Source organism: Rhodococcus sp. IEGM 1341 (assembly GCF_030056895.1).
GTDB lineage: Bacteria > Actinomycetota > Actinomycetes > Mycobacteriales > Mycobacteriaceae > Rhodococcoides.
This window is the reverse complement of the sequence record NZ_JASHKV010000001.1, coordinates 1,441,031-1,495,612: the sequence shown is the minus strand read 5'-3', so window position 1 is coordinate 1,495,612 and position 54,582 is coordinate 1,441,031. Positions and strand designations below refer to the sequence as shown.

At 64.3% G+C, this 54,582-nt stretch carries 64 protein-coding genes, 1 tRNA gene and 1 pseudogene (2 of these 66 only partly in view); 41 read left to right on the top strand and 25 right to left on the bottom strand.

The genetic code is table 11. The annotated features are described in order from the left end of the window. Positions 1-1,387 carry the 3' portion of a vWA domain-containing protein gene (locus tag QM615_RS06760; RefSeq protein ID WP_283347131.1) on the top strand. The gene continues 560 nt to the left of window position 1, outside the view, so only the last 1,387 of its 1,947 coding nucleotides appear in the window; its start codon lies beyond the left edge, outside the window; its stop codon occupies positions 1,385-1,387. Here QM615_RS06760 and QM615_RS06755 read toward each other — a convergent pair. From QM615_RS06755 to rpmB, 7 genes are all read right to left on the bottom strand, one after another. After that, a complete protein-coding gene (locus QM615_RS06755; RefSeq protein ID WP_269594622.1) occupies positions 1,368-1,958 on the bottom strand; it encodes a DUF1707 SHOCT-like domain-containing protein in 591 nt (196 codons plus the stop codon). The two genes, QM615_RS06760 and QM615_RS06755, sit on opposite strands and share 20 nt — an antisense overlap. Positions 1,959-1,983: 25 nt before the next feature. Beyond that, entirely contained in the window at positions 1,984-2,448 is a 465-nt protein-coding gene (locus QM615_RS06750; RefSeq protein WP_068050174.1) for a hypothetical protein, read from the bottom strand. Between the two features lie 46 nt (positions 2,449-2,494). Then, entirely contained in the window at positions 2,495-3,421 is a 927-nt protein-coding gene (locus tag QM615_RS06745; protein WP_269594623.1) for an AEC family transporter, read from the bottom strand. 85 nt (positions 3,422-3,506) lie between these two features. Further along, positions 3,507-3,761, bottom strand: a complete 255-nt coding sequence (rpsR, locus tag QM615_RS06740) for a 30S ribosomal protein S18 (RefSeq protein ID WP_008719028.1) — start codon at positions 3,759-3,761, stop codon at positions 3,507-3,509. Between the two features lie 16 nt (positions 3,762-3,777). Then, positions 3,778-4,083 carry a 30S ribosomal protein S14 gene (rpsN, locus tag QM615_RS06735; protein ID WP_068050178.1) on the bottom strand — a complete coding sequence of 102 codons (306 nt, stop codon included), beginning with the start codon at positions 4,081-4,083 and terminating at the stop codon, positions 3,778-3,780. 2 nt (positions 4,084-4,085) lie between these two features. Next, on the bottom strand, positions 4,086-4,256 hold the full coding sequence (rpmG, locus tag QM615_RS06730) for a 50S ribosomal protein L33 (protein ID WP_170944568.1): 171 nt from the start codon (positions 4,254-4,256) through the stop codon (positions 4,086-4,088). Beyond that, positions 4,253-4,489 carry a 50S ribosomal protein L28 gene (gene rpmB / locus QM615_RS06725; protein WP_032404320.1) on the bottom strand — a complete coding sequence of 79 codons (237 nt, stop codon included), beginning with the start codon at positions 4,487-4,489 and terminating at the stop codon, positions 4,253-4,255. The genes rpmG and rpmB overlap by 4 nt, the downstream gene beginning before the upstream one ends. Before the next feature lie 137 nt (positions 4,490-4,626). On the opposite strand from rpmB, the gene mrf reads away from it, so the two are divergent. The 6 genes and pseudogenes from mrf (at position 4,627) to QM615_RS06695 (ending at position 10,314) form a co-directional block, all read left to right on the top strand. Beyond that, on the top strand, positions 4,627-5,859 hold the full coding sequence (gene mrf / locus QM615_RS06720) for a ribosome hibernation factor-recruiting GTPase MRF (protein WP_283347172.1): 1,233 nt from the start codon (positions 4,627-4,629) through the stop codon (positions 5,857-5,859). Next, a complete protein-coding gene (locus QM615_RS06715; RefSeq protein WP_121870664.1) occupies positions 5,856-6,116 on the top strand; it encodes a type B 50S ribosomal protein L31 in 261 nt (86 codons plus the stop codon). The genes mrf and QM615_RS06715 overlap by 4 nt, the downstream gene beginning before the upstream one ends. Before the next feature lie 3 nt (positions 6,117-6,119). Further along, positions 6,120-6,287: a 50S ribosomal protein L32 gene (gene rpmF, locus QM615_RS06710; protein WP_032388658.1), complete on the top strand. Its 168-nt coding sequence runs from the start codon at positions 6,120-6,122 to the stop codon at positions 6,285-6,287. Positions 6,288-6,313: 26 nt separating this feature from the next. After that, positions 6,314-7,372 (top strand): VIT1/CCC1 transporter family protein, encoded by a 1,059-nt coding sequence (locus QM615_RS06705; protein ID WP_283347130.1) that lies wholly within the window; start codon positions 6,314-6,316, stop codon positions 7,370-7,372. Positions 7,373-8,303: 931 nt separating this feature from the next. After that, positions 8,304-8,432 (top strand): annotated as a pseudogene (locus tag QM615_RS06700) (RtcB family protein); the annotation flags it as partial. Positions 8,433-8,595: 163 nt separating this feature from the next. Next, positions 8,596-10,314, top strand: a complete 1,719-nt coding sequence (locus QM615_RS06695; RefSeq protein WP_283347129.1) for a metallophosphoesterase — start codon at positions 8,596-8,598, stop codon at positions 10,312-10,314. A 69-nt stretch (positions 10,315-10,383) separates the two neighbouring features. Here QM615_RS06695 and QM615_RS06690 read toward each other — a convergent pair whose 3' ends face one another. Both QM615_RS06690 and QM615_RS06685 read right to left on the bottom strand, forming a co-directional pair. Continuing rightward, positions 10,384-11,400: a magnesium and cobalt transport protein CorA gene (locus QM615_RS06690; protein WP_094686688.1), complete on the bottom strand. Its 1,017-nt coding sequence runs from the start codon at positions 11,398-11,400 to the stop codon at positions 10,384-10,386. Positions 11,401-11,509: 109 nt separating this feature from the next. Next, positions 11,510-11,800 carry a PASTA domain-containing protein gene (locus QM615_RS06685; protein ID WP_283347128.1) on the bottom strand — a complete coding sequence of 97 codons (291 nt, stop codon included), beginning with the start codon at positions 11,798-11,800 and terminating at the stop codon, positions 11,510-11,512. A 112-nt stretch (positions 11,801-11,912) separates the two neighbouring features. Between QM615_RS06685 and QM615_RS06680 the strand changes: the two genes are divergently transcribed. The 8 genes from QM615_RS06680 to QM615_RS06645 all read left to right on the top strand — a co-directional run bounded on the left by QM615_RS06680 (position 11,913) and on the right by QM615_RS06645 (position 19,074). After that, positions 11,913-12,527 (top strand): trimeric intracellular cation channel family protein, encoded by a 615-nt coding sequence (locus QM615_RS06680; RefSeq protein WP_283347127.1) that lies wholly within the window; start codon positions 11,913-11,915, stop codon positions 12,525-12,527. Between the two features lie 55 nt (positions 12,528-12,582). Beyond that, positions 12,583-13,269, top strand: a complete 687-nt coding sequence (locus tag QM615_RS06675; RefSeq protein WP_032395747.1) for a response regulator transcription factor — start codon at positions 12,583-12,585, stop codon at positions 13,267-13,269. Then, entirely contained in the window at positions 13,269-14,720 is a 1,452-nt protein-coding gene (locus QM615_RS06670; protein ID WP_149405599.1) for a HAMP domain-containing sensor histidine kinase, read from the top strand. Before QM615_RS06675 ends, QM615_RS06670 begins: the two co-directional genes overlap by 1 nt. A 101-nt stretch (positions 14,721-14,821) precedes the next feature. Next, positions 14,822-16,342 carry a S1C family serine protease gene (locus QM615_RS06665; RefSeq protein WP_283347126.1) on the top strand — a complete coding sequence of 507 codons (1,521 nt, stop codon included), beginning with the start codon at positions 14,822-14,824 and terminating at the stop codon, positions 16,340-16,342. Positions 16,343-16,431: 89 nt separating this feature from the next. Further along, entirely contained in the window at positions 16,432-16,929 is a 498-nt protein-coding gene (locus QM615_RS06660) for a MogA/MoaB family molybdenum cofactor biosynthesis protein (protein ID WP_037191958.1), read from the top strand. 8 nt (positions 16,930-16,937) lie between these two features. Further along, positions 16,938-17,141, top strand: a complete 204-nt coding sequence (locus QM615_RS06655) for a hypothetical protein (RefSeq protein WP_283347125.1) — start codon at positions 16,938-16,940, stop codon at positions 17,139-17,141. A gap of 564 nt (positions 17,142-17,705) precedes the next feature. Further along, on the top strand, positions 17,706-18,506 hold the full coding sequence (locus QM615_RS06650; protein WP_283347124.1) for an MspA family porin: 801 nt from the start codon (positions 17,706-17,708) through the stop codon (positions 18,504-18,506). 124 nt (positions 18,507-18,630) lie between these two features. After that, positions 18,631-19,074, top strand: coding sequence for a hypothetical protein (locus tag QM615_RS06645; protein ID WP_269594634.1), 444 nt, complete (start codon positions 18,631-18,633; stop codon positions 19,072-19,074). Positions 19,075-19,186: 112 nt separating this feature from the next. On the opposite strand, the gene mscL is transcribed toward QM615_RS06645, so the two are convergent. The 4 genes from mscL to QM615_RS06625 form a co-directional block, all read right to left on the bottom strand. After that, positions 19,187-19,660: a large conductance mechanosensitive channel protein MscL gene (mscL, locus tag QM615_RS06640; protein WP_037191966.1), complete on the bottom strand. Its 474-nt coding sequence runs from the start codon at positions 19,658-19,660 to the stop codon at positions 19,187-19,189. A 43-nt stretch (positions 19,661-19,703) separates the two neighbouring features. Beyond that, positions 19,704-20,366: an SAF domain-containing protein gene (locus QM615_RS06635; RefSeq protein WP_269594635.1), complete on the bottom strand. Its 663-nt coding sequence runs from the start codon at positions 20,364-20,366 to the stop codon at positions 19,704-19,706. Positions 20,367-20,455: 89 nt separating this feature from the next. Then, a complete protein-coding gene (locus QM615_RS06630) occupies positions 20,456-20,800 on the bottom strand; it encodes an FmdB family zinc ribbon protein (RefSeq protein WP_094639550.1) in 345 nt (114 codons plus the stop codon). A gap of 153 nt (positions 20,801-20,953) precedes the next feature. Next, a complete protein-coding gene (locus QM615_RS06625) occupies positions 20,954-21,547 on the bottom strand; it encodes a 5-formyltetrahydrofolate cyclo-ligase (protein ID WP_283347123.1) in 594 nt (197 codons plus the stop codon). 107 nt (positions 21,548-21,654) lie between these two features. On the opposite strand from QM615_RS06625, the gene QM615_RS06620 reads away from it, so the two are divergent. The 13 genes from QM615_RS06620 to QM615_RS06560 all read left to right on the top strand — a co-directional run bounded on the left by QM615_RS06620 (position 21,655) and on the right by QM615_RS06560 (position 31,973). Next, positions 21,655-22,608 carry a UTP--glucose-1-phosphate uridylyltransferase gene (locus QM615_RS06620; protein ID WP_037192236.1) on the top strand — a complete coding sequence of 318 codons (954 nt, stop codon included), beginning with the start codon at positions 21,655-21,657 and terminating at the stop codon, positions 22,606-22,608. A 33-nt stretch (positions 22,609-22,641) separates the two neighbouring features. Then, positions 22,642-23,901, top strand: a complete 1,260-nt coding sequence (gene glp, locus QM615_RS06615; protein WP_032395737.1) for a molybdotransferase-like divisome protein Glp — start codon at positions 22,642-22,644, stop codon at positions 23,899-23,901. Between the two features lie 71 nt (positions 23,902-23,972). Continuing rightward, positions 23,973-24,620 (top strand): GNAT family N-acetyltransferase, encoded by a 648-nt coding sequence (locus QM615_RS06610; protein WP_037191969.1) that lies wholly within the window; start codon positions 23,973-23,975, stop codon positions 24,618-24,620. Positions 24,621-24,769: 149 nt separating this feature from the next. After that, a complete protein-coding gene (sepX, locus tag QM615_RS06605; protein ID WP_269594637.1) occupies positions 24,770-25,639 on the top strand; it encodes a divisome protein SepX/GlpR in 870 nt (289 codons plus the stop codon). A 55-nt stretch (positions 25,640-25,694) separates the two neighbouring features. Next, positions 25,695-25,767, top strand: a tRNA-Ala gene (locus QM615_RS06600). Positions 25,768-26,118: 351 nt separating this feature from the next. Continuing rightward, the gene (locus tag QM615_RS06595) at positions 26,119-26,961 is read left to right on the top strand and encodes a glycosyltransferase family 2 protein (RefSeq protein ID WP_269594638.1); all 843 of its coding nucleotides are present in this window, start codon (positions 26,119-26,121) and stop codon (positions 26,959-26,961) included. Continuing rightward, entirely contained in the window at positions 26,958-27,602 is a 645-nt protein-coding gene (locus QM615_RS06590) for an acyltransferase (RefSeq protein WP_269594639.1), read from the top strand. Before QM615_RS06595 ends, QM615_RS06590 begins: the two co-directional genes overlap by 4 nt. Before the next feature lie 145 nt (positions 27,603-27,747). After that, positions 27,748-28,557: a glycosyltransferase family 2 protein gene (locus QM615_RS06585; protein ID WP_269594640.1), complete on the top strand. Its 810-nt coding sequence runs from the start codon at positions 27,748-27,750 to the stop codon at positions 28,555-28,557. A 458-nt stretch (positions 28,558-29,015) separates the two neighbouring features. Continuing rightward, complete coding sequence (locus tag QM615_RS06580; protein ID WP_269594641.1) at positions 29,016-29,468, top strand: GyrI-like domain-containing protein; 453 nt, start codon at positions 29,016-29,018, stop codon at positions 29,466-29,468. Continuing rightward, on the top strand, positions 29,468-29,902 hold the full coding sequence (locus tag QM615_RS06575) for an effector binding domain-containing protein (protein WP_269594642.1): 435 nt from the start codon (positions 29,468-29,470) through the stop codon (positions 29,900-29,902). The genes QM615_RS06580 and QM615_RS06575 overlap by 1 nt, the downstream gene beginning before the upstream one ends. A 188-nt stretch (positions 29,903-30,090) precedes the next feature. Beyond that, positions 30,091-30,765: a ScbR family autoregulator-binding transcription factor gene (locus QM615_RS06570; RefSeq protein ID WP_068049771.1), complete on the top strand. Its 675-nt coding sequence runs from the start codon at positions 30,091-30,093 to the stop codon at positions 30,763-30,765. A 59-nt stretch (positions 30,766-30,824) separates the two neighbouring features. Beyond that, positions 30,825-30,995, top strand: a complete 171-nt coding sequence (locus QM615_RS06565) for a hypothetical protein (RefSeq protein ID WP_188078543.1) — start codon at positions 30,825-30,827, stop codon at positions 30,993-30,995. A 75-nt stretch (positions 30,996-31,070) separates the two neighbouring features. Next, entirely contained in the window at positions 31,071-31,973 is a 903-nt protein-coding gene (locus QM615_RS06560; RefSeq protein ID WP_068049773.1) for an SDR family oxidoreductase, read from the top strand. Here QM615_RS06560 and soxR read toward each other — a convergent pair. After that, the gene (gene soxR, locus QM615_RS06555; RefSeq protein ID WP_068283494.1) at positions 31,889-32,389 is read right to left on the bottom strand and encodes a redox-sensitive transcriptional activator SoxR; all 501 of its coding nucleotides are present in this window, start codon (positions 32,387-32,389) and stop codon (positions 31,889-31,891) included. The genes QM615_RS06560 and soxR overlap by 85 nt on opposite strands. Before the next feature lie 64 nt (positions 32,390-32,453). Between soxR and QM615_RS06550 the strand changes: the two genes are divergently transcribed. Beyond that, positions 32,454-33,692, top strand: coding sequence for an arginine deiminase (locus tag QM615_RS06550; RefSeq protein WP_149405149.1), 1,239 nt, complete (start codon positions 32,454-32,456; stop codon positions 33,690-33,692). Between the two features lie 4 nt (positions 33,693-33,696). Here the strand turns inward: QM615_RS06550 and arsC are convergent, their stop codons facing one another. Further along, complete coding sequence (gene arsC / locus QM615_RS06545; protein WP_149405150.1) at positions 33,697-34,044, bottom strand: arsenate reductase (glutaredoxin); 348 nt, start codon at positions 34,042-34,044, stop codon at positions 33,697-33,699. 62 nt (positions 34,045-34,106) lie between these two features. Here arsC and QM615_RS06540 point away from each other — a divergent pair, with 62 nt between their 5' ends. From QM615_RS06540 to QM615_RS06530, 3 genes are all read left to right on the top strand, one after another. Next, positions 34,107-34,775 (top strand): NAD(P)H-binding protein, encoded by a 669-nt coding sequence (locus tag QM615_RS06540; RefSeq protein WP_149405151.1) that lies wholly within the window; start codon positions 34,107-34,109, stop codon positions 34,773-34,775. Between the two features lie 10 nt (positions 34,776-34,785). Then, the gene (locus QM615_RS06535; protein ID WP_068049785.1) at positions 34,786-35,154 is read left to right on the top strand and encodes a GntR family transcriptional regulator; all 369 of its coding nucleotides are present in this window, start codon (positions 34,786-34,788) and stop codon (positions 35,152-35,154) included. Positions 35,155-35,220: 66 nt separating this feature from the next. Continuing rightward, the gene (locus QM615_RS06530) at positions 35,221-35,643 is read left to right on the top strand and encodes a DoxX family protein (protein WP_149405152.1); all 423 of its coding nucleotides are present in this window, start codon (positions 35,221-35,223) and stop codon (positions 35,641-35,643) included. A 72-nt stretch (positions 35,644-35,715) separates the two neighbouring features. On the opposite strand, the gene QM615_RS06525 is transcribed toward QM615_RS06530, so the two are convergent. Then, positions 35,716-37,227 (bottom strand): dolichyl-phosphate-mannose--protein mannosyltransferase, encoded by a 1,512-nt coding sequence (locus tag QM615_RS06525; protein ID WP_149405601.1) that lies wholly within the window; start codon positions 37,225-37,227, stop codon positions 35,716-35,718. A gap of 107 nt (positions 37,228-37,334) precedes the next feature. Between QM615_RS06525 and rsmI the strand changes: the two genes are divergently transcribed. Then, positions 37,335-38,159 (top strand): 16S rRNA (cytidine(1402)-2'-O)-methyltransferase, encoded by an 825-nt coding sequence (gene rsmI, locus QM615_RS06520; RefSeq protein ID WP_149405153.1) that lies wholly within the window; start codon positions 37,335-37,337, stop codon positions 38,157-38,159. A gap of 4 nt (positions 38,160-38,163) precedes the next feature. Here the strand turns inward: rsmI and QM615_RS06515 are convergent, their stop codons facing one another. Beyond that, positions 38,164-38,592 (bottom strand): SRPBCC family protein, encoded by a 429-nt coding sequence (locus tag QM615_RS06515; RefSeq protein WP_094669726.1) that lies wholly within the window; start codon positions 38,590-38,592, stop codon positions 38,164-38,166. A 14-nt stretch (positions 38,593-38,606) separates the two neighbouring features. After that, entirely contained in the window at positions 38,607-39,626 is a 1,020-nt protein-coding gene (locus QM615_RS06510) for an alpha/beta hydrolase (protein WP_149405154.1), read from the bottom strand. Between the two features lie 171 nt (positions 39,627-39,797). Here QM615_RS06510 and QM615_RS06505 point away from each other — a divergent pair, with 171 nt between their 5' ends. Further along, on the top strand, positions 39,798-41,177 hold the full coding sequence (locus QM615_RS06505) for a WS/DGAT/MGAT family O-acyltransferase (RefSeq protein WP_149405155.1): 1,380 nt from the start codon (positions 39,798-39,800) through the stop codon (positions 41,175-41,177). 71 nt (positions 41,178-41,248) lie between these two features. Here QM615_RS06505 and metG read toward each other — a convergent pair whose 3' ends face one another. Beyond that, positions 41,249-42,793, bottom strand: coding sequence for a methionine--tRNA ligase (gene metG, locus QM615_RS06500; RefSeq protein WP_068049793.1), 1,545 nt, complete (start codon positions 42,791-42,793; stop codon positions 41,249-41,251). Between the two features lie 21 nt (positions 42,794-42,814). Here metG and QM615_RS06495 point away from each other — a divergent pair, with 21 nt between their 5' ends. The 3 genes from QM615_RS06495 to rsmA all read left to right on the top strand — a co-directional run bounded on the left by QM615_RS06495 (position 42,815) and on the right by rsmA (position 45,832). After that, positions 42,815-43,642 (top strand): TatD family hydrolase, encoded by an 828-nt coding sequence (locus QM615_RS06495; protein ID WP_149405156.1) that lies wholly within the window; start codon positions 42,815-42,817, stop codon positions 43,640-43,642. A 101-nt stretch (positions 43,643-43,743) separates the two neighbouring features. Continuing rightward, positions 43,744-44,871: a resuscitation-promoting factor gene (locus QM615_RS06490; RefSeq protein ID WP_094670528.1), complete on the top strand. Its 1,128-nt coding sequence runs from the start codon at positions 43,744-43,746 to the stop codon at positions 44,869-44,871. Positions 44,872-44,956: 85 nt separating this feature from the next. Next, a complete protein-coding gene (gene rsmA, locus QM615_RS06485; RefSeq protein ID WP_149405157.1) occupies positions 44,957-45,832 on the top strand; it encodes a 16S rRNA (adenine(1518)-N(6)/adenine(1519)-N(6))-dimethyltransferase RsmA in 876 nt (291 codons plus the stop codon). Between the two features lie 23 nt (positions 45,833-45,855). On the opposite strand, the gene QM615_RS06480 is transcribed toward rsmA, so the two are convergent. From QM615_RS06480 to QM615_RS06465, 4 genes are read right to left on the bottom strand one after another with little or no spacing between them, the layout of a single operon-like run. Beyond that, a complete protein-coding gene (locus QM615_RS06480) occupies positions 45,856-46,671 on the bottom strand; it encodes a DNA/RNA non-specific endonuclease (protein ID WP_149405158.1) in 816 nt (271 codons plus the stop codon). Between the two features lie 12 nt (positions 46,672-46,683). Beyond that, positions 46,684-47,673, bottom strand: a complete 990-nt coding sequence (locus QM615_RS06475) for a helix-turn-helix transcriptional regulator (protein ID WP_149405159.1) — start codon at positions 47,671-47,673, stop codon at positions 46,684-46,686. Positions 47,674-47,729: 56 nt separating this feature from the next. Then, positions 47,730-48,248, bottom strand: a complete 519-nt coding sequence (locus QM615_RS06470) for a TetR/AcrR family transcriptional regulator (protein ID WP_149405160.1) — start codon at positions 48,246-48,248, stop codon at positions 47,730-47,732. Then, positions 48,245-48,445, bottom strand: coding sequence for a DUF5708 family protein (locus tag QM615_RS06465; protein WP_149405161.1), 201 nt, complete (start codon positions 48,443-48,445; stop codon positions 48,245-48,247). The genes QM615_RS06470 and QM615_RS06465 overlap by 4 nt, the downstream gene beginning before the upstream one ends. 194 nt (positions 48,446-48,639) lie before the next feature. Here QM615_RS06465 and QM615_RS06460 point away from each other — a divergent pair, with 194 nt between their 5' ends. The 4 genes from QM615_RS06460 to QM615_RS06445 all read left to right on the top strand — a co-directional run bounded on the left by QM615_RS06460 (position 48,640) and on the right by QM615_RS06445 (position 53,212). Continuing rightward, positions 48,640-49,575: a 4-(cytidine 5'-diphospho)-2-C-methyl-D-erythritol kinase gene (locus QM615_RS06460; RefSeq protein ID WP_149405162.1), complete on the top strand. Its 936-nt coding sequence runs from the start codon at positions 48,640-48,642 to the stop codon at positions 49,573-49,575. Next, complete coding sequence (locus QM615_RS06455) at positions 49,575-51,371, top strand: ABC-F family ATP-binding cassette domain-containing protein (protein WP_149405163.1); 1,797 nt, start codon at positions 49,575-49,577, stop codon at positions 51,369-51,371. The genes QM615_RS06460 and QM615_RS06455 overlap by 1 nt, the downstream gene beginning before the upstream one ends. A 113-nt stretch (positions 51,372-51,484) precedes the next feature. Next, positions 51,485-52,168 carry a DUF4166 domain-containing protein gene (locus tag QM615_RS06450; RefSeq protein WP_149405164.1) on the top strand — a complete coding sequence of 228 codons (684 nt, stop codon included), beginning with the start codon at positions 51,485-51,487 and terminating at the stop codon, positions 52,166-52,168. A 45-nt stretch (positions 52,169-52,213) separates the two neighbouring features. Then, the gene (locus QM615_RS06445) at positions 52,214-53,212 is read left to right on the top strand and encodes an enoyl-CoA hydratase/isomerase family protein (protein WP_149405165.1); all 999 of its coding nucleotides are present in this window, start codon (positions 52,214-52,216) and stop codon (positions 53,210-53,212) included. A 10-nt stretch (positions 53,213-53,222) separates the two neighbouring features. Here the strand turns inward: QM615_RS06445 and QM615_RS06440 are convergent, their stop codons facing one another. Together QM615_RS06440 and pnuC are read right to left on the bottom strand one after the other, a co-directional pair. After that, positions 53,223-53,882, bottom strand: a complete 660-nt coding sequence (locus QM615_RS06440; RefSeq protein WP_149405166.1) for a hypothetical protein — start codon at positions 53,880-53,882, stop codon at positions 53,223-53,225. 147 nt (positions 53,883-54,029) lie between these two features. Continuing rightward, on the bottom strand, positions 54,030-54,582 hold the 3' portion of the coding sequence (gene pnuC, locus QM615_RS06435; RefSeq protein ID WP_149405167.1) for a nicotinamide riboside transporter PnuC. It continues 101 nt past the right edge of the window; 553 of the gene's 654 nt are visible here — the last part of the coding sequence; its start codon lies off the right edge, out of view — the gene reads right to left on this strand; the stop codon is at positions 54,030-54,032.

Here is a 54,582-nt window from a genome sequence, read left to right as displayed (position 1 = left end):
CGACGCCCACAACAAGGGCGAGGACACCGACGAGCAGTTCGAGAAGTTCATGGACAAGCACGGTCAGCATTTCCCGGAGAACCCCGAGAATGTCGACGAGTTGTTGGACTCGCTCGCCCAGCGGGCGGCAGCGGCGCAGCGGTTGCGCAACTCTCTGACGCCCGAGCAGCGGGCCGAGCTCGATGCATTGGCACAGCAGGCCTTCGGCGACTCGAATCTGCTGAATCAGCTCGATCAGCTCAATCAGAATCTCCAGCAGGCCCGGCCCGGTGAGGATTGGGACGGCTCGCAGAACTTCCGCGGCGAGAACGGTATGGGCCTGGGCGACGGTACCGGTGCGCTCCAGGACATCGCCGATCTCGAGAACCTGGGAAATCAGCTCTCGCAGCAGTACAACGGTGCCGCACTGGACGACATCGATGCCGACGCCCTGCTGAAGCAACTCGGGCCCGAGGCGGCGGCCGATGCCAGAATGCTCGCCGAGCTCGAAAAGGCCCTGCAGCAGCAGGGTTTCATGGACAAGGGTGCCGACGGGCAATGGCGTCTGTCACCCAAGGCGATGCGTCAGCTGGGGCAGTCTGCGCTCAAGGACGTCGCGGGAAAGCTGTCCCGGCGCGGCGGCGAGCGAGACACCCGCAAGGCGGGTGCGATGGGGGAGCCCACCGGAGCGTCGCGAGCGTGGGAGTTCGGTGACACCGAGCCGTGGGATGTCACGCGGACGGTCAACAATGCGGTACTGCGCTCGGCGGCAACAGGATCGGGCTTCCCGGTGCAGTTGCAGGTGACCGATGTGGAGATCAGCGAGACCGAGACGCGAACGCAGGCTGCGGTGGCGCTGCTGGTCGACACGTCGTTCTCGATGGTGATGGACGGCCGCTGGGTGCCGATGAAGCGCACGGCACTGGCGCTCAATCACCTGGTCAGCACCCGATTTCGCGGTGACGACCTGCAACTCATCGGATTCGGCAGGCACGCACAGACATTGACGGCCTCGGAGTTGGCCGGGTTGGACGGTGCCTACGATCAGGGCACCAATCTGCATCACGCGTTGATGCTTGCGGTGCGGCATCTGCGGCGTCATCCCAACGCGCAGCCGGTGGTGTTGATCGTCACCGACGGTGAGCCGACTGCTCATCTCGAGCCGGACGGTCACGCGTTCTTCGACTACCCGCCGTCTTCGAAGACCCTAGGATTGACCGTGCGCGAGCTCGATACCGTTGCGAAACTAGGGGCGCAGGTGACGATCTTCCGGCTCGGCGACGATCCCGGTCTGGCTCGGGTGGTCGACAAGATGGCCGAGCGTGTGGGCGGACGCGTCATCGCGCCGGATCTCGACGGACTCGGTGCTGCGGTGGTGACCGACTACCTCAAGCGTCGGCGATCCTAGGTTTGTCGGGGTCCTTGATCTCGACCGACACCCCACCCCAGAACGCGAAGCCGGTGACGACCACGCGCGGTGCACCCGGGTGGGCCGCGCTGATGTGCTCGAATCCGCCCATGATGCCCATGCCGCGGACCTCGACGCTCACTCCGGGCGGCACGGTGACTTCGATGCCGCCCATGATGGCCACGCAGTTGATGGTGGTTTCTTCGGCGGAGAACGACGCACGGCGTAGGTCGAGTTCGATGCCACCCCAGAAGGCGAACGCGTCGATGCGCGCCGCCGCGGTCCACTCGCCTTTGCGCACGGCACCGCTCATGATGGCGATCACGCGGTCGTTCGCGGAGCCACCGGATGGTGCACGTGCGGGAGGTGGAGACAGGACCAGGTCTCCGGTGAGTTCGTCGAGTTCGCCGTAGGTCTTTGCCCGGTACACCGCTGCCGTGCGTTCGTCGTACTCGGTGACGGTGAGTTGGCCGTTGGCGAAGGCGTCGCTCAGCAGCTGCGCGACCAGATTTCTGTCCGCATCGGCCGCACGAATTCGGCTTCGATCTCGGTCTGGCAGATGATCGCTCACCGCCCGGACCCTACCTGTGTGAGGGTCAGGCCGCATTCAGGATGGTGCGGCTCCCGAGGGGAGAGGCCAATGTCATCTGCATGGTGGCGTAGACGGCCACCATGATGCAGGACTTGTCGGCGGCGTCGGGCTTGGTCCCGGTACGCAGTTCGATGGTGACGGTGGTGTCGGTCTCGGTCACCGACGCGTCGGCTCCGTAGCACTCGGGAGTGCCGGTGACGAAGTGGACCGCGATGGTGTTGGGGGAGACCTGGCTCCACGACTCGAACGGAGTGGTGGTGGCGCGGATCAGATCGGGGGTGGGCTCGAACATCGTGCCGACGTCGCCGACGGGCACTTCGTGCGGAACCGGAGGTGCGCTGGGTTGCTGAGCGAGACCGACCGGTGTGGTGGATCCGACCGTCGGCGTCGTCTCGTCGTCGCTGCCGGAGGCGGTGCTGCAGCCGACCAGCAGCAGGCACAACATGACTCCTGCAGCGAGAAACCTCATGTGACCAAACTAGCGCTGTGAGCTGAGGAGAACCTTTGTGTTCGGCTCATGCGAGGAAGAGTGTCACGAGTGCGATGACGGGGATCGAGACGAGCGTGGTCACGAACGCAGTGTCTCGGGCGAGCACAACCCCGCGCTGGTAGCGGCTGGCGAAGACGAACACGTTCTGCGCGGTCGGCAGCGCCGAGACGACGACGATGGCGAACAGATCGTGCCCGTCCAGACCGAACACGAACCGGGCCATGAGGTAGCCGAGCAGGGGTTGCAGTGCCATCTTGAACACCGTGGCCAGGGCCACGTCCCGTCGTGGACTGATGCCCTTCTGCAGCACTCGGGCACCGTAGAGAGACAGGCCGAAGGCGAGCAACGCGCCGGGGACGGACGCGTTCCCGACGAGCTGGAAAGGCTGCATCAAGGCCTCGGGCAGCTCGAACCCGGTGATGGACAGAACCAATCCTGCTGCGCCGGCCAGCACGATCGGGTTCCGGAACGGTGTGGTGACGGTCTTGAGCACCGAGACCTTCTCGATCTCCGTCGAGACATCGAGAATGGTCACCGCGATCGGGGTGTAGACCATGATCTGGAACAGCAGCAGGGGAGCGACGAAGTTCGCGTCGCCGAGCACGAAGACGGCAATCGGGATACCCAGGTTGGCGGCGTTGACGTACGAACTCGCGAGTGCGCCGACGGTCGCGTCGGGCACGGCTCGTTTCAGAGCCAGCTTGGCTATGACGAAATAGACGGCGCCGACGAGCAGTGCGGTGGTGCCGGCTACGGCCAGTACAGGCGACAGAATGACCGACAGATCCGAGTTCGCCAGCGTGACGAACAGCAGTGCGGGCGTCGCGACGAAGAACACGAGTCGGCTCAGTACGAACTGGCCGTGTTCGCCGAGCACTTTCAGGTGGGCGAGCAGGTAACCCAGTGCGATGACGACGAAGATGACGGTGAAGCCCTCGAGGACGCCGGACATCTACGGACTGCTCATCTCTGGATCGGGAACGACAGAGAGGCCACGTAGCCGATGGCTACGTGGCCTCTCTGAACGAAAGTTTGGATCAGCGGCTGGTGAACGGCAGCAATGCCATCTCACGAGCGTTCTTCACTGCGACAGCGACCTGGCGCTGCTGCTGCGGGGTGAGCCCGGTGACCCGACGGCTGCGGATCTTGCCGCGGTCCGAGATGAACTGACGAAGGAGGTTGATGTCCTTGTAGTCCACCGTGGTGACCTTGGCGGCGTTCAACGGGTTCTTCTTCGGTCGACGGCCTGCCTCTGCGCGGACCTTCTTCGACGGTGCTCTCTTGACTGCCATCTGAAACCTTTTCCCTTTACCAGCTCGACTTGTGGACGCCTGGCAGCTCCCCACGGTGAGCCATCTCGCGCATTTTCACGCGGGACAGCCCGAATTTCCGTAGATAACCGCGCGGACGTCCATCCGCAGCGTCACGATTGCGTAATCGTACCGGACTCGAATCGCGCGGCAGACGCTGCAGTGCTGCTTGGGCCTGTGCGCGCTCGGAGTCGCTGCTCGAGGGCCTGCGGATGGTCTCCTTGAGCTCGGCGCGACGGGTTGCCCACCGGGCGACGACGACCTTGCGCTGTTCGTTCTTGGCGATCTTCGACTTCTTCGCCACGGCTATCGCTCCTCTCGGAAATCGACGTGCTTGCGCACGACCGGGTCGTACTTCTTCATCACCAGTCGATCGGGATCGTTGCGACGGTTCTTGCGAGTGACGTAGGTGTAGCCGGTCCCCGCGGTCGACTTCAGCTTGACGATCGGACGGACGTCCGTGCTCTTGCCCATCAGATCTTCTCCCCACGTGCGCGGATCTTGGCGACGACGGCATCGATGCCGTCGCGGTCGATGGTCTTGATGCCCTTGGCCGAGAGCGTGAGAGTGACGCGTCGGCCGAGGCTGGGTGCGTAGTACGTCTTGCGTTGGATGTTGGGGTCCCACCTACGGCTGGTTCGCACGTGGGAGTGCGAGACGGATTTTCCGAAGCCGGGGGTGCGGCCGGTGACTTGGCAGTGCGCTGACACGAGCACTCCTTTCTTTCCGTTATGACAATCGTTTTCGACAAAGCGTGATCTCGAATGTAGCGTGCATCCTCAGAGAATGACAATCGTTGTCGAGAAGAAGGGTGCTCGTGAACAACTCACCGGACGATCGAACCCCGATGGTCCTCGTCTCCGGCTGGACCGGAGCCATGGACGCGGTCGTGACGTCGCTGCTCGCGCCGGGGACAGTCGCGGTCCGCCACGATCTGAGCCGCGTCGCCGAAGGCGTCGTGCGTCGCACACTCTCCGTATTGGGGGAGAACCCGCGCGAGACCATTCTGGAGCTGGCGCACGGCTGCGTCTCGTGCACACTTCGGGAGGATCTGCTTCCGCTGCTGCGCGCACTGTCCGCCCGCAGCAACGTCGATCGCATCGTGCTCGCCATGGACCCCGCGCTCGAGCCCGAGGCACTGTGCTGGGCCGTGGACAACGTCGTCGTTGCGGGTGTCGTCGGGCAGATCGACGGCCCGGCCTCGCGTGACGTCCGCATCGAGGCGGTGGTCGACTGCCTCGATGCCGCAACCTGGCTGGCCGACGCCACCGGCGACGACGCCATGGCCGACCGAGGGATCGTCGCCAGTGGTGACGACGATCGAACTGTCGCGCAGTTGGTGGTGGGGCAGGTTGACTATGCCGATGCGCTCGTCGTCACCGCGGGACCGGACGTCGACGCGTGGGAGCGGGCCCGGCTTGCTGCCGTCCTCGCGCGGCTGGCACCGAATGCGCCGGTCGTCTGGGTTTCTCAGGACGCAATGGTCGACGCCCCAGCGCTTCTCGCGTCCGTGCCCGCCGATGCCCGTCGCGGTGCGATCACCGACGCGCATTCGCCATTGCTGCGTGGTCAGCCGCCGCTGGCCGTCGACTGCGGCGTCACCCTGGTCGAGTTCACCGCAACACGGCCTTTTCATCCCGAACGATTGCACGAGGCCATCGACGTGCTGCTCGACGGCGTCGTCACCGCTCGGGGGCGGGCATGGGTCGCCACTCAGCCCGACGAAGCGCTGTGGATCGAATCGGCCGGCGGCGGTCTTCGTGTTGCGAGCGCCGGAAAGTGGCTTGCCGCAATGGAACCGGAGCAGCAGGACCGCGTCGATGCCACCCGTCGGGCAATGGCGGCGCTGCGATGGGACGAGAAGTTCGGCGACCGTGACACCTCGCTGGTGATCCTCGTGCACGAGGCCGACCCCACCGAGATCGACCGAACCCTGCAGTGGGCGTTGGTATCCGACGACGAGATGACGGACCCCTCGGCGTGGTCCGGCTGGACCGATCCGTTCGGTCAGTGGCACGAAGACCCCTGCGACAGCAGCGAATCCCCGTACGCAGAACAATCACGAGAGGCTACAGAATGAAACCAGGCATCCACCCCGACTACCACCCGGTCGTGTTCCAGGATTCGAGTACCGGCAACAAGTTCCTCACCAGGTCCACCGTCACGTCCGCGCGCGAGACCGAATGGGAGGACGGCAACACCTACCCGCTGATCGTCGTCGACGTCTCGTCCGAATCGCACCCCTTCTGGACCGGAGCCGCTCGCGTGATGGACACGCAGGGACGCGTCGAGAAATTCGAGAAGCGTTACGGTCGACGAAGCCGAAAGGACGCCTGAACCATGGCTGTTCCGAAGAGAAAGATGTCGCGCTCGAACACCAGGAGCCGTCGTGCGCAATGGAAAGCCGTTGCTCCTGATCTGGTGACCGTGCGGTTCCAAGGTCGCGAGTTCCGAGTGCCACGGAGATTGGTCAAAGCAGTACAGACCGGGGTGTACGACCCGAGCTGACCCTCGACGGGTCTATCTTCACTTTCATGAACGACGGACCCAATGCGCGAGATGTGAAGCGGTGGCGGCAGTATCTCGCCGACGAGCGGGCCGAGGCTGCCGTCTATCGCGATCTGGCAGGCCGACGCGTCGGCGAGGAACGCGAGATATTGCTCGCACTCGCCGATGCGGAGGGCCGCCACGAGCAGCATTGGCGAAACCTACTGGGCGAGCGGGTCGGCATGCCGCTCAAGGGCGACATCCGCACCCGCATCCTCGGTGTGCTGGCGCGTCGGTTCGGCTCGGTGTTCGTGCTCGCATTGGCGCAGCGCGCCGAAACGCGCTCTCCGTATGCCACCGACTCCGATGCCACCGACGCCATGACGGCCGATGAGCAGATCCATGCCGAGGTCATCAGGGCACTCGCTGCCCGCGGTCGCAATCGACTGTCCGGCACGTTCCGGGCCGCAGTGTTCGGTGCCAACGACGGCTTGGTGAGCAACCTGGCTCTGGTCCTGGGCATCAGCGGATCCGGTGTGTCCAATCAGATCGTTCTCGTCACCGGACTGGCAGGACTGCTCGCCGGCGCACTGTCGATGGGCGCGGGCGAGTACGTCTCGGTCCGCTCGCAACGCGAACTGCTCGAGGCGTCGTCGCCGGACAGTGCCGCGCGCGATGCCGTCCAACACCTCGACGTCGACGCCAACGAACTGGCGCTGGTCTACCGGGCGCGGGGCATGACCCACGAGGAAGCCGACGCCAAAGCCGCCGAAGTGCTGCGAGTACTACCTGCCGACGAGATGGCCCCCGACGTCGATCAGCACGAGTCCATCGGAACCGGCCTCGGTGCCGCCGGGGCCAGTTTCTGCTTCTTCGCCTCCGGTGCCGTCATCCCGGTGCTGCCGTATCTGTTCGGCCTCGAAGGTTATGTGGCACTTGCCGTTGCCGCCGTCCTCGTCGGAATCGCATTGATCTGTACCGGCTTGGTGGTGGGACTGCTCAGCGGCGGGCCACCGGTCAAACGTGCTCTGCGACAGTTGGCCATCGGCTACGGCGCGGCTGGGGCGACGTATCTACTGGGACTCGCATTCGGTGGGGGAGTGTAGGTTCTGGCTAAAGGTCGAGGATCCCGACAACCTGTCCTTGTCGGTGGGTCGGCCGACAATGTCGATATGCCCATCATCGATTTGACTCGCGAGGATCACGCCTACTTCATCGGACTGTTTCAAACCGACGGTCATCTCGAAAGCGGGAAAGGGCAAAAAGGGAAAGCAACCATCGAACTATCGGCTGTCGACGTCGACTTGCTCACGCGGCTTCCACAACTTTTCGATGGTGTCAGATCTTCCGTATCCACGAGAACGCGCACGACGAACTTTTCTTCTGAGTACACAAGTGCCACCTGGCGTGTCTGCAACCTCGCATTCCGACGCGAACTGGAATTGTGCGGAGTTCCGGCCGGTCGCAAGTCCAACCAGGTGGCTCCGCCTGTCGGCCCGTTTCATCATCGGGGATACTTCCGAGGATTGCTCGATGGCGATGGCAGTGTCGGATTCACTCGGACGGGTGTGCCTTTCGTAGGTTTTGTTACGGCCTCGTCCAGCTTGGCGGACTTCTTCTGCTCGACGGTACGCACAGTTAGCGGGGCTCTTCGCACCGCGAAACGCAACACTCGCGACGACGTGTTCTCGTTGATTGTCGCGAACGACCCAGCGGCGCGTCTGGCTGAGTGGGCCTACCCTCCAGGTTGTTTCGCGCTGGATCGAAAGCGATTGGCGGCAGAGTCAGTCGCCGCTTGGATGAGGCCACCGGGAATGCGTGCTCGCCCACTCCTAGGAAGAAGGTCGTGGTCGGCGGAGGAGGACGCTATTGCGTTGTCCTCGACCGTGAAGGAGGCAGCCAGAGTGCTCGGCCGAACGGAGAGCGCCGTAGTCATCCGTCGCTGGAGACTGCGGCATGCGGACGGCACCGATGTTTGAGGGGACTGCGGCCGCGGCGCACTTCTCGGTTGAAAAGTACGGCATGTGCTTGGGATGCCCCGGTGCCGACTTCATCGACGAGATTCCCGACGCCTACAAGTCGATCGATGTCGTGATGGAGGATGCCCGGGACCTGGTGACCATCCAGCACGAGTTGCGGCAGATCCTCAACGTCAAGGGGACCTGAGTTCACCTCCCGTCGTGCGTGGAAATTCGTAGTGGGTCACGAACTTCCATGCACGACGGGATTGTCCTCGTTCGTCCCGTTGTGCATCGGTGTTCTCGTGCTGTTCACTCAAGTGCTTCGCTTGGTTAACGGATAGAGCGGGCGTCACCGCCACGATCGAGTCATGACGCTCAATCCCGCAGGCGAGACCGTCGCGACCGGTATCCCGGGCACGCTCGCCGAGAACATGACCATGGCCGAGCAGCACGATTGGCATCGGTCATTCCTGCGGCGGCACCCGGTCAGTCGTCGAAACTTCCTGGTGGGAGCCGCCGCGACGGCTGCCGCGATAGGCGTCGGGAATTCGGTGTTCGCGCGCACCGCCTATGCGCAGGACGCTCCACTGGCTGTGGCCGGTCGGCACATGGGATTCGGAAACGACCCGGCGACGCAGTTGCGGTTCTCCGCTCAGCTTTCTCGGAACCCCGGGCTCACCGGAGTCTTTCTCGACCACGGCCCCACGCCGGCGCTGGGCGCGACGACCTCTGCCGAGGTGCGCAACCTGATCAGCCAGGTACCGCAGACCGACGGCGGAATTCTGTCGGCAGAGCAGTACTACGTGCATGTTCCCGTCGACAATCTGACGCCGAAGTTGCCGCACTACTACCGCTGGCGCACCGCCGACGGCTTCGTGAGCGATATTCGCAGCGCATCTCCGGCGCTGCCGTCGGGCCGAATCGCACCGTTCAGGTTCACGATGATGGGCGATCAGGGCGTCGACGAAACACCCTCGCAACCAGAAGGCCTGGTCGCCGGCGACTACGACGACCAGTACTACAAGGCCGACAACGAACCGTCGGTCAAGCACGCGCGCAACATCAATCGGCAGATCGAGGCCTCGCACCCGGACTTCCACATCCTCGCCGGTGACATCGCGTATGCGGACCCGTCGGGTGCCGGTCTGCCGCCGCAGTTCGCGAAGCACGGACAGACGCCGCCGAAGGGATTCGACAAGTTCAACCCCTTCGTCTGGGACGGCTATTTCCAGGCGATCGAAGCCAGTGCGTCGACCGCGCCGTGGTTGTTCGCCACTGGCAACCACGACATGGAAGCGCTGTACAGCCCCAACGGATACGGCGGCCATGCGGCGCGTCTGGATCAGCCGAGCAACGGCCCGAAGGGCTGCCCGTCGGCGTACTCGTTCGTCTACGGCAACACCGCGGTGCTCTCGCTCGACGCGAACGACGTCAGCTACGAGATCAAAGCCAATACCGGGTACAGCGGTGGGGCCCAGAACACCTGGGTGGAGCAGACATTGGCGAAGTACCGTGCCGATCCGAACATCGACTTCATCGTCTGCTTCTTCCATCACTGCGCGTACTCGACCACGTCGACGCATGCGAGCGACGGCGGCGTGCGCGACGCATGGGTTTCGTTGTTCGACAGGTACGAGGTGGATGTGGTGCTCCAGGCTCACAACCACGTCTTCGAACGCACCGATCCCATTCGCGGCAACCGTGCGACGCGGGTCGCCGGTGACAACGCCACGGTCGACGGAAAGACCGACGGCACCGTGTATTACACCGTCGGCGGTGGTGGTCGTCCCCGCTATACGTTCCAGGACGGCGAAGGCGTGAGCTACCGCGGCAACGAGTTGCCCGACACCGCAGTTCCCAACAGTTACGTCTGGGCGCCGGACGGCACGAAGTCGGCCGAGTCCATCACCTGGTCGAGGGTGCGGTTCCTGAACTACTCGTTCGTCAGAGTCGATGTGGTGCCGGGCATTCCGGGCATCACCGCCAGCAGAATGACGATCGGTGCCATCGACGAATACGGCAACGAGTTCGACAGGTTGACCTTCACCCGCGACATCCCGATCGGCCCGAGGTCCGGTTCGTCCTGAGTGCCTGCGGCAGTGGTGCGGTTGAGTGCCCCCTGAGGCACTCGAGCACGCCACTGCGGCGGAGCCGCACTACAACCACTTCTGACGCTTGAACACCACGAACAGTGCAGTCGAGCAGATCGCCATGGCGAGCAGTGCCATCGGGTAGCCGAGTTGCCATTTCAATTCCGGCATGTCGTCGAAGTTCATGCCGTAGATGGCGGCGATCAGGGAGGGCGCGAAAAGAATTGCACCCCATGACGAGATGCGCTTGACCTGTTCGTTCTGCTCCAGGCTGGCTTCGGTCATGTTGCGCATCTCTTCGTTCTGCTGCTGCGCGACGATGGTCGAGTGCACGGTCAACGCATTCTGCAGGTTGGATCGGAAGGACTCGATGCGGTCGGAGACTCGGATCGCGTGATCGTGAACGTCGCGCAGGTAGCGCTGCAGTTCCACGTCCACGTTGTACTTGTCCGACCCTCGCTTGAGCGATTCGATCATCTCGACGAGTGGCTTTGCAGCACGGTCGAATTCGGACACTTCACGGAGCAGCGAATAGATTCGACGCGAGACCGACGGATCGCCGGTGAACAGCTGATCCTCGATCTCGTCGATGTCGTTCTGCAGTCCGGTGACCACCGGGACGTACTCGTCGACCACTTGATCGAGGATGCCGTAGAGGATCGCTTCGGGTCCGAGTTCGATCAGTTCGGGAGATCCTTCGAGGCGCTTTCGCACCATCGCCAGGTCGGGGGATTCGGCATGGCGAATGGTGACGACGAAGTCCGGACCGAGAAAGATGTGCAATTCGCCGAATTCGACCTTTTCGGTCTCGTCGACGTATCGCGCGGGCCGGAGAACGACGAACAGCTGCTCGGCGTACCGTTCCAGTTTCGGCCGCTGGTGGGCTGCGATGGCGTCCTCGACGGCGAGCCGGTGCAGGCCGAACTCGTCTGCCACAGCCATGATTTCGGCGACCTCGGGTCGGTACAACCCGATCCATGCCATTCCGTGCCGCTCGCGCATGACCTCGAAGGTGATATCGAGGCTCTCGGGATTGGCAGTGCGTTTTCCGTTCACGTAGACGGCGTTGTCGATGATCGGCACTTGTTCGTTCACCTCGGTTCTGCGAAATTCTGCTGCGCACCGAGACTATCGCCTGCAACCACAACGCGGACAGTCCCGCCGCCGACGACGACGGGACCGCGCGGTCGAGTCAGCTGGTCTTTCCTGTGATCACGAGAATGGCGGCGTTCTTGTCGACCTCCACGCCCTTCTGATAGTTGGTTCCGATCGCAGTTCCGTCGATGTCGGATCCCTTGATGTTGACGGTCGTGAAGCCCAGATCCTCCAGGGTCTGTTCGGCTGCGGTCGCGGTCATGTCGTAGACGTCCGGGATCTCGATCCGGCTGTCGGGTGTCGACGCGTTGGCGACGGCTCCACCACTGAGCGTGAGTGCCGCGGCGGCTGCGACGGCTGCGATCGACTTCTTGAATCCACTGCGCATGATGTGCTCCTCGTTGTCGTGATCGGTTATGTCTCAAAGCTGCTCGCCGATGCTGGGGCGGGCCTCGGATGTTGCTGTCAGATCCCTGTCAGCGCCGTGACATGCTGGTCCGATGCTTCTCGACGTGCTCGGATTGATCGGTATCGCGGCCTTCGCGGCCTCCGGTGCGTTGATCGGAGTGCATCGCCGGTTGGATCTGTTCGGGGTGTGCGTCGTCGGAATCACGACGGGTATCGGCGGTGGCATCATTCGCGATCTGCTGCTCGGCATCCACCCGCCGACGTCCCTGGACACGTGGCCGAACCTCACCGTCGGCTTCCTGGCCTCGCTGGTCGTGTTCGTCGCGCATCGGCAGATGGGCAAGGTGCGACGCGGAGTTCTGGTGCTCGACGCATTCGGCATGGGCCTGTTCGCATCGACCGGCGCGACGATTGCCTTGGCTTCGGGAGGTAGCGCGTTGGCCGGAGCTCTCATCGGCACGACGACGGCCGTGGCGGGCGGCGTGATCCGAGACGTTCTGGTCAACGAAGTTCCGCTGCTGCTACACCGCGACCTCTATGCGCTGCCGGCTCTGCTCGGTGCGTCGGCCGTCGTGTTGGCCGACGCTGCGGGTCTGCCGGAGAACGTGGGTCTGATCGTGGGAACACTGCTCGCGACGGGGTTGCGTCTGCTCGCGCTGTGGCGAAAGTGGAACCTCCCGCTGGCCAAGCACCTACCCACTCCGTAGTCGGATTGGGCACCCCTCTCAGACATATCTCAGTCGACCAGGACAAACTGTACGGATGCGGATATTGGTGGTCGACGACGATCGAGCGGTGCGTGAGTCGCTGCGCAGGTCGCTGACGTTCAACGGGTACACCGTGGACCTGGCGGTCGACGGTCTCGACGCGCTCGAGCAGGTTGCGGCGGCGCGGCCCGATGCCCTGGTGCTCGACGTGATGATGCCTCGGCTCGACGGTCTCGAGGTGTGTCGTCGATTGCGCAGTGTCGGCGACGACCTGCCGATTCTCGTGTTGACGGCACGGGACTCGGTGTCCGAGCGCGTCGCCGGCCTCGATGCCGGTGCCGACGACTACCTGCCCAAGCCGTTCGCGCTCGAGGAGCTGTTGGCTCGACTGCGGGCACTGCTTCGGCGTACCGCGATGGAAGCGGGCATCGACTCGGAGACCATGACGTTCGCGGACCTGTCGTTGGACCCGGTCACCCGTGAGGTCTCGCGCGCCGAACGCTCGATCAGCCTCACCCGGACCGAGTTCTCGTTGCTCGAGATGCTGATGACCAATCCGCGACGGGTGCTCACCAGGAGTCGCATCCTCGAGGAAGTGTGGGGTTACGACTTCCCGACGTCGGGCAACGCCCTCGAGGTGTACGTCGGTTACCTGCGGCGCAAGACCGAGGCGGAGGGGGAGTCGCGGCTGATCCACACCGTTCGCGGTGTGGGTTACGTCCTGCGCGAGACGCCTCCGTGATGGTCGCTTCGTTCGGGCGCAAGTCGACCGACGGTGTCGGCTCCTCGCCGACGGGGATGCGACCACCGATGCCCCTGACACGGTCGGTGTCGCTGCGGTGGCGGGTGACGTTGCTCGCGGCCTCCGTCGTCGCAATTGCGGTGGCTGTCATGGCCATTGCCGCATACACGGTTGTCTCGCGGGCGCTGTACGGCGATGTGGACACTCAATTGCGTTCTCGTGCATCGGCTTTGGCGGAGTCGACTCTGGTGTCCTACGACCCGCGTTTCGTTGCCGGTGCCACGTTGTACAGCACCGATGTGAGTGTGGCGCTGATCTACCCGGACATGTCCAGCTACAACCCGCCCGGGCCCAAGGTGCCGATCGGCGACGCCGAACTCGCTGTCGTGAGCGGACAACAGGAATCGTCTCTGCGCACACTCGACGATCAACGGGTGCTCGCACTACGCACCAAGGATGGCAGCACTCTCGTCGTCGCACAAAGACTGCTGCCGACCGGGCAAGTACTCGACCGTCTGGCATGGGTGCTGTTGATCGTCGGTGCGTGCGGAGTGGTGCTGGCCGCTGGAGCTGGTATGGCCGTGGGACGCACCGGTTTACGCCCGATCGCCCGGTTGACGGCTGCCGCCGAACGAGTGGCGCGCACCGACGACCTGACACCGATTCCGGTGACCGGTGACGACGAGTTGGCGCGTCTGACAGAGAGTTTCAACACGATGCTCCGCGCGCTCGCCGAATCTCGAGGCAGGCAGAGCAGATTGGTCGCCGACGCCGGCCACGAACTGCGGACGCCGTTGACCTCGCTGCGGACCAACATGGAGTTGCTGATCGCGGCCGGACGCCCCGGAGCCCCGTCCATCCCGGACGAGGACATGGCCGAGCTCCGAACCGACGTGGTGGCGCAGATCCAGGAATTGTCCACCCTGGTGGGTGATCTGGTCGATCTGGCGCGCGAGGATGCGCCGGAGACGGTGTTCGAGCGAGTCGACCTGGCCGATGCCGTCGAACGCAGTCTCGAGCGAGCACGCCGCCGTCGCAACGAAATCGACTTCGATGCGACGCTGATGCCGTGGTTCGTCTACGGCGATCAAGCAGGACTGTCGAGGGCCGTACTGAACGTGCTCGACAATGCGGCGAAGTGGAGCCCGAGCGGCGGTGAGGTGCGAATCGCCATGCGGCAGATCGGCGATGGTCTGCTCGAGTTGACGGTGGACGACGCAGGACCGGGTATTCCCGAGGAAGATCGCGAGTTGGTGTTCGAGCGCTTCTACCGCTCCACGGCATCACGCTCCATGCCCGGAAGTGGCCTGGGCCTTGCCATCGTGCGACAGGTGGTCGTCAAGCACGGCGGCACCATCGGGGTCGAGGTGTCCGAGCGCGGCGGTGCCCTCATTCGAATCGTGTTGCCCGGTGAGGGTGCTCCCGATCCCACGACACTCTCGGCAAACTGATAGCCGGATCTCAGCGACCTCTCAGTACCGCCCTGCACAGTGAGTAGCAAGAAGGCGGGCGGACCTCTACGACGAGGTCTCTACTGAAGGAAGCAACAACGATGAGCGACGACCGTAACGAATCCGAACAGACCGGACAGGGTGCCGGTGGCGAGCAGCATCCGGCGGACCGGGCTTCGCGCGGCGACGAGCAGAGCTACCCCACCCAGCAGCACCCGCCTCAGCAGGTAAACCCCCAGCATGCCAACCCCCAGCAGGTAAACCCCCAGCACGCCGGCACACAACCCCCGCAGCAGGGTTATCCGCAGCAGTACGCCGGCTACGGACAGAACCCCTACCAGCCCGGCTACGGGCCGTACGGTCAACAGAGCGACCCACGGACCGCCCAGCACACCCACGCCCAGCCGCAACACGTTGCACCGCAATCCAACTCTGCGCCTGCCGCGGTGAAGACTCGCTCGGGTCGTTCTGCGCTGGTGGCCGGTGCCATCGCCCTCGTACTGGTCGGCGGCGGAATCGGCGGCGCAGTCGGTGCCATCGCGACCAACAACGCCAACGGCGGCGGGGGAGTGACCAACTCGTTGAACTCCACCGTCACCGCCGCAGAGCCGGCCGCCAACTTCCCCGACGGTTCCGTCCAGGCCGTCGCGAACAAGGTCCTGCCGAGTGTGGTGCAGATCCAGGTGACGGGTTCGCAGGAGGAAGGCGAGGGGTCGGGCGTCATTCTCAGCAGTGACGGCTTGATCCTCACCAACAACCATGTCGCGACGGGTGCAGGTGCCAACGGCAAACTCACCGTCGCGTTCTCCGACGGATCGGTGGCCGACGCGACGATCGTCGGTGCCGACTCGGTCTCGGATATGGCCGTCATCAAGGCCGAGGGCAAGTCGAACCTGACGCCGATCGAGCTGGGTTCGTCGTCGAACCTCGAAGTGGGTCAGCAGGTCGTCGCGATCGGCTCTCCGCTCGGCCTCGCGGGAACGGTCACCACGGGCATCGTGTCCTCGCTGAATCGGCCGGTGTCCACCTCGGGGGAGTCCGGCAACCAGAACTCGGTGATCGACGCCATCCAGACCGACGCTGCGATCAACCCGGGTAATTCCGGCGGCGCGCTCGTCAACACCGACGGACAGCTGATCGGCATCAACACTGCGATCGCCACGATCGGCGGCAGCCAGGGATCCGGAGCCCAGAGCGGATCCATCGGGCTCGGGTTCGCGATCCCGGTGGATCAGGCCAAGCGCATCGCTGACGAGTTGACCACCACAGGTAAGGCCACTCAGGCGATGATCGGGGTGCAGGTGCCGTCGCAGGACGACGCCAACGGCGCAACCGTCGTCGAGGTCACCGAGGGTGGCCCCGCCGCATCGGCGGGCATCCCGACGGGTGCCGTGATCACCAAGCTCGACGACCGCGTCATCTCGAGCGGTGACGCGTTGATCGCCGCGGTGCGCTCGCACGCTCCGGGAGACTCCGTCACCGTCACCTACAGCGAGGGCGGCAGCGAGAAGACGGCGACGGTGACGCTCGGTACCGCGGAGCCCGCCCCGGCCCAGACTCAGACGCAACAGCAAGAACAGCAACTGCCCTTCCAGGTTCCGTCGTTCCCGGGCGGTCGCTGATGTTACGAGAACCAGGCAGGCACGGAACGGTTGCAACGATTTACGCACAGCGTGAGCCGGGTGGAGGCCTTACTACTACGGTGAGCGGTATGGAACTCGACGCACCACTGGCAGGGCGCGCGTTGGTCGTCATCGTGGACGACCGAACAGCGCACAGCACCGAGAAGGACTCGAAGGGCCCGCTCGTCACGGAACTGCTGACCGAGGCAGGATTCCTCGTCGACGGTGTCGTCGCGGTGACGGCAGACGAGGTGGATGTGCGGAATGCACTCAACACCGCGGTGATCGGCGGTGTCGACCTGGTGGTCTCCATCGGTGGCACGGGTGTCTCGCCGCGCGATGTCACTCCCGACGTCACCGCTGAGGTGCTCGACCGCGAGATTCCGGGTATCAGCGAGGCACTGCGCTCGTCGGGACTGGCAGCCGGTTCGCTGGACGCCGGTCTGTCCCGTGGACTGGTCGGTGTGTCCGGAAGCACGCTGGTGGTCAATCTGGCCTCGTCGCGGGCTGCGATTCGCGACGGAATGGCGACGCTGACGCCGCTGGCGAGTCAGGTCATCGCCGAGCTGTCCGGATTGGACGCATAGCGATAGCGATGAGCGAAAAGCCGAACGACGATCGATCGGCCGAAGACGACGCGAGCCGGGCCCGAGCAGAACGGGCCCGGCTCGCTCGTATCTTCGGTGAAGTTCTGCCGGAGACGACCGGAGACGAGCGAAGCGACGGTGCGGGTGCCGAATCCGGCGGCCCGTCCTCGGACGAATGGTTGAAGCAACAGCGACCACCTCATTACTTCTGATGTGATCCACAACACATTTTACGGTCCGGAATCACAGACTTGTTAGTCACTCGTTTACCTGTCGTTAGCGGCCGAGCGGGGCGTCGACTCCGTGTGCGGGGATGATTTTCGCCCGTTTCGATTGCTCGCAAGTACGACGATTTGCCCGTATCGGTCAGGCTCAGATCACCGTCGGCCCATATCAGGGCAGTTTTACTCAGAGATCCCGTGTGTAACGGTTTGGCGTCATCGAGAGATGGTGTGACGCGGGTTACCATCAATTCGGGTGTGAAAGTTGTTCACGCCGCCGAAACACATCACGCGACAGCAACATTCCGCTCGCAACCGTAGGGATTGTCACGATCAGGCATCTCCTCTAATGTTCCCCTCAGCTTCCGACAACGAGGGCGTGGGACCGACCGGTACCGCGCCCTCAACCACGGGACTGCAGGATCGAGGATGTGGCCTTCACGGCTCCATCCGGCTCGGGCTCGTACGCATCGTTGCGTCCGATCTAGTTCGAGGGTGAAAGCCACAAGCTTCCCCGTGCGACACCGCACTGGGACTGAACATGATGAGGAATAAATGACGGAGATCCAGAAGTCGCGGCGCAGCCGGGGACTCAAGTCCATGAGCGTTGCAGTTGCTGCCGGCGCTTCGGTAGTCGGCCTGGTGCTCGGTACCGGAACCGCTTCCGCCGCTGTCGATAGCTCCAAGTCGATCGTTGACGCCGACGGAAACACCGTGGTGTTGACACTGTCCGACTCCTTCGTCAGCGGCGTTGCGCCTCTCGATGGAAACCCGCTGACTCGCGAATGGTTCTACGACGGCCGCGCGACTTTCGATGTTCAGGGACCGACAGCCGATGACTTCGAGGGCACCCTCACCGCTGGCCTGCAGATCGGCTACCCGCTGAGCCTCGACGGTGGCGTGTCCATCGAGTGGGCTTCGCCTTCCGCGAACCTCGGCATCAGCAGCGGCAACGAGTCCACTGTTGGCTTCGAGGGCGAGCTGGGAGACTTGCTCCCGGGTGCCGATGGCGAGCTTCCTGACTTCGGTTCTTTGCCCATCGCGAGCGAGGCCACCTCGGGCAGCGGACTCGACGTCGGCGTCCAGCTGATCCCGCAGGCAACTGCGACCATCGATCTCGCTCCCGGCGGCGGCGTCGTTCAGTCCGAGAGTGCAATCGCCACCTTCAACGAAGAGGCGAACATCTCCAAGACCGAGGGTGACGCAGCAGGGGCACAGGGCTCCATCCAGCTCGCTGGCGTCCACGGCACCGCAACGGGCATCCTGGGCAACGTCACGGTCCGTCCGTACGTCACCCTGCTCAGCGCCAAGGGTGACTCGATCACCACCTACGGCCCGGCAACTCGCCTCAACTGATCTCGTTCGGTTGATTCTGGTTCGCTAGTTCCTCCGGTTCAGGCCCGCACGGATACTCCGTGCGGGCCTGAACTATGTTCGAGACAAGCATATTTCGACGCTACGGAAAGGCTCAGAAGTAGTGATGCATCGCAAAGCCCGGCTCACAGTGTTCGCAGCAGGAGCCGTTGCAGCTCTCGGATTGGTCACCGGCTGCAGTAGCAGTGACGAGGCTGCCACCGGTCAGAACACCGATGCATGCAACACTTTCGCTGCCGACCACAATACGTTTGTCGGCCTGGTGACCGCGGGACCGGGATCGGCAGCCAACATCGAGAAGTGGACGGCTGACAAGCAGGCTGCCGTCGACGCGTTGAAGTCGGTGCCCGGAACGGCTTCCGGTGATGTTGCGTCCGCATCCACCACGTTCGTGGAAGCCCTACCCGACGACACCCTCGAACTGTCGGAGACCGACAGCGCATCCGGCAAGGCGTTCGTCGACAATGGCGCAGCCGTGAAGTCGGCGTGCGAGGCCGACGGCACGACGATCACCCTCGACGCGTTGCCACTTACCACCTTCACCAACTGATCGCGTGCCGGCCCGCTTGGCCTGTCCCATCACCGCCCCACCAACGAATGAATGCGCCATTCACGCAATCAGATTGCGTCACTGGCGCATTCATTCGTGAAGCAGACCGGCGTCAGTCCTTGGAATGTTTGCCGAGGTCCGGGGCTGCGTCCATGGCCTCGCCGCTACCGCCGGTGGTGTCGGCCGCGGTCGACAGTTTCTGTCCCGCTGCGGTTCCTCCCGCGAGGATGTCGCGAATCTGCACCAACACGTCGACGTCGCTCAGTTCCTTCTCCGGCTGGCTCACGAAGCGCTTCTTCGCCGTGTTCACCGGGAGGATCAGCACGAAGTAGACGACCGCCGCGATGATGACGAAGTTGATGATCGCGGTGATGACGGCACCGACGTTGACGAACGATTCCGGCGACGACGTGATCTGAAACCCGAACCCGTATTCGTTGCTGCCACCGAGGGCAGCGACAAGGGGGTTGATGACGTTCGTCGTGAATGCGGTGACGATTGCGGTGAATGCTGCGCCGACGACGACGGCGACTGCGAGGTCCACCACGTTGCCGCGGAGTAGAAAGTCCTTGAAGCCCTTCAGCATGAGCCCTTCTCCCAACGTTCGGTTTGTTCTGTCTCGAAAGACGTTAGTGCAGGGTGACCGTGAGCGCGCTGACCAAAGAGGCTGCCGCGACCGTCGTCGCGTCGTTCGTCGGTAGGGCCAGCAAGACGACTCGGTCTCGCTGCCGATTGCCACCGGCGTCGGCGGAGACGAGCACAACCATCGCTCCCGACGCCAGCACCCGTGCCGCGGGCACCGCATTCGGGTCGTCCTGAGACTCGACCGTCAACACGTCGACGCGATCACCTTCACGTAGCAGGTCGGTCACCGCAGCGTCGGCGAGATGCACCGGTACGACGCGTGCCTCGGTCCCCAGCGTCGTCGTGGCGGTCCGAGATCCGAGCAGTCGCACGTCGGTGAGCAGTTCGCCCGCTCGGACCGGCCCGGTGAGGGTCTGGCCGTCCACGGCTTCGGATTCGACGAGTGCGCCCTCGGGGACGTTCGCCCCGTCCCACTCAGCGACGGCGATATCGGCCTGCGTCAGTACGGTGCCGGGTGTCAGGTCGCGTCCGGCCGTGATCACCCGCACTCGGTCGTCGCCGGCGGCGTCGTCGAGGAACAGCACCAGTGCAACCGCGACCAGAACCCCGGCCGCGATCCGCCTGAATTTCGTGGATCCGACCCATGCCGGACGCAGGGTGATGCGATCGAGCAGCGTCGAGTCGAGTCGATTCTTGCCGGCAGCCATGGCGCAAACGGTATCGCTGCCCGAGCCGGAACAGGCACCGAAAAGGCCGGGCTGTGGATAACGGCCCGGCCTGTGGATGAAGCGGAAAACTACTGGCTGGCAGCAGCTTTCGTGGTCGAAGACGAAGAGGAACTGCTCGACGACGACGAATCCGAAGATTTCTTCTCGGCGGGCTTCGAGTCGGTCTTGCTGTCCGATTTCGTGGCTGCCGCATCGGACTTCTTCTCGCCTGCGCCCTCGCTGGAGGTGCTGGAGCCGCCGCGGCTGTCGGTGCGGTAGAAGCCGCTGCCCTTGAAGACGATGCCGACGGAGTTGAACAGCTTGCGAAGCTTGCCCGAGCACGCGGGGCACACCGTCAGTGTGTCGTCGGTGAAGGACTGAACGATGTCGAAGCGGTTGTCGCACTCGGTGCATGCGTATGAGTAAGTGGGCATCGTGTTTCCTCCGCGCTGGTCACCGAGGAAATTCGCCGCTCTGCTGGCCGAGGCCGAACACCGCCGGTGTCTTGTCTGTTCGTCGAAACTGTCGAAACTGGGGAGAGCATTAGCACTCTACAGTCAGGAGTGCCAACGAATCGAATCCTAGCGTTATTCCGTACTCAAGCGTACGAGCCCGCCGGCGGTGAGCACGTGTGTCACCGGTCTGTCGTGCGGCTCCGCAGGTAGGCGATCGACCACTTCGCTCTCGCGCACCACCGCGACCAGCATCGCGTCGGGTCTGCACAGGTCGAGAGTTCGATCGTAGAAGCCTGCGCCTCGGCCCAGCCTGTTTCCGTTCCGGTCCACGGCCAGCGCCGGAACGAGAACCAGAGTGCACTCCGACACCGCGTCGGGATCGAGCGTCGGTCCCGACGGTTCCAACAACCCGAACGGTGCCGTCACCAACGACTCACGCCCGGCGTATCGAACCCAGCGCAACAGCCCCGGCTCGTGCGCACTCGGAAGCAGAACGACCGACCCGGCCGCGGCCATCGCGTCGAGCATCTCGATCGAACCCGGCTCCCGGCCGACCGGAACGTACGCGGCGACGACGGGGTGTTCGGCAGCCAATTCGCCGAGGACGTGACAGAGTGCAGAGGACTCCATTGCGCGTTGCGCACCGTCGAGCAGTCGGCGTTCGGCGAGAACATACTTTCGCCATCGATCCTTGGGCGTGTTCTCCGTGAATTCGGGAACGGTCACAACGATTCGTCCTCCCTTCGTGTGCAGTCGTTCAACGATATGCACTCGGGGGTAAAACGCAGCACACGGCGAGCAGATCACCAGAAACCATGGATAGGGTGAGCACCATGACAGAAGCCGTTACAGCGACGACCGCCGCCACGCCCGTGCATTTCCGCACGGCCATCGTTCCCGCAGCGGGCATGGGTACCCGGTTCCTGCCGGCCACGAAAACCGTTCCGAAGGAACTGCTTCCGGTGGTCGACACTCCCGGTATCGAGCTCGTCGCAGGCGAGGCCGCAGATTCCGGCGCGCAGCGACTCGTGATCGTCACGTCCCCCGGCAAGGACGGCGTCGTCGCCCACTTCGTCGAGGATCTCGTCCTCGAGAACAAGCTCGAGGCCAGCGGCAAGCTCGAGATGCTCGAGAAGGTGCGGGTCGCCCCCGGTCTGCTCGACGTCCAGTCGGTCATTCAGCACGAGCCGCTCGGACTCGGGCATGCCGTCGCCTGTGCCGAGGAAGTCCTCGACGACGACGAGGATTCCGTCGCCGTTCTGCTTCCCGACGATCTGGTGATGCCCCGCGGTGTGCTCGACGTCATGGCCCGCGTGCGCGCCAAGCGCGGTGGCTCGGTGTTGTGCGCCATCGAAGTTCCCGACGACAAGGTCTCCTCCTACGGCGTCTTCTCCGTCGAGATCGTGCCCGACGCGGTCAACCCGAACGTCCTCAAGGTCACCGGAATGGTCGAAAAGCCCAAGCAGGAGGACGCCCCGTCCAACCTGGCCGCGGCGGGCCGCTACCTGCTCGACCGTGCGATCTTCGACGCTCTGCGACGGATAAAGCCCGGTGCCGGCGGCGAGCTGCAGCTCACCGACGCCATCGCGTTGCTCATCGAAGAAGGCCATCCCGTGCACGTGGTGGTGCACCGCGGATCGAGACACGACCTCGGAAATCCCGGGGGATACCTGCGCGCTGCGGTTGACTTTGCTCTACAACGTGACGACTACGGCCCAGCCCTGCGCGAATGGCTGAACGAACGCTTGAGCGACAGCTGGGCACCGGAACTGACCACGTACGAATAGCATCGCGGGTCGATGCCATAGAGGAAGGGCCAGATGCGCTCGGTCGAAGATCAGCAGACCCGGGTGACCGCCGCGGCGGTGGCTCCACGGCCTGTTCGGGTCGCCATCTCGGAAGCACAGGGCCTGCTGTGTGCAGAAGAAGTGGTAACCGAGCGTCCCCTTCCCGGTTTCGACCAGGCAGCGATCGACGGCTACGCGGTACGGAGCGTCGATGTGGCCGCCGCGGGCACCGACCTGCGCAACGAGGACGACGAACGCATCGATCTGACGCTTCCCGTCGTCGGCGAGGTGTCCGCCGGTTCGCGTCAACCCATCCGGTTGCAACCGCGTCAGGCAGTGCGAGTCGACACAGGCGCGCCGCTGCCGACACTGGCCGACGCGGTGTTGCCCCTGGACAGAACCGATAGCGGTCGGGCCCGCGTCAAGGTGTTCCGTCCGGTGCGCTCGGGCGACTACGTCCGAAAGATCGGCGACGACGTGCAGCCCGGTGACGTGGCGGTTCGCGCAGGCACGATCATCGGCGCAGCTCAGGTCGGTCTGCTCGCTGCCGTCGGGCGCGACAAGGTGCTGGTGCATCCGCGGCCGCGGCTCTCGGTCATCTCCGTGGGCGGCGAATTGGTCGACACCGATCGGACCCCGGGGCCCGGTCAGGTGTACGACGTCAACTCCTACGCTCTGGCCGCCGCGGCGCGCGACGCCGGAGCCGACGTCAACCGCGTCGGGATCGTCAGCACCGATCCCAAGCGACTGCGCGAGGTGGTCGAGGGTCAGCTGATTCGATCCGAGATCGTGGTCATCGCCGGAGCGGTGGGCGGCGGTGCATCGGACGGTGTGCGTGAGGCGCTCGGCGAACTCGGCGACATGGAAGTGGAGCGAGTTGCCATGCACCCCGGATCCGTCCAGGGCTTCGGTCAACTCGGACGCGACGAGGTACCCACCTTTCTGTTGCCGGCCAACCCCGTCAGCGCGCTCGTGGTGTTCGAGGTCATGGTGCGTCCGCTGATTCGCATCGCTCTGGGTCGACGGCAGCCGATGCGTCGGACCGTCACCGCACGAACCGTCGCGCCGATCACCTCGATCGAGGACCGTAAGGGATTTCTCCGCGGCCAGCTCATGCGCGACGAGGGAACCGGTGAATACCTGGTTCAGGCGCTCGGCGGTGCACCCGGATCGTCCTCGCACCTGCTCGCGACACTCGCCGAGGCGAACTGCCTGGTCGTCATCGATCCCGAGGTCACCGAAATCCGAACCGGCGAAGAAGTGAAGGTCTCGTTCCTCGCTCAACGAGGCTGACGCCAGTGGTGCGGTCGAGTGCCGCCTGGGCACTTAAGCGCACCACTGGGCGGAGCGCATACGATCGACGGATGCCGCGAACGTGGTCGAGCCACCCAGGTTGGCCGGCGAAATTGGGTCCAGTGAGAGTGGCCGGCGGAACCGTCACGGTGCGGCCGGTGCGGATGCGCGACGCGGCCGCCTGGAGTCGGATTCGCACCGCGGATCGCGCCCACCTCGAACCCTGGGAGCCCAGCGGGGAAGGCAGCTGGAACTCACGGCATCACATCTCCTCGTGGCCGAGCCTGTGCTCGGGGCTCAAATCCGAAGCGCGCAAGGGACACATGCTGCCGCTGGTCATCGAGGTCGACGGCGAATTCTGTGGCCAGATCACCACCGGCAACATCGTGCGGGGCGCACTTCGATCGGCCTGGATCGGGTACTGGGTGTCCAAGGAAGTCAACGGCAAGGGCGTGGCGACCGCGGCTCTGGCGCTCGGGCTCGATCACTGCTTCGGTCCCGTCGGACTCCATCGCGTCGAAGCGACGGTGCGACCGGAGAACCTTGCCAGCCAGGCGGTGCTGCGCAATGTCGGTTTCCGCGAAGAAGGACTGCTCTACAAGTACCTCGACGTCGACGGCGAATGGCGCGATCACAAGCTCGTCGCGATCACCTCGGGTGAGGTGCAGGGAACCGTCGTCGATCGGTTGGTTCGCGCGGGTCGGGCTGCGTGGGCCTGATTCCCGCTGCTGCGGCACGGGCACTCGTGTTGTCAAAGTGACAGGAGTGTAATTCGGGTCGGCGCGTCTGCATCGTTCTCGTACCTCCTCCGCATAGCCTGAGGACGTCTTTCACTGTCGCCGTCGCCCAAGGGAGGAGAACAACGCCGATGCCGAACTCGATCATCTGGATCGGTCTCGTTGCCGTCTGGCTCTTCGTTCTTCTGCCCATGCTGATGACCAAGCGTCCGCAGATCATGCAGACCACGGACGCTGCGCTCGCCACGCGCGTGCTGCATCGGGGTGGCACGAAGCGAAAGCAGCGCGGCCCCGCGACCGGGCACCGCAGTGATCCCGACTGGCGACCGGAGGACGACCTGCGAGTCTCCGCGCCGGCCCGCGAGATCTTCGGTCCCACGATTGCGACTGTTCGTCCAGACTCACCCGATCTACCCGGTACCGCGGAGGACCCGATGGACACTCACGCAGCAGACAGCGACCTCGATCGCGAGGCACCGGACACGGATGCACCGCGTGGAAGCTCGCCCGCGCACGAACCCGGTGTCGTCGACGACGATTTCGTCCCTCGCCGACGCGGTCGCGGCGGCTTCGATCCCGAGGCCGACGCGATCGCCCGGGCCGCGCGATACGCATTTCGGCAGCGCGCAGTGCTGGGGCTGGTGTTCGCGGCGATCACCACCGCCGCCCTGGCCTTCATCATCTCCCCGACGGTCTGGTGGCTGTGTGGACTGTCCGTCGCCGTCCTCGTCGGTTACCTGTACTACTTGCGTCGTCAGGTGCAGATCGAGGAAGAGGTACGCCGCCGTCGGCTCACCCGGATGGGCCGATCCCGTCTGGGCGTGGAATCGGAAACCGACGACGAGCTCGAGCTCGTCCCGCAACGATTGCGTCGCCCCGGCGCGGTGGTACTCGAGATCGATGACGAGGATCCCGAATTCGAGCATCTCGATCACTACGAGGAGCCGTTCCAGGCACGTCGTGACGAGGACCGGGACATGCGCAGAGCCCAGGGCGCGTAGCTACCGCCCGGAGCGGCTTTGCTAGAGTTACCCAGCCGGTCGGCATGACGGCAAAGGGGCTGTGGCGCAGTTGGTAGCGCGTCTCGTTCGCATCGAGAAGGTCAGGGGTTCGATTCCCCTCAGCTCCACCGTTACGAAAACCGTCACTCATTGCGAGTGGCGGTTTTTTGTTGTCCGGCAACGGCGGAGCGAATGTGACCGCCAAGTGAATTCTGAATGCATTTGGATCGACCGAACTAGGTGGTCGGTTCGGGATTCGATTCTCGAAGTCGCGACCCGATAAACCCCGATTGCAGAATTGCCACGCGAAACCTGCGATTCGATTGCTTGGGGCGGCGCGACTCGACTTCGGGAATCTTTCAGGGCGGTGAGCTGCGGATATGCAATTCGGACAGCTTTAGGCAATTACCGGAACATGTGGTAGGTTCGAAGACGTTGCTGTGCAGAATTGGATTGTCGATATTTGTCAGGGGATCGAAATGAACACTCTGAGCGTGGTAATTCCGGTGCTCGACGAGGTCGATCATCTGGGCGAATGCTTGACGTTGCTACTCGATCAGGGCGACGATATCGACCGCATCGTCGTCGTGGACAACGGGTCGACCGACGGCACGCTCGAGCTGGTGAACGACATTCGCGCGATGACGAACAAGGTCGTGTTGGTGCACGAGCCCAATCGCGGCGTTGTCCATGCTCGCAATACCGGATTCGACCTGGTCGACTCGTCGATCATCGGTCGAATCGACGCCGATACCCGTGTTCGACCCGGGTGGGCGCGCTCGGTCGTCGATTTCTTCGACGAGCACGCCACCGTCGCTGCCACGGGTGGCCGGACGTTCCTGTACGAATCACCCTGGGCTCGACCTCTGGCGTGGATGCACTCGCGCGCCGAACGGCGTGAGCCGTCGGTGCGCTCGGCCCTGGCGGTATCGGGCAACAACTTCGCGATCCGCGCATCCGCCTGGCGCACGGTTCGCGGTGCGGTCAGTGAACGAACCTGCGTCCACGAAGACATCGACCTGTGCCTGTGCCTGGCCGCCGAGCATCTGCCTGTCGCCCAGAACGGGTGGATGAAGGCCGCAGTGTCCGGTAGGCGCGCGACGACATCGCCGGTGAAATACGTCCACTACGCGTTGGCGGGGTATCGCTCGTACCAGGCGCACGGTCTCGCATCGCGCAAACTCGGTCGCATCGTGACCATGGATTGGCTGATGCACACACTGCGGTGGCCGATCTCGCGACTGTTCGCAGCAGTGCCGTGCCGTGCTCTACCGGTCGACGATCGTGCCGAGTCCGACGAACGGATGCGAGCCGCCGCGTGACGGCCGACTCGCGTATCCGCGGTTGGATGCGCAACCCGTCGGACGTCCGCTGGGCACTGTTTCAGATGCGTCAGGCAACCATCGTCTCGTTGGCGAACGTGCCGTTGCTACCTGCGGTGCTGCGCGCATCCGTTCTGCGGCCTGCGGGGCTGCGGACAACCGGTCCGTGCCTGATGTACGGCGGTTCCATGATTCAGGGACGCGCATCGGTTCGGATGGGCACCGGTGTGTTCGTGAACTTCGGCTGCTACTTCGACACCGTCGCCGACATCGTGATCGGTGATCACGTCTTCATCGCGGATCACGTTCGCATCCTCACCAGTACTCACGAGACCGGGCCGTCGCATCATCGAGCAGGCGCATTGCGAGGAGAGTCGGTGGTGATCGGTCCAGGAGCGTGGATCGGGTCCGGCGTGGTCGTCATGCCGGGCGTGCACATCGGTGCCGGATGCATCATCGGGGCGAACTCGCTGGTGACGCAAGATTGTGAACCGGACGGTGTGTACGTCGGGTCTCCGGCGCGCCGTCGCCGAGAGTTGAACGACCTTCCCGCAGCGGAGCAGTGGATCGGGGACAACGCCGATTTTCGTGATCGGGAGGCAATGCAGAGATTGATACTTCTTCCGAATTCTGAATTCTGATTCATAAAGTCCGAATAATTCGACGGGTTCTTTTCTTGAAGTAATGATGTAGCATCGTGAACGTCCGCGGCTCGAAATCGAATGCGTTCACCGTGTAAGGGTGTCGAGCTACACGATTGCCAAAAATGTGTCGGGGGTTGGCGTTGTGAATACTCTCTCCATTGTTGTGCCTGCGTTCGACGAGTCGGCTCACATGCGCGAATGCCTGGATGCATTGCTCGTTCAGCGCGAACGCATTCACGAAATCATTGTCGTCGACAACAATTCGACCGACGACACCGCAGTCATCGTCGAAGAATACGCGCGGCGATTTCCGCAGGTGATTCTGCTGAGGGAGTCCGAGCGTGGCGTCGTGCACGCACGCAACGCCGGTTTCGATCACGCCTGCGGATCGATCATCGGCCGCATCGACGCCGATACCCGAGTCGAGGCCGGCTGGGTCGACTCGGTACTCGACTTCTTCGATCGGCGACTCGACTATGTCGCAGTCACCGGGCCGATCTACCTCTACGACTCCCCGTGGGCGCGACCGTACCGGGCGTTCGTCGACCGTTCCGTGCGAAACAGGCCCTCCGAGCGGTGGGTTTCTGCCGCATCGGGCAACAATTTCGCTGTCCGCAGATCCGCGTGGGAAGCCGTTCGCGGTCGCACGAGCCTGCGTACCGACCTGCACGAGGACATCGATCTGTCGCTGTGTCTGAACAAGGTCGGTCTGCGGATCGCGGAGATCGAGCCCATGCGCGTGAAGGTGTCCGGGCGTCGGCTACTGACTCCGCCGCTCGAATACCGGCACTACGTCCAGAGCTCGTATCGCACATGGGCCCATCATGGGCTGGCCGGTGGTTGGTTGCGCAGATTGCTGATCTCGGACCTGGTTCTGCACACGGCGCATTGGCCACTGACACGAATTCTGTCCTCGTGCGAATCTCGGATTCTCCCGGTCTCGCATTCCTGAGCGGGCGATACATCCATGCGCGATCTGTCAGGTATTCGCGACGAGAGTTATGCTGCCGCGGCGCGCGGAAAATGAATTCGTAGACAATTCATCCGTTTGTCGCAAGGGAATGCAAGGCCACGGAAACGGGTCTTTCGAGGGATCGACGGTCCGTACCGGTTTTCGTGTTTCGGGTATTCGACAGGTGCAGGCACGGGTCGAGTTACCGGTGCTGAAATCGAGTGTGCACGACAGGACGTACGACGAGGTAGGGCAGTCGGGGCGCTCCGACGCCACCTCGTGATCTCGGGAGGAGGAACCGTCGGCGACAGCTGTTGCGGCGATCGAAACGGGTGCGAAGTATGGTTGATCGATTGACGATCCACCTACCAGTCGCGCCGGTAGATTGACGGGCGATATTGTGAACGGGCCGGTTCCGAGCACAGGATCTGCCCCTGCAACTTCTCTACGGAGTGTGAATGTCGTTCGAGATCGTCGACCTCGCTGAAACGTGGGTCGCGGGTCTTCCCGTTCGCAGCCCCAAACGGGCGCTGGGACGCCTCAACGACCCGGCACTCGATCAAGCGTGGTCCGCAGTTCTCAATCAGGAGACCTCCGGTCCGCTCGCTTCCATTTACACCGACTTCGCCCCCGGTATCGGCTCTTACAATACGCAGGTAGTCGGTTATCTGTGTTCTTCGCTCGGTCAAGTCGCGCGCGGACATCTGGTTGCGAAAGTGCCCGCGGCGAAATATGCGCGTTTTTCTGCGGTGGGGTATTTCCCCGAGGTTCTCACCCGATTGTGGACTCAGATCGATCATGCCGAAGAGCAGGGCGATATCGTGCGATCGTTCACCGGCGATTACGAGTGCTATCCGCACGCGTACAAGATCGACCTCTATCTGGCGATCACTACGCCCGGCGGTTCGTGATGACCTTCCGCGTCACGGCACGCAGCGCAGAGCTGTTCAGTGGGTTGGTGGCTCCGCGCGTGGAGCCCGGCGCGGAATCGAGTGGCAGCGAGTGGATGCGATTCCTACGAGATCGGGTGCGCGAGAAGCATATCGACGCAACCCAGGTGAGCACGGTGTACGTCCCGGATCCGCACGGCACCGTCAATGCCGTGGTCGCCGTCTCGGTGGACTCGCCCGGGGACGTCGCCGTCGGGGATGTGTTCGTCTCGGTACCGACCGGCGTGTTCGCAGTGTTCGTGCCCAGCGGCGCTCTGGCGGATCCGATCGAGGACGTGTGGGCTCAGGTCGACGAGTGCGTTATGTCCGGATCGATATTTCGCGCCTACAAAGAGGAAGTCGAAGTCGTTACGAATGCTGGAGAAGTGGAACTTTTCATTTCAATCGTTTTGTAAACGAGCCGTTCTTCATGCAATTGTCACTTTCGAATCACAAAGTCGCCACCGAACCGGTTACTATAGGCGAGCGCTGACAGTCCGATATGGCGAAGTGAATTCCAGTTCACCTCGATCGGCCGACGGATGGCCAGCGCGTACAGAGCGTCGATGTCATTGCAAGGTCGACAGAGCAGGGGTGTTCCAACATGGTGCGACAACTCAGGGCAGAAGCAACACGAGCGGCCGCACTGCGCGCTGCAGCAGATCTCTTCCTCGAGGTGGGGCATGCGAATGCCACGCTGAGTCAGGTGTCAGCGCAGTCCGGTGTGACCAAGGGTGCGTTGTACTTCCATTTCGCGTCCAAGGAAGAACTGGCGCGTGCGATCGTCGACGAGGGACATGATCGCGTGTCCACCGCGTGCGCCGGCCTGGTCGACAGTCGTAGCCCGGCTCTCGAGTCCGTCATCGGAATCTCGTATTCGGTACTCGAGCTCGCCGCATCGGATCCCCTGGTGCGCGTCATGTACCGGTTGCAGATGGAGATCGACGGATCCGACACCGCCCGCGGCAGTGTGTTCGGTACCTGGGGAAACATCTTCGAGCATCTCTTCGAGCGGGCAATCGAGCACGGGGACGTCGCCGACCATCTGGATGCAGGCAACGCGGCGCTGCTGGTGTGCGAGATGCTCGCCGGAGTTCTGATGGTGTCCGAGGCGCAGTCCCGTCTGGAGGATGCCCCCTCGCGCATGGAGAAGGTCTGGAACACAGTCCTTCCGTCCCTCGTGCCCGCTGACAAACTTGCCTACTTCCGCGAATTCGCGGCGCGGAGTCTGTCCAGTTTCGTGCGCGAGAGCATCACGTCGGCATCTGTCACAGTCTGAGAAATTCCGTGATCTCTGGGTGCTTGCCGCGCACCCGGTTGCCGGGCACACTGTGTGACATGGAACACACTGTGCACCGGCCGCGGATGTCGGACAACGAGCTCCGGAAAGCGATCGGCACCCTGCAGCACCGTGCGGACGACGCACGTAAACAGGGTGCCGACGACGATGCTGCGCGAATCGAGCGCACTATCGCCGACTACCGAGACGAGATGTCGCAAAGATTGTGACAACCCTCCCGGTCGTCACCGCGTAGGGTCGAAATCGAACTGACACGTGGCAACCGGTGGGGGTTACAAGCTTCGATGGCTACATACGATCTGCGCGGTAAGAAGACGTTGATCACTGGAGCAGGCAGCGGAATCGGTCGGGCAACGGCCATCGCTGCTGCAGGAGTGGGAGCGGAACTCTTCCTGACCGATATCAACGGCACCGGTTTGGCGGAGACGGTGGACCTGGTCGGTCGCGCGGGCGGTACCGTCAGTCACTCGTTGCCCTTCGATGTGTCCGATTTCGAGGCTGTCACCGCGTTCGCGGACGACATTCACGCCGAGTTCGGCAGCCTGGACGTCGTGATGAACGTTGCCGGCATCTCCGCGTGGGGAACCGTCGAGAATCTCGAACACCGGCACTGGAAGTCGATGGTCGACGTCAATCTGATGGGGCCTATTCACATCATCGAGAAGTTCCTACCTCCGATGATCGACGCCGGACGGGGTGGCCATCTGGTCAACGTCTCGTCCGCGGCCGGATTGATTCCCCTTCCGTGGCACGCTGCCTACAGCGCCAGCAAGTACGGTCTGCGCGGAGTCTCCGAGGTACTCAAATACGACCTCAAGCGCCACGGAATCGGCGTCAGCCTGGTGGTGCCCGGTGGCGTCAAGACCGGGCTGGTGCAGACGCTTCAGATCGCCGGCGTCGATCGTGACGATCCGCGGGTACAGAAGTTGCAACACAGGTTCGAGAAGCGTGCCGTGGAACCCTCGGTTGTCGCCGATGCCATTCTCGCCGGAATTGCCAAGCGCAAGTACCTCGTCTACTCCTCCAACGACATCCGGTTCGGGTACTGGGTCGCCAGAAAATTCGCCCCGCCCTACGAATTCGTACTGCAGAAGGCGAACGATCAGTTCTCCAAGCTGCTCGTGCCGCGTCGAGTCGAGGGTTCGTCGAAATCGACGTCCAGCGTGCGCGCACCGGGCCCCGAATAGGACAGTTCGTCGTGTGGGTTGACCAATGCGCAGCCGGCCAGCGACAGGCAACCGCACCCGATGCACCCGGTCAAGTTGTCCCGAAGCCGGATCAATTGCTCTATCCGAGAGTCGAGTTCGCGATGCCACTGCGTCGAGAGCCTGGCCCAGTCCTCGCGTGTCGGAGTCCGCTCGTCCGGTAGTTCGCTCAACGCCTGCCGGATGTTCGCCAGTGGGATCCCGACCTTCTGCGAGATCCGGATGAAGGCAACCCGGCGCAGAGTTTCGCGATGAAATCTGCGCTGGTTTCCCGAGGTTCGGCGACTGCTGATCAGCCCCTGTTTCTCGTAGAAGTGCAAGGCCGAGACCGCAACTCCGCTGCGCTCGGACAGCTGGCCGGGAGTCAGTTCTCGGACGTTCCACTCGGGCATCGGCACGACCTCGACAATACTTCAGGTCCTGATCCCAGCGGCGGCCGGCGAATGGGATTACCGTTCGTTCATGAGTGTCGATGCGGTTGCGGGCCCGTTGGGTGCCGACTCCGAGGTAGGGGTGCTGCGCACCGTCATGCTGCACCGGCCGGGAGACGAGCTTCGACGCCTCACACCGCGCAACAACGATCAGCTGCTGTTCGACGGTCTGCCGTGGGTCGATCGCGCACAGGACGAGCACGACGCGTTCGCCGATCTCCTGCGAGGTCGAGGGGTCACGGTGCTGCTCCTCGGTGAGCTTCTCACCGAGGCCATGACGGTCAGCGGCGCAGCGCGAATGCAAGGTATCTCCGCCGCCGTCGATGCCCGACGGCTCGGCCGGTCGCTTGCCGAGGACCTCGCCCAACATCTACGAGGTGTGCCGGCGGCCGAATTGGCGCAGATCCTCATGGCGGGAATGACTTTCGACGAATTGCTCGAGGCGGAGACGGGGGAGCCGCAACCGAGCGGGGCATCGCTGGTTCGGCGAATGCATCACGGTGGGGACTTCGTCATCGACCCGCTGCCGAACCTGTTGTTCACCCGCGACTCGTCGTTCTGGATAGACGACCGAGTGGCGATCACCTCGCTGGCGCTGCCTGCCCGTGTGCGGGAGACGTCGCTGACCGATCTGATCTATGCATTCCATCCGATGTTTCGCGGCGTGCGGCGCGCGTACGAGTCGCGGACCGCTCCGGTCGAAGGCGGCGACGTGCTGCTGCTCGCTCCGGGGGTGGTGGCAGTCGGAGTTGGCGAGCGCACCACGCCCGCAGGCGCAGAAGCGTTGGCGCGCAGCCTGTTCGAGGACGATTTGGCGCACAGTGTGCTGGTGGTGCCGATCGCGCAGGAGCGCGCGTCCATGCATCTGGACACGGTGTGCACCATGGTCGATACCGACGCGGTGGTGATGTACCCGGCGATTCAGAACACGTTGTCCGCGTTCACCATTCACCGCGAAGATGCAGGGGTCACCATCCGGGGCGGTGACCCCTTCCTCGAGGCGGCCGCCGATGCGATGGGCATCGGCAAGCTGCGGTTGATCGATACCGGACTCGATCACGTCACCGCCGAGCGCGAACAATGGGACGACGGCAACAACACGCTCGCCATTGCGCCGGGAGTCGTCGTCGCGTACGAGCGCAACGTCGAAACGAATGCACGGCTGGAGGCGTCGGGCATCGAGGTGCTGCGGATCTCCGGATCGGAACTGGGTTCGGGGCGGGGCGGCCCCCGCTGCATGTCGTGCCCGGTGTCGCGCGAGAGGTTGTAGCGCTCTACAGCACGGTCTGTACCTTGTCGGCCGGGCGAGCGAGCACGGTGCCCTTGTCGGTCACCACGATCGGGCGCTCGATGAGTATCGGGTGCTGGACCATCGCCGCGATCAGCGTGTCGGCGTCCGCGCCTGCCAGCCCCAGTTCCTTGTAGATGCTCTCGCGAGTCCGAATGGCCTGACGCGGTTCGAGGCCGGCGTCGGCAAGGAGCGCGCGCAGCTCGTCCTCGGTGGGAGGCGACTCGAGGTATCGAATCACCCGCGGCACCACACCGGTTTCCTCGATCGCTTTGAGGACCGTACGAGAGGTGTTGCACCGGGGATTGTGGTAGATGGTTGCCGAGCCAGTCATGTTTGCAATCTTGCCACGCGGGTAGCCACCCCGACAGATTCACGCCAGGAACGGGAGTGGTTATGACCGACAAGCGCATTGTCATTGCAGGTGGCCACGGCCAGATCGCGCAGCACCTGACTCAGGTGCTCACGGCGCACGGAGATCGTGCGGTATCGCTGATTCGTAACAGCGACCACGTCGATGCCGTCACCGCGCTGGGCGCGCTGCCGCAGGTGATCGATCTCGAATCGGCCTCCGTCGACGAGGTTGCCGCAGTGCTCGCCGACGCGGACGCGGTGGTGTTCGCTGCAGGTGCGGGCCCGAACAGCGGTCCCGAGCGCAAGGACACGGTCGATCGGGCCGGCGCAGTGCTTCTGGCCGATGCGGCAGAGAAGGCAGGCGTTCGCCGCTACGTGCTGATCAGCTCGTTCGGTGCCGGGGAGCCGGTCGCCGAGGATCTCGATGCCGGCTGGAAGGCCTACATCGAGGCCAAAACTGCTGCGGAAGAAAATGTTTCGGCAAGAAGCGGACTGGACTGGACGATTCTGCGTCCGGGCAAGTTGACCGATGAGGACCCCACCGGCTCGGTATCGCTGACCGAGCCGCCGCTGGACTCGGGTGAGGTGACTCGCGCCGACGTGGCCGCGGTGATCGCGCAGTTGCTCGATACCGGCTCGGCTGTGCGCAAGACGCTGATGTTGACGTCCGGGCCGACTTCGATCGTCGACGCAGTCGACGCGCTCGGATAAGGCATCGACCGTGCGCGTACACATCGATTCGTCGAACACCACCCCGGTGTTCGAGCAGCTACGAATGCAGATTCTGGGGCTGGTGCGATCGGGCGATCTCATCGCCGGTACCAAGATCCCGACGGTCAGAGGTCTGGCCGAGGAACTCAAGATCGCACCGAACACGGTGGCGAAGACCTACCGGGAGCTCGAGCAGCAGGGAATCATCGAGACGAGGGGCCGGTCCGGTTCGTTCGTCGCATCGGGCGGCGATCCGTCGCGCGACATCGCGGCCCGGGCGGCGACGGAGTTCGTCAGGACGGTCCGGTCCATCGGACTGGACGACGATCAGGCTCGATCGTTCCTCGAATCTGCCCTCAAGGGTGCGAACGGCAGTTAAGTTGACGCTTCAACCTACTTCTGTCAGGGTAGGGCTGCCCTTGTAGCCCTGTCAGAAGGATGTGTCATGAACTCCACCGTCGTACGCGACGTCGTTGCCCTCGTAGCTCGAATCGGCCTGGGTATCGTTTTCATCGCCCATGGCTGGCAGAAGCTCAACACCTACGGCCTCGACGGCACCGCAGCAAGCTTCGAGATGATGAACGTTCCGCTGCCCACGGCGTCCGCCTACTTCGCCACGTTCGTGGAACTCGTCGGCGGCGGTGCGCTCGTGCTGGGCATCTTCACTCCGGTCGCGGGTCTGCTGTTGTTCCTCGACATGCTCGGTGCTGCGGTCTTCGTGCACTTCGAGAACGGCGTGTTCGCTGCGGACAACGGTTACGAACTGGTCCTCGCCCTCGGAGTCGGCGCGCTGCTGCTCGCTGCACTCGGTGCCGGACGCATCAGCATCGACGGACTCACCAAGGGCAAGACTGCGCTGCTTGCGTAGGTCGTTCCGCAGGCTCCACTCCTGCCTTGCATAGGTCGTTCCGCAGGCGCCACTCCTGCCGTGCGTAATCGCTCAGCGCCAGCTCGGCAGCCACAACTGTTGCTGCCACATCTCCGGCGTGATCGGCATTGCGGTCAGAATCGGCCACAGCCACACGAAGTTGGCTATCACCACGGCGAGGTACAAGGACACCAGTAGCAGTCCGGTACCTCGCCGTTCGGCCGATGCGGTGGCTTTGCCGATGATGTCGCCCAGCACAAGTGCGAAGCCCATCACCATGAACGGTGCGAGAGCCACCGCGTAGAAGTAGTACATCTGTCGGTCGAGTGTGGTGAACCACGGCAGCAGTGCTGCGGAGTACGCCACGAGCACTGTGGCGTAACGCCAGTCGCGTCGGACGAACACCGACCAGATCACCCAGGCCAGCATCGGCAGTGCCAGCCACCACATCGCGGGCGTGCCGATCAGCATGATCGCCTTGACACACGAGGACGCCGAGCAACCGGACACGTTCTCGCCGTCGGCGAAGTAGTAGAGCATCGGGCGCAGACCCATCGGCCAGGTCCACGGCTTCGATTCCCACGGGTGTCGGTTGCCCGCCGAGTTGGTCAGTCCCTCATGGAATTGCAGCACGCTGCTGCTGTAGAACCACAGGGACCGCAGCGCGTCGGGCACGAACGAGAACGGACCTCCTGCTCCGACGCCACTGCCGACCTCGTGTCGATACACGCCGGTCTCGGAGGTGAACCACGCCCACCAGGTCATCAGATACACGGCAATCGGAACGACCACCAGCGCGTACAGGGCAGGCCCGATGTCGCGCAACGCCGTTCCCCGCCATGGCCGCCGAACGCCGTATGCGCGGCGTGCCGCCACATCGAATGCCACGCTCAACAATCCGAAGAATGCGATGAAGTACAGACCGGACCACTTGGTGCCGCAGGCGAGTCCCAGCATGATGCCGGCTCCGAATCGCCACCACCGCACTCCCATTCGCGGACCGAGCACGCTGACGTCCATGCGGCCCTCGGCGCGCACCCTCGACAGACGCTGTTGCATGTCGTCGCGGTCGACGACCAAGCAACCCAGCGCAGCGGTGACGAACAGCGCGAGAAAGATGTCGAGCATGCCGATGCGGCTGCTGACGAACGTCACGCCGTCGACGATGAGCAGAATGCCTGCGATCGCCCCGACCAGTGTCGATCGGGCGAGGCGTCGCACGATTCGAATGACCAACAGCACCAACAGGGTTCCGGCCACGGCCGAAGAGAAGCGCCAACCCCAGCCGTTGTAGCCGAAGAGCGCCTCACCGATGGCGATCAGTTGCTTGCCGACCGGTGGATGCACCACCAGCCCGTAGGCCGGATTGTCCTCGAGCCCGCCGCCGGTGAGAACCTGATAGCCCTGCGGGGCGTAGTGCTTCTCGTCGAACACCGGGGTTCCGGCGTCGGTGGGGTATCGCAGCATCGTGAAGCGCGTGATCGCGCAGATCACGGTGATGACGATGGTGACGATCCACCCGCGGCGGGCATCGGTGTCGTGGAACCAGTCGCGCGCGGCAACGGTGGGCCCGGGACTGACCATCGACCGGTCGCCGGAGCGCTCAGAGGTCAGCAAGGTCACGTACCGATCGTAGGCGTTGATCGGCAGTGCCCGGCACGCCGCTGCACAGCGTGCGGGACACTGGAGGCATGCTCATCCTTGCCGCCACCCCGATGGGCGACGTCGGTGATGCCTCGCAGCGCCTGCGTGATGCCCTCGGCACTGCCGATGTCGTCGCCGCCGAGGACACCCGGCGCACCAAACAACTCGCGTCCTCGCTCGGCGTGGTGATCGCAGGAAGAGTGGTCAGCTTCTACGATCAGGTCGAAACCGCCCGCCTCCCGGCTCTCGTCGAGGCAGTGGGCGAGGGCAAGACGGTGCTGCTGGTGACCGATGCTGGGATGCCGTCGGTGAGCGACCCCGGCTACCGCCTCGTGGCTGCCTGCGTCGATGCCGGTCTGCCGGTGACCTGTCTGCCCGGGCCGAGCGCGGTGACCACGGCCCTCGCGCTGTCGGGTCTGCCCGTCGAACGCTTCTGCTTCGACGGATTCGCGCCGCGCAAGCAGGGACAGCGGCGCACCTATTTCCGAACCGTGCTCGCCGAACCGCGTGCCATCGTCTTCTTCGAGGCACCGCACCGCCTCGTCGCGTGCCTCGAGGACGCCGTTCACGTCCTCGGTCCCGACCGCCGCGCCGCGGTGTGCCGGGAGCTCACCAAAACCTACGAGGAAGTGCGCCGCGGCGGCCTGGGGGAGTTGCTCGAATGGGCGAGGGGCGGGGTGCGCGGAGAGATCACCGTCGTGCTCGAAGGAGCAGTCGCCGTCGCCGAGGAACCCGAGGATCTCGTTGCCGACGTGGAAACGCTGGTGGCGTCGGGCATGCGGTTGAAGGACGCCTGCGCTCAGGTGGCGGTCGACGGCGTCTCCAAACGTGAGGTCTACGAGGCCGTTCTCGCCGCACGTAAGGAGCAGTAGGGGCTCAGCCCGTCACTTGCTGACGCAGACCCTCGGTGGCCGCTTCGAGGATCGTCTTGGTTCCCTTCTTCACCAGGAAGCCGGGTAGCGGGATCTTCGGGTCCACGGTCAGCTCGAACTCGACATGGGTGCCGTTGCCCTTGGGCGTCAACGTGTATCGGCCGTCCTGAGCCTTCTGCTGAGTGCTCTCGACGAGAGTCCACGACACCTCGTTCTCGGACCACGTGTACTCGACGAGTTGCTCGTCGTTGACGCCGATGATCGAGACGTTCATCTTGACGTGGTGTGGCTTGCCGTCGTCGAACCGATCGACGACCTCGCACTTCTTGTGGACCGGAGACCACGAAGGGATGCCCTCGACGTCTGCGAGTACCTCCATTATTGCCGCTGCGTCTGCGTCGATGTCGACGGACTTGTTCGCTGTGACTGCCATGGGGAGAAGGTATCTCAGCTTTCTCTGCGGGGGCTGACGTTCCGCGCGAACTCGCCGATCGCTCTGAGCGCGCGGCGGGCTTCGGGAACGAAATCGGCTGCCTGGAACACGTGGACCTGATCCTCGTACACCTGAAGTTCGCACTCGACTCCGGCGACAGCGAGACGCTGAGCCATGAGTTCGGCGTCGGCATAGACCATTTCGGTGGAACCGACCTGGATCAGCACCGGCGGCATGCCTGCCAGATCACTGTCGACGGGTGAGACCCGCGGGCCCCGTCGGCCCTCGACGACGATGCGCGCATCGACGCGATCGGCCAATGCGGTCAGTGCGGGAACGGCGTTGGGCGGAAAGATCGAACACTTCGACGCGTTCTCGTGGTCGAGCTTGCCGGAGGGGTCCATGTCGGTCAGCGGAGACATGGTGAAGATCCCTGCGGGGGCGGGCAAATCGACGGAGCGCAGCGCCAGAGCGACCATGAACGCGAGATATCCGCCCGCCGAATCACCGCCGAGGACGATCTGTTCCGGGCGGTAACCGGAGTCGAGCAGGAAGCGGTACGCGTCGACGCCGTCCTCGACCGCGTGGCTGATCGGATTGCGCGGCATCATGCGGTAGTTCACCGACAGCACCGCGCCGTCGATGTTCTTGGAGACCCGCGAGGTCATGCGGCGATGGGTGCGCAGGCCGCAGCAGACGAATGCGCCGCCGTGCATGTACAGGACGACGCGATCGCTTCCGGCGCCCTCGGCGCGAATCCATTCGGCCTCGCACTCGGCCAACATGACCCGGCTACGGGTGGTACCGCTGATCTGCGGAACGAGCAGGCCGGCGTAGTCGACCAGCCCCATCGGCCACGGAAGCGACGGTGCCTGTGCCCAGACGGTCAGAAACGGTCGCACCGTGAATTGCAGGGATTTGGACAGAATCTGTGACTGCACACTCGCGCCGCGGATATCGCGCCTGCGTGCGGTGGCTGTCGGGTCGGTCGATTTCACTACGGTGAGCGCCGGATTCATAGCCGTCGCCTCCATCCCCGTTGTCGTTGCGCGGCGCGTGTGCGCCGTGCGTCGGAACCCCGCTCTATTTGGAACCCCTGGTAACGGACAATAGCGGGTAGCTTTTCGTGACCCGACGTAAGGTCGTGTTCTGAGTCACATTCGGTGCCGTACCGTGACCTAAAACAAATGGAAAAGGGACAGCTCATGGCACTCATGCCCATCACCGAATCGATGTTTCTGATCGCCGAGTCACGGGAGCACCCGATGCACGTGGGCGGTCTGGAGTTGTTCGTCCCACCCGGCGATCCGCACGACTTCGCCGAGGAAGTGCACCGCAAGTTCACCACCGGTGAGGTGCACGAACTCTTCCGGAAGCGACCGTCGCGTCCGGTGCAGATCATGGGCAACCTCGCGTGGGCATTCGATCAGGAAGTCGACTTCGAGTACCACGTTCGGCGAACCGTGCTGCCTCAACCTGGACGTATTCGAGAGCTGTTCCAGTTCCTTTCGCTCAACCACAGCGCACCGCTGGACCGCTACCGGCCGATGTGGGAACTGCACATCATCGAGGGGTTGGCAGACGGCCGAATCGCGTTGTACACCAAGGTGCATCACTCGTTGGTCGACGGTGTCAGTGCACTGAAGCTGATGCAGCGCACGCTCACCACCGATCCCGACGATCGAAACGGCGTCGCAACGTGGGATCCGTCGCTGTTCGGTAGGCGCAAGAAGCAGGTCGCCGTCGAGCAGCCCGGGCGGTTGGCGCAGCTGGGCAGCGGGCTCTCGATGGGACGCAAGATCGTCGGGGACCTGGTGGATTTTGCGCCGGCGTCGGCTCGAATCGGATTGCGCGCGTTGAAGAAAGAGGGCGCACAACTGCCGTTGCAAGCGCCGAGGACGATGTTCAACGTGCCCATCGGAGGAGCCCGCCGTTTCGCCGCCGAAAGCTGGTCGATCGAGCGCATCCGCACGGTCGGGACTGCGCTCGACGCCACGCTCAACGACATGGTGCTCGCGATGTGCGCCGGGGCCCTCCGTGCGTATCTGATCGACCAGAACGAACTGCCCGAGGAACCGCTGATCGCCATGGTGCCGGTCTCGCTGCGCAAGGAGGGCGACGACAAGGACGCCGGAAACTCGGTGACGACCATCCTGTGCAATCTCGGAACCGACGAATCGGATCCGATCCTGCGGCTCGAGCGGATCAAGGATTCGACCGTCAAGGGCAAGCAGATGATGAGCGAGTTGAACACCCTCGAAGCGCTCACCGTCGGTGCGATCACCATGGCCCCGTTGCTGTTCGGGCCGGTGCCTGGATTCGTCGACTACACCCCGCCGCCGTTCAACGTCATCATCTCCAACGTGCCCGGATCGAAGGAAGACCTGTACTGGAACGGCGCGAAACTCGACGGCATCTACCCGGCGTCGATCGTGGCCGACGGGCAGGCGCTCAACATCACCGTCGCGAGCAACGGTGATTCGTTGAACTTCGGTCTCATCGGATGCCGACGCAGTGTGCCGCATCTGCAGCGCATGCTGACGCATCTGGAGAACACGTTGGAGGAGCTCGAGAAGACCTTGTGAGTGCGGCTTCGCCGCACGTGAGCGGAAACTCGTAGTGGGGGTCGAGGTTTCGCTCACGTGCGCGGAGCGCTCTACTCGTACTTGGGGAACACCGGCGTCGGGGTCGGCAGTGCAGTGCCGGGTACCGAACGTGTTGCGATGTCGGTGAATTCGCGGTTCGACGCCCCGAGCAGGTCGAGGATGCGCGACGCGGAATCGGGCATGACGGGTTGCGCCAGGATGCTGACGATGCGCAGCACCTCGATCGTCACGTACAGCACGGTGGCCATGCGATCGGGATCGGTCTTGCGCAGCACCCACGGCTGCTGCAGCGAGAAGTAGCGGTTGGTCTCGCCGAGTACCGACCAGATCGCCTCGAGCGCGGAATGGATTGCCTGCACGTCGAATTCGCGTCGGCAGATCTCCAGCAGCGCGTCCGCGCGAGCCAACATCGCCTCGTCCTCGGCGGTGAACTCGCCCGGGGTGGGGAGCTTTCCTTCGAGGTTCTTGGCGACCATCGTCAGCGAACGCTGCGCGAGGTTGCCCAGTTCGTTGGACAGGTCGGCGTTGACGCGCGCAACGATGGCCTCGTGGCTGTAGCTGCCGTCCTGACCGAACGAGACCTCGCGGAGGAAGAAGAAGCGCACCGGATCGAGACCGTAGTTCTCCACCAACGACTTCGGGTCCAGCACGTTGCCGAGGGACTTGGACATCTTCTCGCCCTTGACGTTCAGGAACCCGTGCACGAACACCCGCTTGGGTAGCTCGATGCCCGCAGACATCAGGAATGCCGGCCAGTAGACGGTGTGGAAGCGCGTGATGTCCTTGCCAATGATGTGCAGGTCGGCAGGCCAGAACTTCCGGTACGACTCGGATTCGGTCTCGGGATAGCCGGCACCGGTGAGGTAGTTGGTGAGCGCGTCGACCCACACGTACATCACGTGCTTCTCATCGCCGGGGACGGGAACGCCCCAGTCGAACGTGGTTCGGGAGATCGACAGATCCCGCAGGCCACCCTTGACGAAATTCACGATCTCGTTCCGGCGCGTGTTCGGCGCGATGAACTCCGGCGACGCGTCGTACAGCTCGAGCAGTTTGTCCTGGTACTGCGACAGTTTGAAGAAGTACGACGACTCCTCGGTCCACTCGACGGGAGTGTTCGTCTCCGTCGCGACGCGCGAGCCGTCCTCGGCGAGGGTGGTCTCGGCCTCGGTGTAGAACGCCTCGTCTCGCACCGAGTACCAGCCGGAGTAGGAATCGAGGTAGATGTCGCCGTTCGCCTCCATCCGCTTCCACAGTTCCTGGCTGGCGGCGTGGTGATCGGCGTCGGTGGTGCGGATGAACCGTCCGTACGAGATCTTCAGCAGGTCCTGCGCAGCCTGGAACGCGTCGGAGTTGCGCGCGGCGAGCTCGCGCACGTCCACGCCCTCGGTCTGTGCGGTCTGCTGCATCTTGAGGCCGTGCTCGTCGGTGCCCGTCAGGAATCGCACGTCGTAGCCGTCGAGGCGCTTGAAGCGCGCGATGGTGTCGGTGGCGATGTACTCGTAGGCGTGTCCGATGTGCGGAGCGCCGTTGGGGTACGCGATCGCCGTGGTGACGTAGAAGGGTGGCCGTGAGGCATCAGCTGGCGCAGTCATGGTGCGCCTACTCTAACTAGCGTGAGCAGAGACCGTCCCGCACCACCGTTGCCCGAGCCCGTCGGCACTCTCGTCGACGCGCACACCCACCTCGATGCGTGTGGGGCGACCGACGCGGCGAGTGTGGCCGCGATCGTGGACAAGGCCGAGTCCGTCGGTGTCACGCGCGTGGTCACGATCGCCGACGATCTCGATGCCGCGCGGTTCGCGGTCGACGCGGCGTCCTGGGATCCTCGGGTGTGGGCCGCGGTTGCGATCCATCCCACGCGCGCGAACGTGCTCGACGACGCGGCCAAGGCCGAGATCGAGCGATTGGCGTCCGACCCTCGCGTGGTTGCCGTCGGGGAGACCGGGCTGGACTACTACTGGCCCGGCAAGCTCGACGGGTGCGCCACGGTGGCCGAGCAGCACGACGGATTTCGGTGGCACATCGATCTGGCGAAACGACTGGGTAAGCCGCTGATGATCCACAATCGCGAGGCCGACGAGGACCTGCTCGCCGTGCTGACGACGGAAGGCGCTCCCAAGACGGTGATCTTCCACTGCTTCTCCGGCGGTCCCGAGACCGCGAAGGCGTGCGTCGACGCGGGCTACGTTCTCAGCTTTTCGGGGACCGTCAGCTTCAAGAACGCGCACGCGCTGCGGGAGGCCGCGGTACTGGTGCCCGACGAGCTGGTGCTGGTGGAGACCGACGCACCGTTCCTCACTCCGCATCCCTTCCGCGGTGCTCCCAACGAGTCGTACTGCCTGCCGTACACCGCGCGGGCGCTAGCCGAGATTCGTGGCCAGGATCCGGCGGAGCTCGCTGCACACGCCACGGCCAACGCGGAGCGCGTGTACGGCCTGTAGCTGCTGAAGTTGCGGCGTGGGTACTAATTCGTTACCGTACCGTGACCGAACTCGGGCGTTCCGACGCCGAAGTCAGCTCGCAAACGCCAGGAATACGAAACTTGTCGACTATCAGACGCCTCAACTCCGCCCGTTCGACCACGCTCTACCTGGTCGTCGCGGCCCTGTTGATGACGCTCGTCGCCGGTGGCGTCATGGCCGTGAGCCGTCACAAGACCGTGACCATCGATGTCGACGGCGACATGATTTCGCTCAGCACGATGAAGACCGACGTCAACAGTGCTCTGGCCGACGCCGGCTACGCGCCGTCGGACAAGGATCTGGTCGTTCCTGCGCCGGACTCCGATCTCAGTGACGGCGACACCGTGGTCCTGCGCCGCGCCCGTGAGATCACGCTGAACGTCGACGGGCAGCCCGAGAACATCTGGACCACCGCCCTGACCGTCGAGGAAGCTCTGCAGCAGACCGGTCTGGCCGAGGACGTGCACGTCTCCGCCTCGCGCTCCGAGCGGCTGCCGCTCGACGGCACCGAACTCGATGTGGCACTGCCCAAGCAGGTCTCGCTCGTCGACGGCGGAGCACCTGCCGCGCCGGTCACCCTGGCCGCACCGACCGTGCGTGAATTCCTCGAAGCAGCGGGTGCGCCGCTCGAGGAAGCCGACACCGTCAGCCCCGATCCCGACGCAGCCGTCACCGACGGCGCCGAGATCGTCGTCACGCGTGACCGCACCGTCACCAAGACCGAAACCACGGACACCGATGCTCCTGAGCAGCGCATCGAGGATCCGACGATGAACATGAGCCGCACCGTCGTCGAGAACCCGGGTGCCCCGGGGGTCTCCGACATCACCTGGAAGATCAACATGGTGAACGGCGTCGAGGTCGGTCGCGAGAAGGTCGACGAGACGGTCAAGGTACCCGCGCAGCCGAAGACCGTTCGCGTCGGAGCGAAGCCGGGTACCGAAGTGCCGCCGGTGGAGAACGGTGCGATCTGGGACGCGCTCGCGCAGTGCGAGGCGACCGGCAACTGGGCGATCAACACGGGCAACGGCTTCTACGGCGGCGTGCAGTTCGACCAGAACACCTGGGAACGCCAGGGCGGACTCAAGTACGCACCGCGCGCCGACCTCGCCACCCGCGAGGAACAGATCGCCATCGCGTCGGTGACACAGAAGTCGCAGGGCTGGGGCGCATGGCCCGCCTGCACCTCGCGCCTGGGTTACCGCTGACTGTCCCGGGTCGTTCCGCGGGCTCCACTCCTGCGTTTCTGGGTCGTTCCGCGGGCTCCACTCCTGGCCCCGTAGAGTTTCCGCCGTGTCCGAACATGTGAGGGGATCTGCGGCTCTGCTCGGTCCTGCCGAAGTCCGCTCCCTCGCCGCCGAGCTCGACGTGCGCCCCACCAAGCAGCTCGGGCAGAACTTCGTGCACGACGCCAATACTGTTCGACGCATCGTCGCCTCCGCGGGTGTGGGCCCGCAGGACACAGTCCTCGAGGTCGGCCCCGGCCTCGGATCGCTGACACTCGCGCTGCTCGATGTCGCCGAGGCCGTCATCGCCGTCGAGATCGACCCCAAGCTCGCGAACCGATTGCCCACGACGGTGGCCGACCGGGCCCCCACTCTGGCCGATCGGCTGACGGTGATCGAGGCCGACGCGCTGCGCGTACGAGCCGCGGACATTGCGGGGGAGCCGACCGCTCTGGTGGCCAACCTGCCCTACAACGTTGCCGTTCCCGTACTGATCCATCTGTTCTCGGAATTGCCGAGCCTTCGCGTCGCCGTGGTGATGGTCCAGGCCGAGGTGGCCGATCGACTCGCCGCGGTACCGGGAAGCAAGATCTACGGCATCCCCAGCGTCAAGGCCAGATTCTTCGGGGACGTCAAAAGGGCAGGCGCAGTGGGCCGTTCGGTGTTCTGGCCGGTACCCAAGGTCGAGTCGGGGCTGGTCCGCATCGATCGGTACGCCGAGCCGCCGTGGCCGACCGACACCGCGCATCGCAAGGCCGTGTTCGCGGTGATCGATGCCGCCTTCGCGCAGCGACGCAAGACCCTACGAGCAGCCCTGGCCGGGTGGGCAGGCTCCCCGGTTGCCGCCGAACGGCGGTTGCGTGAGGCCGGGATCGACCCCACTGCTCGCGGCGAGACCATCGACGCCGCAGCCTTCGTCCGTTTGGCCGCCACCGAAGCCTGAGGCCCAAGCCTGAGGCCCTCTCTCTACAGGTGGATGTCCGTCAGGGCAGTCAGCTCGGTCCACGTCGACGCGCCCTCGCGGGCAGCAGCCACCGGCGCGTAGCGGTCGGCGTCGATCAGAATGCCCACGTCCAGGCCTGTCATCGACGCGATGTCGGCCACCGGAACCTGATAGGTCCGGTACGGGCCGAGAGGCGGGGGATCGGTCTCGAGCCGCAGCGGTTTGTCGAGGATCGGGTCCAGAGACGGCGACTGGTCGAGAACGTATCCGGTGCATGCTGGAGCCGAATCCTGCGACCAGGCCGCGATCTTGAAGAACTGCCGCGGAATGGCGACGCCCCGGTAGATCGGATCGTCGTCGGCGAAGATGCAGCCGCTGAAGACCGAGAGCTTTCGGTCGTACTGCTCGGCGTTTCCCAGCACGTAATCCTCGAGCCCCAGCCACAGTGTCTTCGACTGGTTCAGCGTGGCCGTCTGCGGAGCGCACACGGTGTAGTGGAACGTGTCCTCGTTGGCGCGCTCGGCCACTGCACGCTCACCCCACACCGGATCTCGCCGGCGAACCAGATGCCCGCGATCGAGGTCGTTGTTCCGGTACAACTCGTTGCCGGCCTGCTGCGCTGGCGGTAGTCGATCGTCGAGTCGCCAGTTGTCTCCGCGTCCGACATCCTGCAGGCTCGCGCCGTCGATGTTGACGCCGGTGACCGCGGCGAGGCGTCGGGCAGGGTCGATGGACACCGAGAAGTGCGTGTACGGAAGAACCACCACATCGGCGCGATCGGGCAAGGGAACGTCGATGTCGGCCAGGAACTTCGGGTCGAAACCGAGTGGTGTCGTCATCTGCCCATTGACTCACGTACCGGTTACCGGAGGGTGAACCGCCGCCAGGTATCGCTCGTTCAGTCTCGCGTGCCGCTCGGCCACGATGCGGCATTCCTCGCGTAGTTCCGGTGGATCGAGCACTGTGAAATCGGTGTCGAACGCTGCGAGCCACCGCGCGATCGAGGGCAGCGAATCTCCGGCCAACACCACCGCGCAGGTGCCCTCGTCGATGGATTCCAGTGTGCCCCATTGCTCGTCGATCATCGGGGCGATCTGCTCGATCGGGGCGTGCAACGCGATCCGCGCCTGAACCTGAGTGAACGCACGATCGATTCCCTTCGAGACGAACGCGGCCGCACCGCCCGGCGGCAGCTCCCGCGGAGTGAACCGCGGACCCGTCGGAATTTTCGGAATCAGGCGATCCACTCGATACGACCGCCAATCCTCCCGCAGCACATCCCAACCCAGCAGATACCAGCGTGCCCCCGCCCGTACCAGGCTGTACGGCTCCACCTCGCGCCTGGACTCGGAACCGTCGTGCTTGCGGTAATCGAACCGCAACCGCTCGTGGGCATGACATACCGCCGCCACCGCGGACAGCACCGACGCATCCACCGCCGAACGCGAGGTCTGCTCCACCACGTCGATCCGCAACGCGTCGAGCCGATGCTGGATGCGCGACGGCATCACCTGCCGCAACTTCGTCAACGCCCGCAACGACGCCTCGCCGATGCCCGCCACCGAGCCACCGGCCGCCGACTGCAACCCGAACGCCACCGCCAACGCCTCGTCGTCGTCGAGCAACAGCGGCGGCATCTCGGCACCGGGACCGAGTTGATAGCCGCCACCGACTCCCGGCGTCGCATTGACCGGGTAACCGATGTCGCGCAGCTTGTCCACATCGCGCCGCAGCGTCCGAGGAGTGACGTCGAGTCGCTCCGCCAGTTCCGCGCCCGCCCAATCACGACGCGTCTGCAGCAGAGACAACAGCCGCAGCAGCCGAGCCGATGTTTCCTTCATGACGTCACGATGCCACGCATTGCGGACATATTCGGTCCGCATCGATCGGGTGACCTTTACGAAGTTGCCTCGAGGCCGGAGATGAACGGCACTATTGTTCGCTCGACCAGCGATGGTCGTGCCGATCGAGGCATCATGAGGCACTGGACGGTGACGCCGTCGATCAGTGCGAAGAGTTGCGAGGCGGCGGTAGCGGAAAGGCCTCGGTCGACAAACCATCGGCGAAGCTCTTCGTCGAGCTGTGCCGAGGCGGCAGCCAGTTCCGGGTCGACTGCCGAGATAGTTGTGTAGGCCAGCCAGACGCGCGCGCGTCGTTCGCGTGAGTCGTCGAGTGGGAGCCACTGCCGCACGACATCCATCAGCGTGTTGGGCTGTGCGGCCGCTACATCCTCCAGGAACTGGGTGCCCGCGTACTCGAAGCCGGCGCGCACCAACTCCGTCTTCGTGCGGTAGTAGTACTGCACCTGTGCGGGTGAGACCCCCGCTGCGGCGGCGACACTGCGAACGCTCAGGGCACCGACGCCCTGCTCCGCCAGGACTGTCAGTACACCCTCGAGTAGCCGGTTGTCGGTCATCGATCCTGCGGTCGCGTCGACCCGATCTTCGACACGACAGTCGCCGCTATATCGATCACACCGAGAATCGCGATGACGGCACCGGCCTGGCGGAGGCCGATGACGGGTGTCTCCACGTCTCTGAAGGCGAAGAACAGAACTAGTCCCCCGATGAGCATGGCAATTCCGACAACAAGTGCCCCGTCGTGCTTGTTCATGAATCCTCCTCGTCTGTACGACTGTATAGTACGAACGTATAGCAATCGGAGCGGACCGGCAAGGAGGTGCCGTGGCCGGACCGCAGAGCCGGATGGAATCGTCGACCGCTGCTCGAACTGGGGTGCGCGAGGCTCGACAGGTGTCGACCCTGGTGGTGAACTCGGTCGCTGTTTCTCCACTACTGTGGTTACTCGTGCTGTCTGTCGTTCCCACACCCGTCGTCGTTCGGGCCCCGTCGAAGGTGAATCTGCATCTGTCGGTCGGTGACCTGCGTCCCGACGGCTTCCACGAGCTGACGACGGTGTTCCAGGCGCTCTCGCTCTCGGACGAACTGTCGGTGGTTCCGGCCAAGACGCTCTCGGTTCGGGTGCGCGGCGACGACGCGAGGGTGGTTCCCACCGATTCGCGGAATCTGGTGTGGAAGGCCGCCGAGTTGCTGGGGCATCGGGTGGGGCGAGAGCCGTCGGTGGAGATCACCATCGACAAGGGAATTCCGGTGGCCGGTGGGATGGCAGGCGGAAGTGCCGATGCTGCCGCGACTCTGGTGGCGCTGAACGCGATGTGGCACCTCGATCTCTCGCGCGACGAGCTCGACGAGGTGGCGGCTCAACTCGGCAGCGACGTGCCGTTCTCGTTGCACGGCGGAACGGCGGTCGGAACCGGTCGCGGGGAGAAGCTGCTTCCGGTGCTCTCGCGCAACAGTTTTCACTGGGTACTGGCGTTGGCGAAGGGCGGTCTGCAAACGCCTGCCGTCTACAACGAGCTCGACGAACTGCGGGCCAAGGGTGATCCGCCTCGCCTCGGCGGCACCGAGGATTTGATGCATGCGTTGGCGTCCGGCGATGCGCGTGCTCTCGCGCCGTTGCTCGGCAACGACCTGCAGGCCGCTGCGGTGTCGCTGATGCCGCAGTTGCGTCGCACGCTGCGTGCGGGAGTCACCGCCGGGGCGTTGGCGGGCATCGTGTCCGGCTCGGGCCCCACCTGCGCGTTCCTGTGCGCCGACGCCGACGCGGCGGTGTCGGTGAGCGCTGAACTCTCCGGTGCAGGCGTGTGCCGCACCGTCCGTGTTGCGAGTGGACCGGTTCCCGGTGCTCGTGTTGTCACTAACGAATCGATTGGTTTTTCCTGATGGTCAATCTCGTCAATCTCGAAAACGTCAGTAAGTCCTTCGGCGTCAAGCCGCTGCTCGACGGTGTCTCCCTCGGCGTGCAGGAGGGCGAACGCATCGGCATGGTCGGCCTCAACGGCGGCGGTAAGACCACCACCCTCGAGGTGCTCGCGGGCATCGAGCCGCCCGATTCGGGACGCGTCAGCCGGGTCAACGGCCTGCGGATGGCAGTGGTCACGCAGCGCGGAGTGCTGCCTCCCGGGTCTACCGTCGGCCAGGTGGTCCTCGACCCGCTCGGAATGGCCGAGCACGAGTGGGCGGGCGACTCTCGGGTGCGAAACATCCTGACGGGCATCGGTATTGCCGACCTCGGGCCTGCAGGTAGTTCGGGACTCGACGCGCCGATCGACAACCTCTCGGGCGGCGAGCGTCGACGAGTTGCGTTGGCAGCGGCCCTGGTTCAGGATCTCGACCTGCTGGTGCTCGACGAGCCGACCAACCACCTCGACGTCGAGGGCGTGCAGTGGTTGGCCGCGCACCTGGTCAGCCGTCGCAGTGCGCTGGTGGTCGTCACCCACGATCGCTGGTTCCTAGACACCGTCGCCAATCGCACGTGGGAGGTGGTCGGCGGCGGCGTCGAGGCCTACGAAGGTGGCTACAACGACTGGGTGTTCGCGCGCGCCGAGCGGTCCCGTCAGGCCGACGCGTCCGAGGAGCGTCGACGCAACCTCGCGCGCAAGGAACTGGCCTGGCTACGCCGCGGTGCCCCGGCCCGTACCTCCAAGCCGAAGTACCGCATCGAGGCGGCCGAGGCTCTGATCGCCGACGTTCCCGCCCCGCGTGACTCCGTCGCGTTGTCCTCGTTCGCTCAGCGCCGCCTCGGCAAGGTCGTCATCGAACTCGAGGACGCGCGCCTCGAGACCCCCGACGGACGCGAGCTGGTGAAGGACTTCACCTGGCGTCTGGCTCCCGGTGAGCGCGTCGGTCTCGTCGGTGTCAACGGTTCGGGCAAGACGACCATGCTCCGCACGCTCGCCGGTGAACTGCAGCCTGCTGCCGGCAAGCGCATCCAGGGCCAGACCGTCAAGATCGGTTGGCTGAAGCAGGAATTGGACGACCTGCCCAAGAAGCTGCGTGTTCTCGACGCGGTCAAGGAAGTGGCCGAGCGGATCACGCTGGGCGACAGAGAGATTTCTGCCGGGCAGCTCGCGGAGCGGCTCGGCTTCACCCCGGCGCGTCAACGCACCCCCGTCGGAGACCTCTCCGGTGGCGAGCGCCGTCGGCTGCAGCTCACTCGCGTGTTGATGGCCGAGCCGAACGTGCTGCTGCTCGACGAGCCCACCAACGATCTGGACATCGACACCCTCCAGCAGCTCGAGGACATCCTCGACGGCTGGGCGGGCACTCTCGTCGTCATCAGTCACGATCGGTACCTGATCGAGCGCATCTGTGATTCCACGTGGGCATTGTTCGGCGACGGCAAGCTCACCAACCTGCCGGGCGGTATCGAGGAGTACCTGCGCAGGCGGGCCGTCCTCGTCGCCGACGCGACGCCGGACTCGCTGACCACCGGAAATGCACCGCGCAAGGCCACCCGAGACGCGGCCTCCGAGCGCGCGGCCCGTAAGGAACTCAGCAAGCTCGAGAAGCTCGTCCTCCGGCTCTCCAAGCGTGAGGTCGAGTTGCACGCCGAACTCGTCGACGCGTCCACCGAGCAGGGCAAGCTCGTCGCCCTCGACACCGAACTCAAGCAGGTCCTCGCCGACAAGGATGTCGCCGAGGAACGATGGATGGAACTGGCCGCCGAGTTGGAGTAGTGCGGCGGAGCCGCATGTGACTAGCTGAGTGATGGGTCGTTCCGCAGGCTCCACTCCTGGCTCGTAGCCTGCTACGAAGTTTCGTGCACGTGCGCGCAGCGCATACTGGGGTCATGACATCGGTCGTCGCGGAAGTACTCGGTTCGGATTTTGCCCGTCTGCATCCCAAGGTTCAGTGGCGCTTCGGATTGCAGTCCTCGGACGATCTCGCTCAGTTCGGAGTGGGCGTGATGGAGGAGATGACGCATTCTCGACTGGTGCCGCCGCCGTTGCTGTGGGCCGGACGCCAGCGCGGTCTCTTTCCCGCCGGTGTCGGCAAGGACGTGCCGTTCACCATTGCCAACTATGCGTATGTCGACGAATTGGGCCGCGAGACAATGTCTTTCGTGCGTCGCTTCGCTTTCGCAGGTCGCCCGCAGGGGATGAATTCGGTGATGGTGTCCTCCGCCGAGTCCGACGCGTATGCCCTCGACTACTTGGGCTTCTCCTCGGACATGGTGGTGCACACCAGGTGTGAGGTCGATGCCGATGGCGGGCTGATCCTCGAGAGCGAGGTGCCGCGATTCCTGCTCGGCCCGCTGGCACCGAAGTTGCCCAAGGTGGCGTCGGCAGTGACGATCGGTCGGGAGTGGTGGGATGCGGCCGAGGAGCGGCATCGCATCGAGATCGAGGTGAAGAGTCCGGTGCTCGGACAGCTGTTTCTCTATCGAGGGTGGTTCACTGCGGAAGAGCGGCCCTGTCTCGCCGCCGACATTCCCGATGACGCGCGTCCGCGGTCGGTCGAGTCTCGCGAATAGCGCTACTGTTACGCGTCGAGCGATCTGCGTGTGAAGGAGTCAACAGTGGCCGTTGTCGAAGCCGAGATCGTGGGCGGCGTAGGGCATATCGTCCTGAACCGGCCGGAGGCTCTGAACTCGTTGAACGGTGCGATGATCGAGGGCATCCGCACCGCGCTCGACGCGTGGCGAGACGACGATGCGGTCACGTCCGTTCTGGTGACGAGCAGTTCACCCCGGGCGTTCTGCGCAGGCGGGGACATCAAGGCGATTCGGCAGGCCGTAGTCGACGGTGACAACGAGGCCGGCCCGGCGTATTTCGCGGCGGAGTACGACCTCGACGAACTGATCGCGAACTACCCCAAGCCGTACATCGCCGTGATCGAAGCCGCGGCTTTCGGCGGTGGCCTGGGCATTTCGATTCACGGCAGCATCCGCATCGTCACCGAGAACGCCGTGTTGGCCATGCCGGAGACGGCAATCGGGTTCGTGCCCGATGTCGGGTCGAGCTACTTTCTGTCGCGCCTGCCGGGCCATGTCGGACGGTACCTGGCGTTGACGGGAACTCGTATCTCCGGATCCGATGCGCTTGCACTGGGATTGGCGACGCACTTCTGCCCCAGTGACTCGGTGGAGAGCCTGAAAGCAGACATCCTCGCCGGCGTTGCCGTCGACGAGGTGTTGGATCGGTACACCACCGCGCCGTCGACGACCGAGCTGTCGTTCGACGCAGAGGCGGTGGCAGCGGTGTTCGAGAAGGAATCGCTCGTCGACATCATCGACGCACTGGTGTGCGACACACCGTGGTCTCGGACGACGAAGACTCAGTTGGCGACGCTGTCGCCCACATCCCTGATGGCCACCGACGCGCTGATCGCACGCGGAGCAGACAGCACGTTGCGTGAATGCCTCGATCGGGAGTTGCGGATGGCGACGTGGATCATCGCCGAACCGGACTTCGCCGAGGGTGTTCGTGCAGTGTTGGTCGACAAGGACCGCGCGCCGCAATGGAAGCCTCTGGTGCTCGAGATGGTGCGACCAGAGGCATTCCAGCAGCTGCTGTGACCGGTACGGGTCAGCGGTAGCCCTTGGCGGGGTTCTGCAGGTCCAGCACGATGGTCTGGCCGTTGGAGCGCACGTGGATCTCGGGGTTCTGCAGGCCACCCGAGACGAGGTATTCGCCGAGGAGCTGGAGCAGCTCGTCGGGGCCGACGGAGGTGTCGGGGGTGCGGATGTCGCCGGTGCGGCTGCCGAGCTCGTTCTGGGTCAAGCGTCCCGCGATGCGTACCGAGGCGACACCCATGGCGGTGCGACGGTCGGGTCCCTGGCCACGACCGAGCGACGGCGAGGCGGTGGAGCCGTGAGACGTGGAGCGGCCGTTGGTGGGCAGGCCGTGTTCTGAGATCTGATCGCTTGTAGTCACTTCAACCTCGTTCGATTCCGTGGCGGGCTTCTCTGGACGACGTCGATCCGCGCGGGGGGTCGTTGAATCCGTGTCGGACGACGTTGCTGGTGCAGGCGTTGTTGCGGACGCCTTCTCGGTGGACGTGACCACTGCCTCCGACTTCTCGGTGGACAGGGTCTCGACCGCCTTCTCGGCGGGCGCTGCCGCCGAAGAATCGGTGCGGCCACCGGCGGGTGAAGCGGAGTTGGACTTCGGCGGCGTCGCCAAACGATGCGCGGGAGCGCCACCGACCTTGATCCCGGCCAATGGGTAGTTCGATCCCTTTGTCATGTCGTTTTCCACTTCATCGTGATTCCCAGGTGGTTCCGCGCCGAGATGTCACGATCGGGTATCGATCAGGACGGGCTACTCGGCGTCGAGCACGCAGAAACGTACTCGAAGTTTGTTCGGACAGGCTGAGAGTAGCATCACGATTGTTTACGACGCCATTTTTTGACCGAAGTTCTTGTTCTGGATCCTGAACCACACAACGAATCCCCAGGCCACGAACGCGGCGTACACGAGGTAGAGAACCGCGGACGGATAGAACCCGGCGACGATCAGCAGCGGAACACCCACGATGTCCACCGCGATCCAGATCAGCCAGAACTCGGTGAGTCCACGGGCCATTCCGAAGGTAGCCAGCATGGATCCAGTGAAGATCCACGCGTCGGCCCACTTGCCGAACGAGCCGAGGTAGCCGAACAGTTGCGCGAACACCACCGTGCCGACGACCGCGACGACGAGCATCGCCGTCCGCTCCCGCGCCGTGCCCCACCGCGGTAGAACCGCGGCCCCGGACCGCTTCGAATCGCGCAGCCAGCGCATCAACCCGTAGACGCTCACGGCGATGAACATCAGCTGACGCCCGGCCTGGCCGTACAGATCGAGTGCCTGCGGAGTATGGAACACGCCGCCGAGAAAAACGGTGAACAGCAGTGCATTTCCGATGATCCCCACCGGCCACGCCCACACGACGCGCCGCATCCCC

What these genes read in the sequence shown, in the direction of transcription:
- QM615_RS06750 (WP_068050174.1), bottom strand. Translation starts at nt 2,448, where the DNA reads ATGAGGTTTCTCGCTGCAGGAGTCATGTTGTGCCTGCTGCTGGTCGGC.
- QM615_RS06745 (WP_269594623.1), bottom strand. Translation starts at nt 3,421, where the DNA reads ATGTCCGGCGTCCTCGAGGGCTTCACCGTCATCTTCGTCGTCATCGCA.
- rpsR (WP_008719028.1), bottom strand. Translation starts at nt 3,761, where the DNA reads ATGGCAGTCAAGAGAGCACCGTCGAAGAAGGTCCGCGCAGAGGCAGGC.
- mrf (WP_283347172.1), top strand. Translation starts at nt 4,627, where the DNA reads ATGGTCCTCGTCTCCGGCTGGACCGGAGCCATGGACGCGGTCGTGACG.
- QM615_RS06715 (WP_121870664.1), top strand. Translation starts at nt 5,856, where the DNA reads ATGAAACCAGGCATCCACCCCGACTACCACCCGGTCGTGTTCCAGGAT.
- rpmF (WP_032388658.1), top strand. Translation starts at nt 6,120, where the DNA reads ATGGCTGTTCCGAAGAGAAAGATGTCGCGCTCGAACACCAGGAGCCGT.
- QM615_RS06705 (WP_283347130.1), top strand. Translation starts at nt 6,314, where the DNA reads ATGAACGACGGACCCAATGCGCGAGATGTGAAGCGGTGGCGGCAGTAT.
- QM615_RS06695 (WP_283347129.1), top strand. Translation starts at nt 8,596, where the DNA reads ATGACGCTCAATCCCGCAGGCGAGACCGTCGCGACCGGTATCCCGGGC.
- QM615_RS06685 (WP_283347128.1), bottom strand. Translation starts at nt 11,800, where the DNA reads ATGCGCAGTGGATTCAAGAAGTCGATCGCAGCCGTCGCAGCCGCCGCG.
- QM615_RS06680 (WP_283347127.1), top strand. Translation starts at nt 11,913, where the DNA reads ATGCTTCTCGACGTGCTCGGATTGATCGGTATCGCGGCCTTCGCGGCC.
- QM615_RS06675 (WP_032395747.1), top strand. Translation starts at nt 12,583, where the DNA reads ATGCGGATATTGGTGGTCGACGACGATCGAGCGGTGCGTGAGTCGCTG.
- QM615_RS06670 (WP_149405599.1), top strand. Translation starts at nt 13,269, where the DNA reads ATGGTCGCTTCGTTCGGGCGCAAGTCGACCGACGGTGTCGGCTCCTCG.
- QM615_RS06665 (WP_283347126.1), top strand. Translation starts at nt 14,822, where the DNA reads ATGAGCGACGACCGTAACGAATCCGAACAGACCGGACAGGGTGCCGGT.
- QM615_RS06660 (WP_037191958.1), top strand. Translation starts at nt 16,432, where the DNA reads ATGGAACTCGACGCACCACTGGCAGGGCGCGCGTTGGTCGTCATCGTG.
- QM615_RS06655 (WP_283347125.1), top strand. Translation starts at nt 16,938, where the DNA reads ATGAGCGAAAAGCCGAACGACGATCGATCGGCCGAAGACGACGCGAGC.
- QM615_RS06650 (WP_283347124.1), top strand. Translation starts at nt 17,706, where the DNA reads ATGACGGAGATCCAGAAGTCGCGGCGCAGCCGGGGACTCAAGTCCATG.
- QM615_RS06645 (WP_269594634.1), top strand. Translation starts at nt 18,631, where the DNA reads ATGCATCGCAAAGCCCGGCTCACAGTGTTCGCAGCAGGAGCCGTTGCA.
- mscL (WP_037191966.1), bottom strand. Translation starts at nt 19,660, where the DNA reads ATGCTGAAGGGCTTCAAGGACTTTCTACTCCGCGGCAACGTGGTGGAC.
- QM615_RS06635 (WP_269594635.1), bottom strand. Translation starts at nt 20,366, where the DNA reads ATGGCTGCCGGCAAGAATCGACTCGACTCGACGCTGCTCGATCGCATC.
- QM615_RS06630 (WP_094639550.1), bottom strand. Translation starts at nt 20,800, where the DNA reads ATGCCCACTTACTCATACGCATGCACCGAGTGCGACAACCGCTTCGAC.
- QM615_RS06620 (WP_037192236.1), top strand. Translation starts at nt 21,655, where the DNA reads ATGACAGAAGCCGTTACAGCGACGACCGCCGCCACGCCCGTGCATTTC.
- glp (WP_032395737.1), top strand. Translation starts at nt 22,642, where the DNA reads ATGCGCTCGGTCGAAGATCAGCAGACCCGGGTGACCGCCGCGGCGGTG.
- QM615_RS06610 (WP_037191969.1), top strand. Translation starts at nt 23,973, where the DNA reads ATGCCGCGAACGTGGTCGAGCCACCCAGGTTGGCCGGCGAAATTGGGT.
- sepX (WP_269594637.1), top strand. Translation starts at nt 24,770, where the DNA reads ATGCCGAACTCGATCATCTGGATCGGTCTCGTTGCCGTCTGGCTCTTC.
- QM615_RS06595 (WP_269594638.1), top strand. Translation starts at nt 26,119, where the DNA reads ATGAACACTCTGAGCGTGGTAATTCCGGTGCTCGACGAGGTCGATCAT.
- QM615_RS06580 (WP_269594641.1), top strand. Translation starts at nt 29,016, where the DNA reads ATGTCGTTCGAGATCGTCGACCTCGCTGAAACGTGGGTCGCGGGTCTT.
- QM615_RS06575 (WP_269594642.1), top strand. Translation starts at nt 29,468, where the DNA reads ATGACCTTCCGCGTCACGGCACGCAGCGCAGAGCTGTTCAGTGGGTTG.
- QM615_RS06570 (WP_068049771.1), top strand. Translation starts at nt 30,091, where the DNA reads ATGGTGCGACAACTCAGGGCAGAAGCAACACGAGCGGCCGCACTGCGC.
- QM615_RS06565 (WP_188078543.1), top strand. Translation starts at nt 30,825, where the DNA reads ATGGAACACACTGTGCACCGGCCGCGGATGTCGGACAACGAGCTCCGG.
- QM615_RS06560 (WP_068049773.1), top strand. Translation starts at nt 31,071, where the DNA reads ATGGCTACATACGATCTGCGCGGTAAGAAGACGTTGATCACTGGAGCA.
- QM615_RS06550 (WP_149405149.1), top strand. Translation starts at nt 32,454, where the DNA reads ATGAGTGTCGATGCGGTTGCGGGCCCGTTGGGTGCCGACTCCGAGGTA.
- arsC (WP_149405150.1), bottom strand. Translation starts at nt 34,044, where the DNA reads ATGACTGGCTCGGCAACCATCTACCACAATCCCCGGTGCAACACCTCT.
- QM615_RS06540 (WP_149405151.1), top strand. Translation starts at nt 34,107, where the DNA reads ATGACCGACAAGCGCATTGTCATTGCAGGTGGCCACGGCCAGATCGCG.
- QM615_RS06530 (WP_149405152.1), top strand. Translation starts at nt 35,221, where the DNA reads ATGAACTCCACCGTCGTACGCGACGTCGTTGCCCTCGTAGCTCGAATC.
- QM615_RS06525 (WP_149405601.1), bottom strand. Translation starts at nt 37,227, where the DNA reads ATGGTCAGTCCCGGGCCCACCGTTGCCGCGCGCGACTGGTTCCACGAC.
- rsmI (WP_149405153.1), top strand. Translation starts at nt 37,335, where the DNA reads ATGCTCATCCTTGCCGCCACCCCGATGGGCGACGTCGGTGATGCCTCG.
- QM615_RS06515 (WP_094669726.1), bottom strand. Translation starts at nt 38,592, where the DNA reads ATGGCAGTCACAGCGAACAAGTCCGTCGACATCGACGCAGACGCAGCG.
- QM615_RS06510 (WP_149405154.1), bottom strand. Translation starts at nt 39,626, where the DNA reads ATGGAGGCGACGGCTATGAATCCGGCGCTCACCGTAGTGAAATCGACC.
- QM615_RS06505 (WP_149405155.1), top strand. Translation starts at nt 39,798, where the DNA reads ATGGCACTCATGCCCATCACCGAATCGATGTTTCTGATCGCCGAGTCA.
- metG (WP_068049793.1), bottom strand. Translation starts at nt 42,793, where the DNA reads ATGACTGCGCCAGCTGATGCCTCACGGCCACCCTTCTACGTCACCACG.
- QM615_RS06480 (WP_149405158.1), bottom strand. Translation starts at nt 46,671, where the DNA reads ATGACGACACCACTCGGTTTCGACCCGAAGTTCCTGGCCGACATCGAC.
- QM615_RS06475 (WP_149405159.1), bottom strand. Translation starts at nt 47,673, where the DNA reads ATGAAGGAAACATCGGCTCGGCTGCTGCGGCTGTTGTCTCTGCTGCAG.
- QM615_RS06470 (WP_149405160.1), bottom strand. Translation starts at nt 48,248, where the DNA reads ATGACCGACAACCGGCTACTCGAGGGTGTACTGACAGTCCTGGCGGAG.
- QM615_RS06465 (WP_149405161.1), bottom strand. Translation starts at nt 48,445, where the DNA reads ATGAACAAGCACGACGGGGCACTTGTTGTCGGAATTGCCATGCTCATC.
- QM615_RS06455 (WP_149405163.1), top strand. Translation starts at nt 49,575, where the DNA reads ATGGTCAATCTCGTCAATCTCGAAAACGTCAGTAAGTCCTTCGGCGTC.
- QM615_RS06450 (WP_149405164.1), top strand. Translation starts at nt 51,485, where the DNA reads ATGACATCGGTCGTCGCGGAAGTACTCGGTTCGGATTTTGCCCGTCTG.
- QM615_RS06440 (WP_149405166.1), bottom strand. Translation starts at nt 53,882, where the DNA reads ATGACAAAGGGATCGAACTACCCATTGGCCGGGATCAAGGTCGGTGGC.